This is a genomic window from Streptomyces albicerus (assembly GCF_008905045.1).
Taxonomy (GTDB): Bacteria; Actinomycetota; Actinomycetes; order Streptomycetales; family Streptomycetaceae; genus Streptomyces; species Streptomyces albicerus.
This window is the reverse complement of sequence record NZ_VWMY01000082.1, coordinates 1-42,378: the sequence shown is the minus strand read 5'-3', so window position 1 is coordinate 42,378 and position 42,378 is coordinate 1. Positions and strand designations below refer to the sequence as shown.

Here is a 42,378-nt window from a genome sequence, read left to right as displayed (position 1 = left end):
CGCTGCGGCAGCAGCGGCTCCAGGTGATCCCACAGCTCATCCGACACGATCCACGGCGACATCCCCACACGGGACCGAACGCCCAACTCCCGCCCCAGACACGGCAACCAGGACCGATCCACCTCATTGTGTTAGCCGTTGTAAGTTGCAGCGAATTGCGCGTACCGGACCTGCACGGGCCGAACATAGGCGGAAGCGCATTGCCGCCTGGGTGACTGCCGGTGCATACAGCGGTGGCCCGATGCGCACCGCGTTCTCCCTGTCGGGAACAGCTCACCTTGCTGCGGCTTCAGAATGCTGCTACAGGTTCAGTAGGTGACTATGGATGAAGATCGACTTCTTTCAGCACGGGAGCTGTCGGGAATCTGCTCCTGACAATCAGTCGACGACGTGCGGGGCCGAACCGGTTGTCGACGACCGGTGTCTGGCGCACTTGACCCCCACTGCCAAGGACGCGTACTTGGCCGCTCTGTCCCCTGGCGCAGACATCCATGCCCAAGGCGTGACTTTTGCGGGAGAAACCCTCCGAGATCTCCTGGACACTCTGACCGACGATCGGGGCCGAGTGCAGGTCGGAACTGCCGACTTCGGCCGCGCAACCTTCACTGGTAATGCCGATTTTAGACGCGTGATCTTCGACGGGGACGTCGACTTCCGACGTGTGACCTTCAATAAGGGCGTCGACTTCCATGGGGCGACCTTCGGCGGGGCCGCCGATTTCGCAAACGCGATCTTTACCGGGGAGGCCGATCGTCCCATTACCCAGTGCGTCGACTTCTACGGAGCGACCTTCGCAGAGGACGCCGACTTCAGCCACGCAACCTTCATTGAAGAGGCCGACTTCGGCCGCGCGACATTTTCCGGAGCCTGCGAGCTGTATGGTGGGACCTTCACCAAGAAAGCCGTCTTTTACCGCGCGACCTTTGCAGGAATCGCCGTATTCTACCACGTAACCTTCGCTGAGGGTGGCAACTTTTACGGCGCGACTTTCGCCGAGCCCGCTTCCTTCGAACGCGCGGCCTTCAACGGCTGGGCCTCGTTTGGCAGCGCCGTCGTACGGGATGAACTGCGTATGGAGGCCGTAGCGAAGCGATTCGAGGCAGATGGTATGCGGGGGGCAGGGCGGATGACCCTGCGCTTGAGGGCTGCAGAGGTGGACCTGACCAATATGGTCCTGGCCGGTCCAGTCGCTGTGCATGGTTTGCAGCGTCCCATTCCGGACGTGGACGAATCAGCTTTCGCTAACGATCAGGGAGTTGTTCCACCAGTGCAGGTGATATCGCTGCGCGGCGTGGATGCCGAGGCGATGACCTTGACTGATGTAGATCTGAGCGAATGTCTGTTCGCTGGGTTGAGTTGTGCGGACCGGTTAGTGCTCGATGGGCGCTGCGTGTTCGCCGATGACCCACGGGGACGTCGAAAAGTGCTGGCCGATGAGCATCACTGGCGTGCGAAGCGGGCAGCCCAGTCCTCCGACCGTCGGGGCGGTGGCACCCGCTGGTGGAGTCCACCGCCGGAACGCGACCTTGGGAAAATCGAGATAGTGGAACCGGCCCGGCTAGAGGTGTTGTACCGGCAACTCCGCAAAGCATTGGAGGACAGCAAGAACGAGCCGGGAGCTGCCGATTTCTACTACGGCGAGATGGAGATGCGCCGAGCCGGCGCCCGCCGCGGAGAACAATTACTGCTGTGGCTGTACTGGTTGGTGTCCGGGTATGGATTGCGTGCGGGACGAGCGATCACCGTCTTGCTGACCATGGTGGCTCTCCTAGCCTTGGGGATGAAGTGTGCCGGGTTCCCAGGAGAGCCAGTGCCCTACCTGGACGCTCTGCTCTACAGCCTGCGCGCCACGATCGCCGTTGACGTCAAGAGCACAACGGTGCCTGAGAACGTTAACCGCTGGGGGCAGATTTTTCAGATCCTGCTACGCATCGTCGGACCCCTGCTCGTCGCCCTCGCCGCAATGGCCATTCGCAACCGAGTCAAACGATGATTCCCTGTATCCCGTTCGCTCTGCATCGGAGCTTCAGTCCTGGGACTTTTGGGCGCTAAGAAGAATTCGGCGACCGACTGACACCTCTCCGCGCTCCCCACTTGAGTGTCCCCGTATCCACAACCCAGGAGCCCTCGCACGCGAGCCCCTGACAGGATCCGGGTTCTTTTCAGTTCAGGGCGGCGCGGCCGAGACGCATGCTTATCTCAAGCCTATGTCCCAAGGGCCGAACAGGGGTCACCGTCGTTGAGAAAGGGACATCCGAATTGCGAACCTACACCGCGATGTAGGGTCGCATTCGGAATGTCCCGTTCCGGCGTGGTGGCCTGGGCTTTTCCAGCTGTCTCATATAGAGGCCACGGCATTCCGTCTCACGATCTTGTCCTGTGAACCCCGCAGTTGACTGCCCGGCACCTGCGCACGCAACGTCGTTTGATTAGGCAGCTGGTGCCCAACGAAGGCACAATCCTGTCCCATCTGATCCTTCCGGTCGACTGATCCACCGGCAAGACGGTCACTCTCCTCAGCTGGCAGTCTTCTCAAGGCAGGGGCCTCATGGCCGGGTCGGTTTGGTCCAGGCCGAGCCGGGTTGCGCTCCACAGGCCGGTGGGGGTGGAGTGTGGTGCGGGTAGGGCGATCCGGTCGACGAGGTCGCCGAAACGGCGGGTGAGGGCTGTTGCCACGTCGCCGGGTTTGGCCACTATCGCGAAGGTGTTGAGGACGGTGTCGTCCACCAGGTCGCCCATCCGGTCCCAGGTGCTCGGATCGCCGGCGAGGGCGAGTTCGTTGACCTTGTCGCGCAGCCCGGTCAGACCGTGCAGGTCGTAGACCACGCTGTTGTCGAGTGGGCTGCAGTGGAGCGCGATCTCGGCACGTGCCAGGGCCGCGGTCTGTGCCAGTTCGTCGGGTGTGCGCCCGGTCACCACGTGCGGACAGCACATCACGGTGAGGGCGCTGCGCGGGCGGTCCGCGGCGGCCAGGCCCCGGTGTACGGCGGGGAGGAATACTTCTTCGAGGTAGCGCCGGGTAGCGAACGGCGGGGCGATGACGCCGTCGGCGATCCGTCCGGCGAGTTCGGTCATCCTCGGGCCGACGGCGGCGAGGAAGATCCGGGGGGCGCCGAACGGATTGGCGGGCGGGGCGAGGTAGGGGTTCATCAGGGTGTGGGTGTAGAAGTCGCCCTGGAAGTCCAGCGGTGTGCCGTGGTTCCAGCAGGCCCAGATGGCCCGCAGTGCCGCCACGAACTCGCCCATGCGCCGCGCCGGCCGGTCAGCGGGCATGCTGTAGCGGCGGGCGATGTGGCTGGAGTGTTGGGGGCCAAGACCCAGGACGAGCCTGCCGTGGCTCTGGCGTTGCAGGTCGTTGGCGGTGTAGGCGAGCGTCATCGGGCTTCGTGCCAGGGCGATGGCGATGCAGCTGCCGAGGTCGACGGTGCTGGTCGCGGCCGCGGCATGGGTCAGGGCGAGGAAGGGGTCGTGGTAGTGCTCGCTGGACCAGAAGCCTCCGTAGCCGGCCTCTTCGCAGAGGGCGGCGGCCTGTGCGGCCCCGGCCGGGTAGTCGTCGAACGGTCTGGTGTCGATCAGCGCGTCGAAGCGGGGCATGGCTGTCGTCCTGTCGGTTGGGCTCCGGGTGCCGGGGGAAGCAGTTGGTCGCTGATCAGTGCGGCGGCGACCCGGTCGAAGTAGGCGTCGTCCAGCGGGGGTGGGGTGATGCCCGCCTCGGCGAGCGCGGTCCAGGTCCTGTCGCAGCGGATGGGGGGAATGACGTGTGCTGGGTCGGAGGCCAGAAGGTAGCGGCCTGCCTCGTGCAGGGCGGCCATGGGGAGCACGGCCGGGTCGTCGGCGCGGTCGTCCACCAGCCGCTGCCAGGCATCACGGGGCATGGGGGACAGGGGGTATCCGGCTCGGCACAGCGCGGCGAGCGCGGTCGTGATGGCGAGCGGGGCTGGGCGGGCCAGGTGGAAGGTCTGGGCTGTGATGGCGGGGCGCCGGGCCAGGGCGACGGTGGCGGCGGCGACCGTGTCGATGGTGTCGGCGGGCACGTGTCCGGCCGGGTCGGGGTAGTGGCCCACGGCCACGCTGGCGCGCAGCAGCGGGACCAGCAGATCGGACTCCCAGGTGTGTCCGGTGGTGTAGTCGGCTGTGATCAGACCGGGACGAAGGATGGTGACGGGTGTGCCGCGTGCTTGTGCGGCGAGCACTTCTTGTTCGGCGACGGCCTTGGTGCGCGCATAGGCGACGCCGGTGGCGGCGGTATGGGAGGCCGCCGGGGTGCGCTCGTCGGCCTCGGTGCGCAGCCCGCCGATCGCCCCGAGGGTGGAGATGTGGTGCAACCGCGGTGGGTGGCCGGTGAGTTCGGTCCGCCGCTCGGCCAGTTCCACGACGGTGCGTACGCCGCCGATGTTGATCTGGGCCGCATCTTCGTAGGGGGCGGCCAGGTTGACCGAGGCCGCACTGTGGAAGATCGCGTCGACGGTCTCGGCCAGCGCGTCGTGATCGTGGGCAGGCAGGCCGAAGCGGGGGCGGAGCAGGTCGCCGGGGACGGCGATGACGCGCTCGCCGACCTGGTTCGCCAGGCCGAGGAGACGGAGCCGGTCGGTGAGGCGCTGGTGGGCGGTGGTGTGGCTGTTGGCGCGCACGAGCGCGTAGACGACGGCTAGGGTGCGGCGTGCCAGTTCGGCGCAGAGGTAGCCGCCGAGCCAGCCCGTGGCACCGGTCACCAGGGCCGACCTGAGCGGTGGCGTCCCGTTCACGAACTCTGCCTGGTGGACGTGAGCCGTGCTGCGACACTGCGCAGGCTCTCGGAGGACAGAAGTTCCTTCACCGGCACGTCGACCTCTCGTTCCCTGCGCAGCCGGGTGCGCAACTCCACCGCCATGAGGGAGTCCATGCCGTGTCGGTTCATCGCCTTGCTCCGGTCGATGTCGTCCGGGTCGCAGCCGAGAACCCGTGCGAGCTGCTGGACGAGGCAGTCCTCCATGTCGTCGTCTGCGGGGGTGGGGCGGGGCGGCGGAGCGGGAGCCTGGGACGCGGCCGACGGCCGGGACGCATCCGACGGCGGCGGAGCGGGCCTCGACGTGATGGCCGAGGGGCGGGGTGAGGGAAGCGGAGCCGGCGCGGCGGGCGGGTCCGCCGTACTGGTGAGGTCTGCCAGCAGGAGGTCGCGGGCATCGTCGGGGTAGGCGGTCGTGTACTGGGCCCAGTCAGCGGGCAGGCAGATCATCTGCCCCTCGGTGCGCAGCACCGCCGCGAACAGCTCGGGGGCGTCCTGGGTGCGGATCGCACCCATTCCTGTGGGCCGCACGTCATGCCCGCTGTCACGGCTGAGGCGGGCTGCGAGTCCCGTGTCGGTCCAGTAGCCCCAGTTGACAACGGTCGCCGGGAGGCCCGCCGCGCGCCGGTGGTCGGCCAGGGCGTCCAGGAAGGCGTTCCCGGCGGCGTAGGGGGCCAGATGGTAGGAGACGGTGAGGCCGCTCAGCACGGAGGCGGTCGAGGAGAAGAGCACGAAGAAGTCGAGCGGTCGCCGCTTGAACAACCGGTGCAGTGCCCATCCTCCGGCGACCTTGGGGCTCAGGTTGAGCGCCAGTTCCTGGTCGGAGAGGTCCCGGGCCGGTGCCGGGTCGAGCACGCCTGCTGCGTGGACCACGCCGGCGACATCAGGTAGCCCGTGCAGTTCTCGCTCCCGGAGCAGGTCGGCCAGGGCTGCCTCGTCTGCTGCGTCAATCGCGGCGTAGGTGACCTGGGCATGGCCGTCGAGGCGTTCGAGTTCGGTTACCCGCGGATCGCCGGCTCGGGGTGGTGTGCGCCCGGTGAGCAGCAGATGGCGGGCGCCCTGCGAGATCAGCCAGTGGGCGAGTTCGCGGCCGATGCCGCCGAGCCCTCCGGTGATCAGGTAGGTGGCGTCGGCGCGGACTGGGCCGTGTGCCGTTTCTGCGGGGCGGGGTGCCGGGTCGCGCACGGGGTGTACCAGTGTGCCGAGGTGGCCGTTCGGCGAGGCGCCCTGGGGTACGACGCGGAAGGCGGGCAGCGGCAGCTGTCCACGGTCGATCAGGTCGACCACGGTGCCCAGTACGGAGCCCAGGCGGCGAGGCGCGTGCTGGTAGAGGTCGGCCAGGCCGACGGGCAGGTAGCAGCGGCCTCGGGTGAATGCCGCCGGGGGGAGAGTGCCGCCGGGCGTCACATCGACGTACCTGCCCAGCGTGTTCAGCAGGGCGAGGCTCTGCTCGGCCGCGGTTCCCGTCAGCGTGTTCACGATGACGTCGACGCCGGTGTCGCGGAACTCTTCGGCGAAGCAGGCACAGTCGGCGACCCGGGCCGCTCCCAGCTGGCGCAGCATGTCCCGGCCCGCCTCCGTCGCGGCGGTCGCGTAGACGGTCGCACCGAGCCAGCGGGCAACTGCCAGCGCGGCCATGCCGATAGCGTCGGCAGCGGCATGGAGCAGCACGATCTCCTCGGGCCGTAGCCGCGCGAGCTCCACCAGCGCGTGGTAGGCGGTGCTGTAGGCCACAGGCAGTGCTGCGGCCTCGGCGTTGACGAGACGGGACGGGATACGTGTCACCAGGTTCGGGTCGGCCAGCACTCGCCCGCTCGCGGTGCCATGGGCCAAGGCCAGGACGCGGTCGCCCGCAAGGAGCCCCGCTGCGCCGGGCCGGGCCACCGTGCCGACGCAGTCGTACACCCCGCCGGCCCATGACACCGGGTGGCCTACGTGGGTGACGTGGAGCTCGATGCGGGTCGGGTCACCAGGTTCCGGCGTCTGCTCGGTGCGCTGGACCTGCTGCTTCTGCCGCGCGTCACCGGGTTCCGGCGCGCGCTGTGCGGAAACCCGGGGTGCGGCAGCCACTGGGGCTCCGGGGCGAAGCCGGGGTGCGAGGTGCTTCCCGGCCCGCAGCACCAGCTGGGTCTCGGGGCCGCGAGACAGCACCGCCTGCGTGATCGCCTCGGCGTCGCCTGCGTCGGGCTCCGGCGGCAGGTCCACCAACGCGGTACAAAACGCGGTGTGCTCGCGGCCGATCGCGCGGGTGAACGCCCATAGGGCCCGCTGCCAGGGAAGGATGGGTGTGCTGCCGTCCGGCGCCTGCGCGCCTCGGGTGATGAGGACAAGGCAGTCAGGGAGGATGGGCCCGGCATCCGCGAGTGCCCGGTACAGACTCGCAGTCTGACCGCACAAGTCCGTGACGGCATCGTGCAGTTCCAGCGGGGTCGAGTGGGCGCAGTCGTCGAGCGTGAGCGGATGGAGGGCGATGACTCCGTGGAGCGGACCGTGCCTCAGGGCGTCGTTCACCACCTGCGTGAGATCGGATTCCACTCCAGGGACGATGCGGTATCGGTCCGGCCCTTCGGGGGCGTAACGACGCCCATGACGGACCGTCACCACCGTCGCCCCGGCCGCGCCGAGGGCGTCGCGCAGCGGACCTTCGAGGCCACTGCCGCCAGGCAGCAGCAGCCAACGGCCGTGATCTGCGGGCACGGGTGTATCAGGCACCTCCACCCACGAGAGCTTGTGCAGCCACGGAGCGGTGGCCGTAGTGGCCGTGGCGGTCATGGCGCCCTCCTCCTGAAGACCGGTGGCCGGGGCAAGCGGCTCGGCGGTGACACCTGCCAGTTCCGCGACGACGGCGCCGGTGTCGTCGGTCACGGTCAGGTCGACGGTGGGCGGGGCGTCCGTGCGGAGCCGGGCATGGCACCAAACAGGGCCGGAACCGGCGGGCCGGTGCAGCCGGGCGGTGGCGATGGCCCGCAGGAGCACACCGCGACCGCCGCCCGGCAGCAGGGGCACGGCGGTCTGCAGGCAGGCGTCCGCCGTCGCCGGGTGCAGATAGTAACCACTGTCGTGATTCGGCTCGATCTGAGCGAGGATCTCACCGGCGCCGAACCAGAGTCGCCCGATCCCGCGGAAGGCTCCTTGCCAGGTGTTCCCGTTGTCCGCCCGATCCCGGTAGAACCGGTCGCCGGGCTGCTCGTCGGGGCAGCGGCGGCGCAGCTCTGCGAGTGGTACGGCCTGCGGGGTGTCCGGTTCGCACGGCCGCAGGGTGGCCCGGGAGTGCTCGGTCCACGTCCCGTCCTGCCCCGGGCGGCTGCTGACGTCCAGGCGCCAATTCCGCCCCTGACGTTCGCCCCTGACACGCAGTCGAGCCGTGTCGTCGTCCAGGAGGAGCGTTTCGCGGAACTCCAGGCCGGTGACTGTCCAGGACAGGTCACCGGGCAGGTGTCCGGCGGCGGCGTATGCGAGTTCCAGGCATCCGGCGCCGGGCATCACCGCGACACCGGCCACTTGATGGTCAGTCAGGAATCGCGTGGCTTCCGTCAGAAGGGGGCCTTGCCATTCTCGGCGGTCCGGGTCCTCGCCGACCGGCTCTCCGAGCATGGGGTGAGGCGGTGCAGATGCCGGCGGTGTGCCTGCCCCGCTCCGGGGACGCTTGTCCGAGGGCAACCCGGAGCCGGAAGAGTTCCCTCCCGGCCCAGGTGCCTCGTCCTCAACCGGTGCCGCTACGTGCTGGGGCCTCTCCGTGCCACCAATAGGCGGCCAGGGACAATCCTGGGGCTGATGCCAGTGGCGGGTCCGTTGCCATGGATAAGCGGGCAGGTCCGTGATCGGCGCGCGCCGTCCGTGCACCTGTTGCCAGTCGACTGCGCACCCCGCGGCATACACCTCGCCCAGCGAGCGGAGAAGAGCCTGAGGGTCGGGGACGTCACGGTGGAGTGTCCCGGCGACCATGGCCGAACTGCCGCCGAGGTTGCGCCGCAGAGCCGAGCCGAGCACCGGGTGCGGGGAAATCTGGAGGAACAGGGCCGGAGCCGGCCCCGCGGCCAAAGCGGTCACCACGGGATGAAGGAGAACCGGCTCGCGCAGATTCCGCCACCAGTAGGGCGCGTCCAGGGCGGCTCCGTTCAGCAGGCCGCCGGTCACCGTGGACCAGAACGGGATGCTGGTCTCACCGGGCGCCCAGCCGTCCAGCTCGGCCATCAACGGTGCTTGGACCGGATCGATATGGGGGCTGTGCGCGGCGTAGGAGACCGGCAGCCGTACGGCCGGGATGTCACGGCCCTCGCAGCCGTTCACGATCCGCTCGATCTGGTCGGCCGCTCCTGACACCACGCCTGAGACGGGGCTTTCCCGTACCGCTTCGGTGGCCGTGGCGCCCAGGTCGCGCAGCAGGCCGGGCAGATCGCCGGGGCTCGTCCCGATCCAGGCCATAGCGCCCACCGGAGCCAGATCCTCGACCAGCCGGGCCCGCCTGCAGCTGAGCAGGCCGGCCTGCTCGAGGGAGAGCGCCCCCGCACAGTACGCAGCAGCGATCTCGCCCTGGCTCTGGCCCACGACAGCGTCGGGCGCGAGTCCCCAGGCGCGCCAGACCTCGGTCAGTGCGACGCTCATCGCCCACAGGGCCGGCTGGACGGCAGAGGTCCGTGTCAGCCAGTCGCCGTCCTCGCCCTGCAGCGCGTCGAGCAGGGACCAGCCGCCGTGCGTCTGGATCACCTCTTCGCACGCCTCCATGGCCTCGCGGAACGGCCTGCTCGCCCCCAGCAATGCGCGCCCCATCCCGTGCCACTGCGATCCCTGCCCGGGGTAGACGAACACGACCCGAGGGCGCGGCCCGCAGCCGTACGCGGCCGAGTCCCGGGCCCGTCCGGATGCGAAGTCCCGCAGCCCGTCGGCCAGTTCGGCGAATGACGCCCCGGTCACCGCAAGCCGGTGCTCGTAGTGGTCACGGCGCTGGGCGGCAGCCGTGCACACCTGCCCCGCGTTGTCCGCCTCGAGCAGATCGGCGTACCGGCGGGCGAGTTCCCGAAGTGCGCCAGGCGAGCGCGCGGACACAGGCAGCACATACGGTCCCGGCCCGGCCGGGACCGGTGTGGCAGACGGCGCCGAGCCGACCACCACGTGCGCGTTCGTACCGGTGACCCCGAAGCTGCTGACCCCGGCGACAGCGGCTTCGGGCAGCACCACGGTGCTCGACGGCAGCCGCAGCACATGCTCCCCGCCGCTGGCGTCAGCAGGCGGTCCGGCGTGCGGGTCGGCCGGGACGACGCCTCGCTCCAGGCAGAGCACCGCCTTGATCAGACCGACGAGCCCCGCGGTCGCCTCGGTGTGCCCCAGGTTGGTCTTCACCGAACCGATCAGGCACAGCTCGGCCTTGTCGGGGCGCGGGCCCATGACCTCGGCGAGGGCAGCCAGTTCGATCCGGTCACCAGCAGGGGTGCCAGTACCGTGCGCCTCCACGTAGGCCACCGTGCGCGGATCCACCCCCGCCCGATCGTATGCGGCGGTGAGCGTGGCCACCTGCCCGTCGACGGAGGGCGCCGCCAGTCCGTTGCCCGTAAATCCGTTGCTGGAGATGGCGCTGCCCAACAACACTGCCCGGATCCGGTCGCCGTCGGCCAGGGCCGCGCTGAGCGGCTTGAGCACGATCACGGCCACGGCCTCCGCGCGCACGAACCCGTCGGCGGCGGCACTGGCGAAACTGCTCTTCCCCCGCGAGGACAGCGCTCCGGCCGAACTGAACGTCAGATACGAGTGCGGGGTGAGAATCACGTTGGCCGCACCGGCAAGGGCCACCTGGCACTCACCGGCTCGCAGGCTCTGGCAGGCCAGATGAACAGCCGCCAGCGACGACGCACAGGCGGTATCCACCGTGAGAGAGGGCCCGCGCAGGTCGAAAGCGTAAGCGAGCCGTCCGGACAGCGCGCTCCTGCAGTGCGCGCCGACCTCGGCGTAGAAGTCCAGGTCCTCCAGCCCATTGAGCTGGCGCAGCCAGTAATCATCACTGATGTTGCCGACGAACACCCCAGCCGTCGTGCCACGTCGCTGGTCTGCCGTCATACCCGCGTCCTCGAAGGCGTTGTGGGCGGTCTCCAGCAGCAGCCGCAGCTGGGGATCGGCGCGGGACGCCTCACGGGGCGTCATGTCGAAGAAGGCGGCATCGAACTCGTCCACCCCGGACAGGAAACCGCCCCGGTCGGTAGGGATCCATCCCGGTCCGCCCGGATTGGGGGCGTACAGGTCATGCATCCACGTGCGGTCCGCCGGCGCCTGGCACACGGTTTCCCTGCCGTGCGACAGCACCTCCCACAACGCCGTGACACCGTCGGCCCCGGGAAACCGGCCCGCCATGCCGACAATCGCGACGGCGCCATCATGCACCGTGGCGACTCGCTGCTCCGAGGTGATCGCTACCGTGCGAGAATCCCGCTCGTTCATGGCCGCAACCCCTGATCCTCACTCGGCGATCTCGGTGCGATAGAGCCACTGGTAGCGCAGGACGGCCTCTTCCCCAGCCCCTTCCGCAGCATCCACTTCGTCAGTCAGGCGCTCGAAGTGTTCGAAGCCGCCATAGAAGGGGACCGTGATCCGGTCATCAAGCTGCCCGACGTCGATGGCCATCCGCCGCCAGTCCTCAGGGAATCTGGCTGGCCCCCCACAGAGCAAGACATGCATCACAGGCATGCCAGGCACCTCCTCGCACACAGATCACCAACGCGATCCGCAGTAGTCCCCGCGTCCACGTCGCACCAGAGGGTGGCGTAAAGCCCGGAATTCAATGCCAACTGAGTGGACCGACACACGCGCCCAGCCTCTTCAGCGCTCCCCTTGGGGGCACAAAAGGAAGCGCCCGGAGAACGGTGAATGCGTTGCACGTGTATGCCCTTGCACACACCACCCCGGGCTCCGAGGCACAGCAGTCTCATTCAAGCCACCTCGGACCAGGGTGGGAAGTCCGGCCGAGGGGGCGCACGAAGGTGAACCGAGGCATCCGCCCAGGCTGGGCGCTTTCGGGACCGCCCAACCATCAACCACCACAACCCCTCGGCCTCGTAACGCTGCCGCATCCGGAAGAATGTCTTCTGGCTGATCTGCTGTCCGCCGGACGCCAGTTCGGCGACCTTCGCGGACTCCCGTTCCAGGAGCGTCCGCCCGGCTGGGTCGTACTCCGGTCGGGCAGCCGTGCCCTCCTCCGCATCCGGCGGCAGACCGTGATCACTTTCACGACGTGCCGTCCCCAGAACCGGGCCTCCTCGACCACCGGCAGAGGCAACGCATCCACCAGTGCGAACGGCGGCAAAGCCGCCTCTGGAACCGCACCCAGTGCCCGGTCAAGGAGCTGAAAGTTGGCGTCCGCCATTACCTGAGAGGCCGCCATTGACCTCCGGCGGAGCCCTACCCTGCAGGACCTGTACCTCGCCCATGACTCGATCGTCACGGATGCCGTGAGACAAGCCACATGGATCGGGACGCGAGTCGCCCCAGAGGGTGACCCCGCCCTCGACAACAGCCACCGAGCATGAGATTCGAGGCCGCCCCGCTCAGATCAGTGAGATTTATCCATGCTCAGCGAGACGGGACAACAGGACAAGCGTGCGTCTCATTGCGCTGTCCCTTGGGCCGGACAAAGGCCATCGTCAATGAGAAAGGGACACGCGAAATACGAGCCTACACCGGTGTAGGGCCGCATTCGGAATGTCCCGTTCCGGTGTAGTGGCCTGGGCCTTTCCATCTGTCTCATTTAGAGGCCACGGCATTTTGTCTCATGATCTTGGCCCATCTCAACGGCTGTTCCGCATTCGGCGTGCGCAGTCATCCCTAACCTCGATCTTTCGTGATGGTCCGCCGACGGAGTCGGCGGACCATTCCGCTTTCTGTGGCTGATGGTGGACAGGCCGAGGGCCCGAGTGTCGTCTCGGGTGGACGCCGGGTTCCACTGCTCTGGACTGGAACGCTCTCTCGCAGGGACAGGTGGAGCCGTCGGTCAGCCGGATTCGGCAGCAGCATGAGCCGTTCCAGAGCGGTGGTGATCTCAACTGTCCAGGGCCAGTGACGGGCGAGGAGGAGGAGGCGGCGCCGGCCAGTGGTGACGAGCTGGGCGGCTGCGGAGAATAGGCGGAACCGCAGACGACGCGGTTCCCAGAGCCTCGCCTGGCCGGTCAGGGCGGGCATGGGCATCCAGGCCAGCAGGTCGAGCGCGAGTTGGACGATCTCCAGCCAGACCTGGTTCTGTGCCGTGTCGTGCAGGGGCAGGTTCCGAAGCCCGGTCGAACGCGCGGCCCGGATCCGGTCCTCGGCGCGGGCCCGCAGCCGGTGACGGAGCTCGAGTTCAGCGATCGGCCGGTCGGGAGTATTGGTGGCGAAACAGGTGATCCGCATGCCGTCCGCGTCCGTGATTCTCAACTGGGCCCCGGGATGCGGCCGTTCCTTGCGAACGATCAACCGCAGACCCTTCGGCCAGCCCTCGAGCAGGTCCCCGGTGAGTTCGGCGACCCAGGCACCGTCGCGGACCTCACCGCCGGTCTCGATGGCCGGAGTCCAGGCCGATGCCGGGACCTTGAGGACGTGCTGGTGGATGGCCTCGGTGATCACCATGCCGACCGAGTAGGACAGCCATCGGCCCCGCTGGGCGAGCCAGGCCACGAACTCGTGGGTGCCGCCCGCGGAGTCGCAGCGGATGAGGGTCTGCCGCCCCCGCCGGTATTTTGGGGGCAGTTGAGCCAGGGCGAGGCGGGCGGCCGCGATGTGGTCGGCGGCGGTGTTCGAGCCCGCGTTCCCGGGGCGGAGCAGAGCGGCCACCGGTTCGCCGGTCCCGCCCGGCCCATGGTCGACGAACCCCATCAGCGGGTGGTGACCGTAGGTCTTTTTCCAGGTCGGGGCGGCATCCTGCTTGTCCGAGTGGGCGACGACCAGGACTCCGTCCAGGTCCACGGTCACCTGCCCACCGGCGTCCGGAGCCCGGCCGTCGGCCAACTTCCAGACGTGTCTGCGGACTTCGGACCGGGCGTTGCGGATAGCTGTCAGTGCTTTCCCGCCGGAGGTTGCGAGGATGTCGATCAGACGGGAGACCGTCGGGTCGGAGGCCACCGGCCCGAACACGGCTGGCTCGGCCCGCAGCAATGCAATGTCGGCGAGGCAGTCCCCGCCGAGCGCGATCGCCAACGCAAGATCCACGAGTATCTTGCCCGGGTCGTGGACGGCCCGCGGTTTTCGCCAGGGGGCGAGTGCTGCGGATATGGCCTGGTCAAGGCCGGTCTTGCGGACCGTTTCGACCAGCAGGACCGAACCGGCCTGCGAGACCACGGCCCGGCCGTCATCTCGGACAAGGACATGGGGATAGGACCCGATAGGCTGCTTCACCTGGAAAGTGCCTCCGACAGGGGCGGGAACAAGGACCTCAGAAATCCTCATTCTCGCTGGTCAGGGGCACTTTCCGCTTGCCTGATCACCTGCCGGACAGCACGCTTCATGAAAGCGCAAGGCTAAAGACGGTTGCCCGGCTGACTGGCTCGGTCTCAAGCTGGATGCTGTAACGCGCCTCTGCGCCCGTGGATGGAGGCCGTACGTGGCCAACGACTGTTCCTCCCATAGCGCCCGCTGCTCGTCTTGCCTGCGCTGCGGGCGCCGTCCGTGCACCAGGTGGCAGGGGCCGCGTAGCGTCGTACGACTGGGCCGAACCGTCGTGACCTACCGCGGGTGTTTCCGCTGGTCTCTGGCGGCAGTCGCAGCAGTCGCCGGTCTCCTCACGGGCGGCGCGGCGGCCGACGTTCTCCTGCCCACCGGCTCGGCTGCCGCCCTGGTCACGCTGGGGTGGGCCGCGTCCACGCTGCGAGTGATCCGGCTCGCGGCCGCCTGCCCCGGCCCCAGCGGCGGCTCCGGTCCCGGCGGTGCGGGGGTGCGTGAGCCGCGCCGGCCCAAGCCCTGCCCGCCGGACGGGGCCATCGCCTTGCCCTTGCCCGAGGACCCGCCCGGCGGCACCGCTGCACTGGCCTGACGTGCCCGGATCCGGGATCTTTCGCTCCCGGATCCGGGAGCAGCCCCTCGGGAGTGTTCAGCAGCAGCCGGTCTGGGTGTTGCCGGCCAGGATCTGCTCGATGAGGGGGCGTCCGACCTCGTAGGCGTCGGCGACGGGCAGCACCCGGGCGTCGGGGTGCTCGGTGAGCCAGCCCTTTGCGGCGTCGGCGCTGGCGAAGAAGTGGACCTGGTTGCAGAAGGAGACGCGCACCGAGCTCGGCGCGTACCGCGAGCGGCAAGCGGGAGCTGCCGGGCACGGACACCAAGCAGTTCTCGATGCTCGGCGTCTCCTGGACCGACGCCGGCAAGCGGCTGCACGGCACGGCGCAGGTGCGCACCCGCAGCGCCGATACCGGCAAGTGGACCGACTGGCAGGACCTCGAGTCGAACGTGGACCCGCTGGAGGACCCCGAGGCCGGCGCCGACGCGCGCGGCGCGACCGAGGCGATCTGGGTCGGCCCCTCCGACGGCGTCCAGGTCCAGGTCGCCCACAAGGACGGCTCCACCAGCTCCGGCCTGCCCAAGGGGCTCCAGGTCAACCTGGTCGACCCGGGGGTGGCAACCGCCGCCGAGCAGAAGCAGACCGAGCCGGCCGCGTACGTGGCGGAGACGTCCCCGAGCGCGTCGCCCACCGACTCCGTGACGCCGACCGACTCTGTGTCCCCGAGCGACAGCACGAGCGCCACACCGACGGACAGCGCGTCGGCGTCTGCGAGCGACTCGGCCTCCGCATCCTCGTCCCCGTCGGCCTCGACCAGCACGTCCGCGAGCCCGACCGCGACCACGCCCACCGCGCCGCCGTCGACCGTGCCCGAGCCGCCGATCGTCTCGCGGGCCGGGTGGGGCGCCGACGAGTCGCTCAGCCCCGACCCGTCGGAGTACAACGCCGACGTGAAGGCCGTCTTCGTCCACCACACGGACGGCACGAACGACTACTCGTGCGCCGATTCGGCGGCAATCGTGCGGGGCATCTACGCGTACCACACGCAGGTCAACGGCTGGAACGACATCGGCTACAACTTCCTGGTCGACAAGTGCGGCACGATCTTCGAGGGCCGCAAGGGCGGTGTGGACCTGCCGGTGCTGGGTGCGCACACCTACGGCTGGAACGGGAGTCGGCGGGCATCGCGGTGCTGGGTGAGTACACCTCCACCAGCGCGTCCAACGCGGCGCTGGCCTCGGTCGCCCGTATCGCGGCCTGGAAGCTCGGCCAGTACGGCGCCGACCCCGCCTCGACCGTGCAGCTCAAGGCGGGCGCGGCCCAGAAGAACTACTTCGGCAACGGCTTCACCGCGGGCAGCTCGTACACGTTCAACCGGATCTCCGGCCATCGCGACGGCTACAACACCCAGTGCCCCGGCGGCTCGCTCTACGCGCAGCTGCCGACGATCCGCGCCTGGGCGTCGGGGCCGGTGCAGGGGCTGAAGGTCACCTCGGTCGGCGGGGCAGGCGTGTCGGGCTCGACGTACTACACCAAGGGCGCCGTCAAGGTGCACTGGACGGCCACCACGCCGGCCTCGCTCGTCAAGAGCTTCCAGCTGCTGGTCGACGGCAAGGCCGTGGCCACCACCTCGGGTACGGCCACCTCTGCCAGTGCCACCCTGGCCCTGGGCAGCCACACCGTCGCCGTGCGGGCCGTGCACCAGTCCGGCAAGACCGCGACCACCACCGCGCTGAACGTCAAAGCGGAGACGACCGCGCCGGCCTTCACCACCACGCCGAAGATCTCCCTGCGCACCGGCACCGTCAACACCAGCGCCGTCCCCGTCACCCTCGGCTGGAAGGCCACGGACAACGCCGCCCTGCGTTACGTGAAGCTGCTGTCTCCCGCCACCGCCACGTACGGACCGACCACGACCAGCTCCAAGCGCACCGCCAAGTCCGGCACCGCCACCACCTGGTCGATGCGGGCCTACGACTACGCCGGCAACTACCGCACGTCCTCCCCCTCGTATACCCCGGTGATCCTGCAGGAGACCTCCGCGATCAAGTCCGGTAGCTGGACGACCCGTTCCTCCACCAGTCACCTGGGCGGCAAGTCGTACTCCAGCGGTTCCAAGGGCGCGAGCCTCACTTGGACGTTCACCGGACGCTCCGCCTCCTGGGTGGTCTCCCGCGCCTCCAGTTCCGGCCAGGCGTACGTCTACGTCGACGGCGTCAAGGTCAGCACCGTCGACCTGAAGTCCTCCACCACCCTGTACCGGCAGGCGATCTGGATCAAGACCTGGTCGAGCAGCGCCAAGCACACGGTCAAGATCGTGGTGGTCGGCACCAGCGGCCGCCCCACGATCACCACCGACGGCCTCGTCTACATCAAGTAACCCGCCGGCCCCGCGGGGTCGCATGACATCGGCCTTCACGAACCGATCCCGGTTCGTGAAGGCCGATGTCATGTTGGGAGTCGGGCTCCGGTGCCGTCTGACCAGGCCGTCCGACCTGCCTCGGGCAGGTCCCTACCGCGCCGCGGTCAGATTCCCGTGCGTGTCCTGCGGCGGTACAGGGCGAACGCCGTACCGGTCGCGCCGGCGGTGAGGAGGTCGGCGGCGATGGCGATCGGCAGGGCCGGGGAGGCCGGGCTGTCGGCGGCGACGTTCTGTGCCTTGAGGTCCTGGATGTAGGGCGGGTACGCGGCGTGAGTGGACGCGGATGTGGCCGTCTGGGTGTGGTGCGGGATCTGCTTCACCGACTTGATGGAGCCGTCCGGGTTCAGCAGCACCTGCTTGTTGTTGGGGTGCTTGAAGTCGAGCATGTGGGTGAGGGTGCCGGCGCGCTGGTCGAAGGAGGCGTCGCCGATGAGGCCGGTGTGCCAGTTGTTCTCGATGAACTTGGTGATCGAGGTCTGCTCGGTGGCGGTGTGGTCGACCTTGTTGATCTTGCTGTAGGGGGAGATGACGAGCAGGGGCTGTCGGGTGCCGGGGCCGCAGCGGTCCGTGTAGCCGCCCTTGGCTGTGGGGCCGGACTGGCAGGCGGCGCTGTCGAGTGCCTTGTTGTTGGCGCCGACGGTGGAGTCCTTGGAGCCGTTGCGCACCTTCGAGGTGACGTGGTCGTACCAGCCGTCGGAGTCGTCGTAGGCGACCACGACCGCGGTGGACTTCCACTCCGGTGACTGCTGCAGCGCGTTGATCTCCTTGACCAGGAAGTGCTGTTCGTCGGTCGGGTCGGAGTAGCCGGCGTGGCCGTCCTGGTACTCGGCGGCCTTGAGGAAGCTGACGGCGGGGAGGTTGCCGGCCTTGAGGGTGGCGTCGAAGTCGGTGAGGTCGTAGTTGTGGTTGGCCCGGCCGCTGTGCCCGATCTCGGCCATGTTCTTCGGGGCGAGGTGGTGCGGGTTGGCCGTGGACTTGTAGTAGGCGAACGGGTTGTGGTGGGGGCTGTAGTCCTCCACCGCCGCGCCGCCGACGTTGGTGTGGGTGGTGCCGGCGCACTTGGCGTAGTCGCCGCTCGTGCCGTCCCAGGCGGTGGACGGGCGGAAGCCGCCCTGGAACCAGCCCCAACTGACGTCCTTGGAGTTGAGCAGGTCACCGATGTTCTTGCCCTGCATCGACGCGAGCGCGCTGGTGGCGGTGTGGTCCTTGTCCGCGCAGTCGTCGTAGGCCGGGTCGGGGTCGTTGATGACGGTGCCGACGCCCTTGGCGTCCGGGGAGACGACGGCGTACGAGTCGGGCGTCGAGGTCTGCTTCGGGTTCCCGGTGCCGGAGGCCGGGTCGACGGAGACGACGCCGTGGGTCTGGCCGGAGATCAGGTTGAGCGCGCCGGGCGTGGAGGGGCCGTAGACCGAGCTGAACGAGCGGTCGTTGAGGGCGTACTGCTGGGCGTAGTTCCACAGGCCGGTGACGGTGTTGCCGTCGTAGTAGTCCATCACCAGGCCGGGCTCGCCGAACAGTCCGGTGCACTTGCTGACTTCGGTGTTCTCGACGTACTTGTCGGCCTTGCCGCCGTCGGCCGCGTACTGCTCGGGGCCGTAGGAGTGGTTCTGGTCGCAGGTCATGGCCTGCGCGCTGGAAAGCCGCTTGGGCGTGTAGAGGTTCGGGTTCTTCGTCAGCAGCCCGGAGTTGAGGAGGTTGTTCGCCTTCGGGGTGTGCGCTGCGGCCTTGAACGTGGTGCCGTCGGTGTTCGCGGCCTGGGGGTAGGTGGCGAAGTAGTGGTCGAACGACACGTTCTCGTCGTAGATCACCACCACGTGCTTGATCGGCGTCGCGGTGCGCGTGGCGGAGTGGCCGTGGCCGCCGTGCGCCGGGGCGGCGAAGGCGGGGGCGGCGCCGCTCGCGGTCGCCAGGGCGGCGGCGCCGAGCAGGGCGCCCACGCGGGCCAGCCGGCCTCGCGTGCCTGGGGTTCTACCTGTGCCGATCATGCTGTCTCGCCTTTCGAGAGCACTGAGTTCCGCTGCCACGGCATGAGTGGTCATGGCATCTACGGCGGGATCCTCGGCCATGCTGGGGGAGCGGCAAGGCGGGTGAGCGAACGGCCGGTCAGGAACGTCCCATGCTCTTTCAGGAATCGCCCATGGTCTTTTGGTCTGTTCTTGACCGGTACGGGTAGGCGGGATCAGGCCAGCATGCCGCGTCCCAGCCAGTCGGACGCATCCCGGACGCCGGGCAGGGCGAAGAAGTAGCCGCCCCCGAACGGGCTGATGTAGTCGACCAGCGGCTCGCCGGCCAGCCGCTTCTGCACGGTCTCAAACTGGCGGGCCAGATCCTGCTGGTAGCAGCAGAACAGCAGGCCCATGTCGAGGTTGCCGTTGGAGTCCAGGCCCCGGTCGTAGTTGTAGCCGCGGCGCAGGATGCGCTGGTCGTCGGTGGCGCCGGTGCGCGGGTTGGCCAGCCGGATGTGGCTGTCCAGCGGGATCACGTCGCCCTTGGGGTCCTGGGCGTAGTGAGGGGTGTCCTTCTCGTGGCGTCCGTCCAGCGGTGCGCCGGTGTCGCGGGCGCGGCCGAACATGCGCTCCTGCTCGGTGAGGGAGACCCGGTCCCAGAACTCCACCAGCATCCGGATCAGCCGTACGACCTGGTAACTGCCGCCGGTTGCCCAGCCGGGCTCGCCGCTGTCGGCGCTCACCCACACCAGGCGGTCCATCTCACGGGTGTCGCGCGCGTTGGGGTTGGCGGTGCCGTCCTTGAAGCCCAGGTGGTTGCGGGGGGTGCCGGAGGGGCGGGGAGGGCTGACGAAGCCGTCCATCCGCCAACGCGCCTGCATGCCTCCGCGGGTGTGCCGGGTGACATCCCGCAGGGCGTGCAGCACGGTGTCCGCACTGTTGGCGCAGAACTGCACGCTCAGGTCGCCGTGGCACCAGGCGGCGTCGAGGCCGTCGTCCGGGAAGGGCGGCATGGCGGTGAGCCGGTGCGGCTTCCGGGCGGCGAGGCCGTAGCGGTCGTCGAAGAGGGAGGCGCCGACGCCGACGGTGAGGGTCAGTCGGTCGGCCGGGCTGTCCGTGCCGAGGGTGCCGGAGTCGGCGGGCGGGGCGGTGATGCCGAGCGCGTCCGGGCTGCCGCCGGTGGTCAGGAAGCGGGCCCGGTCGGTGAGCGTGCGCAGCAGGTCAGTCAGTTCGGCGCGGTTCTCGGCGGTGGTGTCGAAGGAGACGAAGGCGGTGGCGCGCTGCGCCGGGGTGGTGATCCCGGCCTGGTGGCGGCCGTGGAAGGGCACGCTCGCGCTCGTCCGGTCCGGTGCGGCGGTGGCGGCGCCGTGGTCGGCGGCCACGAGTCCGCTGCCGGCCACGGCGGCCGCCCCCGCCAGGAAGCCCCTGCGGCCCACGGTGCTCACGCGGTCCTCCGTACGTCGGTGAGGGCGGCCACGTCCGCGAGCCGCTCGACCAGTTCGCCCAGGTCGGCGTTGACCTTCTCCCGCTGGGCGCGGGTGAGTTCGGCGAGGGGAGTCCAGCGGCCGTCGTGGTCGAAGCCGTCGAGGGTGTGCTGGGCGCGGTCCATCTGTGAGTCGAGCCCGGTGAGGCCTGTGTCGCGGGTCGTCAGCAGTGGGCGCAGATAGCCGAGGAGTACGCGGGTGCCGTCGAGGTTGGCGCGGGCGGTGGCCAGGTTGGTGCCGCTGCCGTAGTCGGTGCGGCCGGTCAGCTCGAACTGCACGGTGTTCTCCAGGATTTCGTGCGCGCGCAGGCCGACGTCGGCCGGGTCCATCCGCTGGGTGGGCCAGCTGTCGCGCAGGGCGTGCACGGCTTCGGCGAGCCGGTCGGCCGGGCCGCGCAGACTTCTTGCCGGCGCGCCGTGCCACAGCCCGTACTCGACCCGGTGGAACCCGGCGAAGTCCTTGTCGTGCACCCCGCCGGAGAGCCCGGCCGTGGTCCCGTTGATCTCCGCGTCGGCGTCACCGAACGTGCCGTAGGCCGCGCCCATCCGCTCGTACACCAGGTGCGCGGGCAGCCAGGCGGCGCGGGCAGCGGCGAGGTCCCCGCGGTCGACGGCATCGCGCAGCACGTCGGTCTTCCGCGCCAGCTCGACCGTGCGGGACTGGATCCACTTCTGGTAGGCCAGCGTGGGCGGGATGAGGTCCTGCTGGGAGACGGGGACGGCGGCCGGGCCGCTCTTCACCGTCCCGCCTCCGGTGATCCGCACGGTGGGCCCGGTGACGGCGTCCGCGTCGTCGGGCAGGCACTTGAAGGCGTACGCGCCGTTGCCGAGGGTCACCGGCATCGGACGCACGGTACCTGGGGCGAGCCCCTCGACTTCGCCATACACCGCGCCCGTCTTGGCGTCGGTGAGATACACCTCGGCCGCCGTGCTGGAGGTGTTGCTCAGGTCGAACACCTGGCGCCCCGGCTCGGGGTCGCTCCAGCCGCGGCCGCAGCCCGAGGTGGCGACCTCGACGGTGGTGTGCCGCAGACCGTCGGCCGCGGCCGACGCGCGCCCGCCCGTCCCGGAGCCTCCTGCCGCCAGTACGCCCGCCGTCACGGCCACGGCGGCCACCAGCGCGCCGCCCGCGAGCAGCAGGGTGCGCCGCCGGGCGGCGCTGCGGGGCGCGGGCACGGCGTCGGTGTCGAGGGTGGCTTCGGGCACGCCGGGCCTCCTGGGAATCGTACGAACGAGGCGGCGCAGATGAGCCTAAGCAGGTCGCAGGGACCCCGACCGCGTTCCTGACCAGGTCCTGACCAGAGGCAAAGCCAGAATTCGTCCGCAGTTCATCCAGCCACCCGTCACGGCCACGGCCGGCGTGGGCGGCCGGTCGCCGGTCTTGTCAGGCGCGGTGGTGGTGTAACTGATCGTCCTGCCGCCAGCCTCACGGAGATAACCCTAGGGCCCAAGGGGTTCAAAGTATCGACGGAGTATGCCAGGGTGTGGATAGTCGCAGGGCAAGGCACCCGGACTATCGATCTATCAGGGGGATTCATGATCCACATCACGCTCGGGGCGATGCGCTACGTCAACCCGAAAGACGACCAGCTGGGCCGTGACCATGTCGGCTGGGACCCGAACATGGGCGACGAGGCCCTGTTCCGCGCCAACCGCGGATGCTGGGTGCTGGGCGAACGGGCCGACCGGGAGCAGTACGCCCTGCTGTCCGCGCAGGGCATCGTGCGCCAGGCGATCGAGATCGACCGCCTGGTTCCGGTATCGGGCGGCCGCCGGGCGATCGAGGGCCGATTCCTTCAGGCCGGGCACCCGGTACACGATGCGTACGTTGAAAAGCCCCAGCCGGTCGAGCCGGCCCGCAACCCGGTGACGTACTTCGAGTCTCCGCACGCGGCCCGCACGTGCGGCTGCGGCTGCGGCGCGCCGGTCACCCTCGGCTGGTTCCTGACCGGGCACGACCAGAAGGCCCTGCACGACCGCGTCGCCAGGATCGGCACGGTCCGCGAGTTCATCGACTGGTTCGACCGCATCTACACCGAGGATGCCCGGACCATGTCGTCCAAGATCGTCTCCATCACTGCGCACGCGAACGACAAGAACACGTGCAGCGCGCACGGAGCCTCGGCGCAGTGCACATCCCTGATCGCCGACGTGGTGCTGAGCGACGCGGGCAGCGAGCACGTGGAATGGGCCGTCTGTGCCCGCTGGCTGGGGGAGAACCCCGACGCGGCAGCCTGGCTGGAAAGCCATCCGGAAGCCGCAGCACGGTTGAACGCTTCCTGATCCCCCTCAGGGGCCGCCTGGCGAACGGCTCGTCCAGCATCTGTCGCCTGGGTCGCGATCCCCTTGACGACGTGCCGTCTCACCCGCAGGCGGCCAGATCGGCCCGATCACATCAGACGGCCGATCGGATTCCCGCCCGGATCGTCGGCCAGCACGATCACGGCCTTCACACGCTTGCCCACCGGTTCGCGCCGCACCTCGAAACTGCGGCAGACCGCCATTGCGATCTCCAGGCCGTGCTGTCCGACGCGCCCCGGGTTGGCCGGGCAGGCCGCCGGCAGCTGCGGATCGCTGTCCCACACACTGATCTCCACGGCACCGTTGACGACCTCCAGGTCCAGCAGGCACGGTCCGGGCGCGTATTTGTAGGCGTTGGTCACCAGCTCGCTGACCACCAGCTCAGCCACGCCCATCGCACGCTCCGACACGGGAAGCCCGTGGTCGGCCTGCACCTCGGTCATGAAACGACGGGCAGCGTGCCGAGCCGCAGCGATTGGCTCAGTGCCGTCCAAGGTCACGGCGGACAAGATCGGGCGGCTGGCCAGCGGCTGGAATTCCTCTTCGCGCATGCCTGAGCCACACCGCCACCCTCGTCCTGAGCAACACGGTCAACGACGCCCGGATACCCCCGAAACAACGCCCCATGCGACTCGGCACGGGTGAGGCGAGTGTACGACCGCGTCACCCGGACACAACCGTCCCTTCGCCCAGGAAGGGCACCACCAGGCGCCCTGGTCGTCCAGATGTGGCCTGCCGCTGTTAAGAAGGCTGTCTCTCGCCGGTGGGGGGCAGTTGATCCGGGCGGGGTCCGGCGCTGGCGTAGTAGAGGGACCGGGCCTGCTTGACGCGGTCCAAGGCGGTGCCCTGATCGGCTCCGTCGACGTTCAGCGGCGGGCGGAGACGGGAGATCAGCGCCGTCTCCAACGGGACGGGATCGGGGTGCTCGCTCCAGGTGAGCGTGAGGTGCCGGTACATCCAGTCGGTGAGGCGCCGCTCGTCCTCGCCGGCCAGGACGACGCGGTCGGTCCAGACGGTGCGGTAACCCTCGGCGGACAGCAGGAGTCCGGCCAGGGTGCGGCGCAAGGTCGAGCGGCCGGAGTCCCTCAGGTGGTTGGAGATGATGCGGGACCGCAGCCGCTTGGCCTTGCCCAGATACAGAAGCCGCAGCGAGGGATCGTCCGGGTTGGCGGGACCGTCGAAGGAGGCCAGTACGTCGACCGGCGCCCACCAGGCGTACAGGCCCGCGGTGGTGGGCAGGTCGGTGACCGCGGTGTCCAGGGTGCGTGGCGCGGCGAGCAGGCGGGTTTCGGCCTGCCGGGCGCTGACGTCGTCGAGCATGCGCGCACCCTAGATGGAACCGGGCGGCGCTGTCAGGGCTTCAGGTGCCGCTGGCCTTCAGCCGGTGCGCTCGGACAGGATGCGGCGGGCCCTGCGTTCCACGAGCACGGGCACGTAGCTGCGAACGGGCACGGTTTCCAGGGACACGCGGGCCGTGGCGACCGCGGCTTCGATCTCGTCGGGTGTGTGGGTGACGCTGTGCGAGGTCGTGAGGTGCTCGGTGACGTGCTGGATGGCGACGTCCTCGTCCAGTTCGATCAGCATGGCTCCCCCTCGTGAGGCCGGGGCTTTCCGAAGGTCTAGGGCAGGGCCCGTCGATAACACCGTTTGGACATTCCTCAACCGCCCCTGATGGCGGCATCGCCGCTGCTGCCGACGGGCCCGATATAAAACGGTAACGGAATAGTTCGGTACCCGATGCAATGCGGCGGTCATGGCCACGCAAATGATTCGCCACCAGTCCAGGAGCCGGTGGCCTGCCACGCTCACCAGGGGCGGGCGCGCCTACCGGGCGGTGAGGAGATCCCGTACGACGTACCCGGCCGAGTCGACGCCCGAGGTGCCGCCCTCCACGAGGGAGGCGACGGCGAGGTCGTCGCCGTAGGCGGTGAGCCAGCCGTTGGTGCCGGTGCCCTCCTCGGCGGTGCCGGTCTTCGCGCCGACGCCGGGCAGGCTGCCCAGGCGGGGGCCGGCGGTGCCGCCGGTGGCGACCGCGCGCATCATGCGCTGGAGGTAGCTCGCGGTGGTGGACGACATCTGGCGCGGCGCGGGCGTCTGGCGCTGGCCGGGCAGGATGACCGGCTGGTGGAAGGCGCCGTCGCGGACGGTGGCCGCCACCGAGGCCATCACCAGCGGGCTGGCCGTGACCTGGCCCTGGCCGATGAACTGGGCCGCCTTGTCCCCGCCCGTCGGGTCGGCGGGGACGGAGGGGTCGCTGGTCTGCACGCCGCCGCCGATCGACCAGCTGCCGAACCCGAAGACGTCCCGGGCCTCGTCGTGCAGGTCGGAGGCGTCGTTGCCGTGGTGGACCAGGTGGTCGAAGCCCTCCTTGACGAAGGCGGTGTTGCAGGACTCGGCGAAGGCTTGCAGGAGGGTGGCCCGGGGATTGGCCGGCACGTCCGCCTCGTTGTGGAAGACCTCTCCGGAGGCGGCCTGCGTCTTGTCGCACGGGGCGGTGCTGTCCGGCGCCATACCGGCGCGGTCGATCAGTGCGGCCGACGTGATGATCTTCATCGTGGAGCCGGGGGCCTTGGCGGCGTTGATCGCGATGTCGCCGTCCGGGCCGGTGTGGGCGAGGGCGCGGATGTGTCCGTCGCGGCGGTCGAGCGCGACCACTCCGGTCGGCTTGCCGCCCAAGTGGCTGTCGTGCACGGCTTGTTCGGCTGCCGCCTGCAGGCCGGCGTCGATCGTGGTCCGCACGGACGGGGCCGTCGGCTTCTTGAAGACCTTGACGGTCGCGGCCGTGGCCCCGGCCGCGTCCGCCACCATCACCCCGCTACCGCTCCTGCCCTTCGCCGTCGCCACGGCGTTCTGTCCGATGGTGCGCACGATCGCCGTCAGCGAGGGGAAGCGTGCACCCGTCAGCTCGGTCTCGCCGTCCCGGGCCAGCGCCCGCACCGCGGAGGCCGACGGTGCGACGGGGCCGAGGTGCAGGCTCTGGCCGTCTTGGAGGCTGGGGTAGAGCACCGACGCGGACCAGCGCACCGTCTGGTGTCCGTGGTCGTCCTGCACGACGTCGAGTGCGCCGGGGTAGGACCAGGTGTCGACCGTGAGGTGGGCCGTCGCCGTGAAGGTCACCCGTATCCCGTTGGTGTGCTGCGGGTCGGGTCCGGACGCGGCGACGTCACTGAACATCAGGGAGCGCAGTTTCAGGCCGTCGCGGTAGGCGTGCAGCGCCCTGCGCGCACGGTCGGGGGCATCCGTGTCGGCGGCCGCGCCCGGGTAACGGGCGGACCCCGCCGCCCAGTCGTCCAGAAAGGTGTGGGCGAACCTCTGGGCCTCGTCGGCGGGCGGTGGCGTGCTCGACTCGACGGTCGGGGTGACGAGCGTGGCGGCGGACGTCCGGGTCCGGCCGTGCGTGAGCGCATAGGCACCGAGCCCTCCCAGGCCGAGGGTGACCGTGCAGGCGCCGATGAGGCCGGTTCTCGTGGCCCTGTTCACAGTCGCACTCCGGAGGTTCGTGGCGATCGGCCGGCATGGCGGACGTCACCGATCGGTCGGTGACCGAATAGTTCGGTAACCGATATAGTACGAGGTGAATCGATCACTCCGCGCAGGAGGTGCCATGTCCGGCCGCACGAGCTCGGCCGCGGTGCGCTCGCCGTGGATCCGGCCGGAGTTCCTGCTCACCGAGCGGGCGCGGCCTGACCGGATCCGCAACCGGCCGAACGCCTGGTGGCTGGCGGTGCTGACCGTATGCCGGGCTTCGACTGGGCGGGGCTGGCCCTGCTGGCCGTCACGACCACGGGATGGCTGCTGGCGCTGTCCACCCTCTCCGGGCTGCCGGTTCCCGGCTGGGCCGCGCTCGTCCTGTTCGTGCTGGCCACCGGGGCCGGCTGGGCCTTCGTCGTACGGCAGCGGCGGGCCCCGGCGCCGCTGCTGGACCTGGCGCTGCTGCGGGTGCGGGCCGTGTCGACGGGCCTGGCCGGGGCGCTGGCCGGCTATCTGGTGCTCTTCGGGCCGCTGGTCCTGGTCCCCGTCGTGCTGGCGCGCGGCGGGGTGTCGACCACCACCGCCGGCCTCGTCCTGACGGCCCTGCCCGCCGGGTTCGCCGTGGCCGCCACCGGCGCCAACCGCGTCCTTCCCCGCGCCATGAGCGACCGGACCCCGTCCGTGCTCGGTACGGGGATCTGCGCCGCCGCCTTGGCCGCGGCGCTCTGCCTGCCGCTCACCCCGGTCGCGCTCGTGCCCCTGCTGGCCGTCCTGGGGCTGGGGCTGGGCACCTTCCTCCCGGCGAACAACGCCATGATCATGGGTGCCGTCCCGGCGGCCAGCTCGGGGACCGGCGGCGGACTGGTCAACATGACCCGTGGCCTGGGCACCGCACTCGGTGTCGCCCTGGTCACCCTCGCCCTGCACCTGGCCGGCGCGGGTGCTGGGCGGTGGGCCGTCCTCGTCCTGCTGGCCGTCGCTCTCGCGGCCGTCGGCGCCGCAGCGGCCGGTCCCGCCGCCGTCCCGCCGGGGCCCCGGCGCCGCGGCGGCCGTGATGAGGCGTGACCCAGCCCCGGGGGATGCGCGGCCGTGGGTGCAGGACATCATCTTGGCTGCCGTTGACCTGGGGGTCACCGTAGGGGCGCTGGCCGCCGGGCTGTTCACCCATCTCCGCTGGCTGGGCGCGTCGGCAGGACTGTGGCTGGTTCTTGGCCTGCGGCAGGGATGGCTGGCGCTGCGTGTCCGTCGATGCGCCGTTCGGCGTGAGATGAACCGGACGCCGCACGGCTGATGAGCGAACGGCTGGATCAGACAGTCCGCCGCAGGGCTACTTCGCCTCTGCCGGGACCGTCACCGCGCAGCCTCGCCGGTCGGCAACCGCAGTGACGGATAGGCCCGGCGTCCGGTGAGCAACTGCTGCAACAGGAAGCCTACACCGAGGGTCGCGGCCCCCGCGGCCGCGTCGGTGACGAAGTGGTTGGCGGTGGCCAGGATGACGGTGAACGTCGCCAGCGGATAGCAGACCCCCAGGACCCGCACCCAGGTGCGGCAGGCCAGGAAGGCCAGCGTCAGGCCGGACCAGGTGGACCAGATGATGTGCACCGAGGGCATGGCGGCGTACTGGTTGGACAGCGACGCCACGTCCCCGGACGCCCAGGAGCCCCAGGTGCGGTGGGTGACCACGGTGTCGATGAAGCCCTGCCCGGTCAGGAAGCGGGGCGGGGCGGTGGCGCAGAACGCGAAGCCGACCAGCGCCAGCAGGGTGGCCGCGTACAGGGCAGTGCGCACCGAGCGGTAGCGGCCGGGGTGGCGGACGTACAGCCACACCAGTACAGCGGCGGTGACGATGAAGTGCAGGGTGGCGTAGTAGTAGTAGTTCATCCCCACGATCAACCAGTCCGCCTTGTCGGCCGCGTGGTTGACCGCCAGCTCGATGTTCAGGTGCAGCTCGCGTTCGGTGCCCAGGATCTCGTGGGCGCGGTGCAGGGCGGCGGTGCGATGGGCGGGCACCGCGTTGCGGGTGAGGGAGTAGGCCCAGTACAGCAGCGCGGTGAAGGCCAGCTCCACCCACAGCCGGGGCCGGGTGACCGGCCGCAGCCGGGCAGGCAACAGCGGGCCGATACGCCACTTCATGTACGGCCGTTCGGTGGCGGCCCGCGCTGCCTCCGCGTCCGGGACGGCCGTCACGACCGCTTCCCGCCGGACACCTCGGCCGGCACCTCTTCCTCACCCTCCGCACCCGGCGGGTACGGCGCGTCGTCGTCCGGGCGCGGGCGGCGGGTGGCGATCAGGTACACCAGCGCGCCGGTGAACAGCACCAGGGAGACCCAGTCGTTCAGCCGCAGGCCCAGGAAGTGGTTGGCGTGGTCGATGCGCAGCGCCTCGATCCAGGCCCGCCCGGCGGTGTAAGCGAGCACGTAGCAGGCGAAGAGCCGTCCCCTGCGCAGCCGTTGGTGCCAGCGGCGGTCGAGGAACAGCAGCAGCGCCATCACGCCCAGGTTCCACAGCGACTCGTACAGGAAGGTGGGGTGGTACAGGGCGATGGTGGAGCTGTCGGCGGGCCGGTTCGCGGGGTCGATGTGCAGCGCCCACGGCAGATCGGTGGGGCGGCCGTACAGCTCCTGGTTGAAGTAGTTGCCCCAGCGGCCGATCGCCTGCGCCAGCACCAGCCCAGGGGCGACGGCGTCGGCGAAGTCGGCGAGCTTGATGCCGCGGCGGCGGCAGCCCAGCCAGGCACCCACCGCGCCGAGCGCGACTGCGCCGGGGATGCCCAGGCCACCGTCCCAGATGTACAGGGCGCGGATGGGCTGCTTGCCGGCGGTGAAGTACAGCTCCGGGTCGGTGATCACGTGGTAGAGGCGGCCGCCGAGGACGCCGAACGGCACCGCCCAGATCGCGATGTCGGCGATGTCCTCCCGGCGGCCGCCCCGGGCCTCCCAGCGGCGGCCGGTCAGCCACACGGCGGTGAAGATGCCGGCCAGGATGCACAGCGCGTACGCGCGGATGGGCACCGGTCCGAGGTGCCACACGCCCTGGGAGGGGCTGGGCAGGTACGCCAGGTTCATGAGCTCGACCGTTCTGCATGCGCGAGGCCCGGCCGCGGGCCGGGGAAGACTCGCCCGACAGTACATCGGACACCGAAGTATTCGGTGGTCGGGCGCTTGTCTTCAGCGGGCAGGTGCAGTCGGGCGGCCCGCTAGTCTTGCCGCATGTCAGCGCAGCTCCGCTCCGAAGTTCCCGCGTCCCGGCCCGCTGCTGAGGCGTCGGACGCCCGGCTGCTCACCGAGGCCGTCACCCGGCTGCGCCGCGCGCTGCGCGCCTCGATCCGCACCGACTACCCCTGGGAAACTCTGCCCATGGCGCAGGTCGAGCTGCTGCAGGTGCTCGGCGAGCACTCACCGGCCCGGATCAGTGACCTTGCCGCCCGTCAGCGCCTGGCCCCCAGCACCGTCAGCGGACTCATCGGCCAGATGATCACCGCGGGCCTGGTCGCCCGCGAGGTCGACCCCGCTGACCGCCGCGCCTCCGTCGTCACCCTCACCGACGCCGGACGCGACCAGCTTGCCGCCTGGACCACGGCCCATGAACGACGCATGGACGCCGCACTCGCTACCCTCGACGAGACCGAGCGCGCCGCCCTCTCGGGCGCCCTGCCTGCCCTGTTCCGGCTCGCCGAGAACCTGGGCGAGCCGCTCGACGACGAGTAGCAAGAGTCGCCTCCCCCCGCAGGGCGGCGCCGAAGGGCCAACAAGCCTTCGCCGCCCGGCGGGACGCGCCACACGAGTTCGTCGGCGTCCGGATGTGCCGACCCGTGGCTGCGCCTGAAGCCGTCCAGTGGTGGCGTGGAGCGGGGACGCGCACCGCACGCCGACTCCGTCACCGGGCAGATGTCATGCGGTAGTTGATGACCTCCTTGAGCGTAGAGGAACGGCGCGCAGAAACGAACAAGGGGGCAGTTTTCCCGTGAACAGGTGATCGTCACTCCAGAGTTCGCATATGGCGCTTCCACGCCCATAAGCAACGCGAACGGCTCTACCCCCGCCCTGACCAGCGATCTCGCTCAGGAAGAGCTACACCCTTTTGCTTGCCCGCCCCCTACTGGTGAGTTCGCGGACAGGTATGGGGGCAGGCTGGAGCTGTGGCCCTGCTGCATCAGCAGCGTTTTGACGTGGACCAGGCGGACTCGGGCAGACGCAGCGCCAGCATGGACACGTCCTGAGACTCCACGTGGGGCGCCGGAGCTGCCGATGCGCGCAGGAGCGAGCCGGCACGGGGGCAACCAGCCCGCTCCTGCGGCCGGCGCCCGCGTACCTCCCCACGAGAGCGGGCGCCTCGACCCTAATGATCGGGTCATTCTCCCCAGCGCACCGGGCCCCTGAAGCGTCACCGGAGTGGGAGATGGTCACGACTCCAACATCCTTGTGAAGGGTGACACTTGAATCCGTCACGACTCAGTCGCGAACCATGAATGTCTCCTGGTCCTCCGGTGGGGGCCTCCTCATGACGGCCGGGCACCGCAGCCTTCCAACCCGCCCCGGGCCCGGTCCTGCGGCAGGGCACTTACACCCGCCGCACACCGGCCCGACGCACAACGATGGATGGCTGCGCCCCGGAAAGCCGCCAGCGCGGGACCGGTACGCTGGGGCCGCTGCGGCACCCCCCACCCTCACCAGCCTTCGCGGTGAGCCACGGCCTGCGGCGGTCGAGACGTCGTACGGCATGAGGATGAGGCACAGGTGCTGATAGCGGGCCGGTACCGGCTGCGGGACGCCATCGGGCGGGGCGCGATGGGGGAGGTCTGGCGGGCGGACGACGAGACGCTCGGCCGACCGGTGGCCGTGAAGCTCCTGCTTCCCCAGGACTCCGACCCCACCGCCGCCTCGCGGTTCCGTCTGGAGGCGCAGACCGCCGGCCGCCTCAGCCACCCGCATGTGGTCGGCGTCCTCGACTTCGGCGAGTACGAGGACCGGCTGTTCCTGGTGATGGAGCTGGTCGAGGGCGACAGCCTCGCCCGGCTGCTCGCCGTCTCCGGTCCGCTGCCCGCCGAGCGGGTGGCCCGCCTCGCCGCCGAGGCCGCCGCCGGGCTGGCCGCCGCGCACCGGCAGGGCATCGTCCACCGGGACATCAAGCCCGCCAACCTCCTGCTGGACGCCGACGGCACCCTGAAGATCGGCGACTTCGGCATCGCCCGCTTCATCGACGACCCCGGCGCCGCCCTCACCGCCACCGGGCAGATCGTCGGTACCAGCCTCTACCTCGCACCCGAGCGTGCACTGGGCCGACCTGCCGAACCTGCCTCGGACATCTATGCGTTGGGCTGCCTGCTCTACCAACTCCTCACCGGCCGACCACCGTTCCAGGCAGACACCGCGCTCGCGATCCTCCACCAGCACCTCGACGCCACCCCCGTGCCGCCCCGGCAGTTCGGCGCGAATCTCCCGCCCGCCTTCGAGAGCTACCTGCTCGGCCTGCTGGCCAAGGAGCCCGAGGATCGGCCCACGGCCGAGGAAGTGGCCGACTGGTTCGCGCGCGGAGCCTGGCGCGGGATGCCAGAACCCCTGCCGAGCGAATATCACGACCGCAGCCGCCCGGGCGGGCCGCCCGTCACCGGCTCGGGTGCCGCCGCCCCTGCAGCTTCCGCTCCCACCGCCCCCGCAGCGGGCGTCTTCGTCCCGGTGGCGGACACCGAGTGGAAGACGAGCGTGCACCGGGCCGCGCCCAGCCGCTCGCGCCTGCCGTTCCTCCGCCGTTCCCGACCGGTGGCTGTGCTGGGCGGCGCCGCCCTGTTCACCGTGGCGCTGCTCGTGGGCCTGGCCTGGTTCTCGCCCGGCACCGGCTCGGCGCAGGGCCCTCGGACCGGGCCGTCCACGAGCACGACCCCCGCCACGTCCCCGTCTTCCACACCGGCCGGCACCGTTTCCTCACCCACGTCCACGCCGTCGCTCTCCTCATCCCCGGCGCAGCCCGCCAGCGAGGAGACGGAGAAGGCGACCGACGCCAAGCCGAGCCCCAAGAAGGCCGACAGGCACGGAGGCAAGGGAAAGCACTGACCGAAGCCCGGGGCCCGGGGTCCTCGCACGGTCTGCCGTGCGCGTCTGACCCGGGCCTTACACGGGAGTGCGACCCTTGAGCGTCGCCGACCACGTGGCCTCGACCGGCCTGCCTGGCGCGGGAGGAAGCCCGCTGAGTACCACCGTCGTCTTGGAGACCGTCTCGGTCGCCCTGCTGCTGGGCGTGCTGGCCTTCGCCGTCGTACGCCCCCGGGGCTGGCCCGAGGCGGCGGCCGCCGTGCCCGCCGCCGCCCTGGCCGTGGCATCGGGGGCCGTGTCGCCGCACGACGCGTGGGAGCAGACGCGCAGTCTGCTGCCGGTCGTCGGCTTCCTCGCCCTGGTCCTCGTGCTGGCCCAACTGTGCGCGGACGAGGGCCTGTTCGAGGCGGCCGGGGCGGCCGTGGCCCGCTGGTGCGGGGGCAGTCCGCGGCTGCTGCTGGCCGGGGTGTTCGCCGTGGCCTGCGCGATCACGGCCGTGCTCAGCCTGGACGCCACGGTCGTCCTGCTCACCCCCGTCGTCTTCGCCACCGCCGCCCGGGCCGCCGCAAGGGCGCGTCCGCACGTGTACGCCACCGCGCACCTGGCGAACTCCGCCTCCCTCCTCCTGCCGGTCTCCAACCTGACCAACCTGCTGGCGTTCACCGCCAGCGGCCTGACCTTCACCCGGTTCGCGGTGCTGATGGTGCTGCCGTGGCTGGCCGCGGTCGCCGTCGAGTACGCCGCCTTCCGCCGCTACTTCCGCGCCGACCTCGCCACACCCACCAAGCCCGGCACCCCTGAGAAGGGTCCGGGCGTACCGGTGTTCACGCTCGCCGTCCTCGCCCTGACGCTTGCCGGGTTCGCCGTGACCTCCTTCGCCGGGCTGGAGCCGGCGTGGGCGGCGCTCAGCGGGGTGCTGGTGCTCGGCGGGCGGGCGCTCGGGCAGCGCCGTACGACGGCCCGGGAGCTGGTCGGCGCCGCCGCCCCGCTGTTCTGCCTGTTCGTGCTCGCCCTCGGCGTCGTGGTCAAGGGCGTGGTGGACCACGGCCTGGACACCGGGCTCGGCCACCTGCTGCCGGACGGGACCTCGCTGCCGGCACTGCTCGGCGTGGCAGTGGTGGCCGCGGTGCTGGCCAACGTCATCAACAACCTGCCCGCTGTCCTGGCGCTGCTCCCGCTGACCGCACCCGGCGGTCCCGGCACCGTCCTCGCGGTGCTGATCGGTGTGAACCTGGGCCCCAACCTCACCTACGTCGGCTCGCTGGCCACCCTGCTGTGGCGGCGCATCCTGCACCAGCACGACACCCGGGCCGACCTCGGCCACTTCACCCGGCTCGGCCTGATCACCGTACCGGCCACGATGTTTGCCTCCACCGTGGCGTTGTGGGGGATGCTGCACACCATCGGCACCTGAACCAGCCCCAGCCCCGGAGCCGCCCATGAGCGTCGTCGTCTGGATCACCGAGAGCACATGGCCCGCCTGCGTGGACGCCGCGCACGCCCGCACGGCCGAGGGCGAGGAGATCGTGCTGCTGTACGTGTACGACGAGGCGGTCGCCGAGACCGCGCACGGCGCGTTCGCCGGCCTGCTCGGCCGCGGCCATCCCGAACGGGATCCCGGCACCCGGGTGGAACAGTTGGCAGCCGCCTCGGCCCGGCAACTGCTGCAGATCGCCGCCGACCGCCTGGGACGCCCCTGCACCCGCATGGAGCGCACCGGACGCGTCGAACGCGAGGTCGTCATCACGACACAGGGCGCGGACCTGCTTATCTGCGCCCGCGACGGCGACCCCACCCGCCCCGGCCCGCACAGCCTCGGCCCCGCCGCCCGCTTCGTCGTCGACCACGCCCCCTGCCCCGTCCTCCTCATCTGGCCGGCCGAGCCACCGAGCACCACACTGCCCCCACCCCCGCCGCTGCCTCCGCACTCGCCTGAGCACGGCCACCGACCTTGAACTCGCACCATTCGGCGGCTCGGGGCCGTGGACCGCGCAGGGAGGATCCGCAGGTCGGCGTACTGCGCGTCGGCCTCTTCAGGGTGCATGGTGGTGCCATGGACAGGCGTCCTCCCGTGGTGGTGCTGCCACCCGCGTCGGACGGCGGACGGCGGGTGACGATCCACGGCGAGCGCATGGGCACCGCGTACAGCCTGTTCGACGTGCTGGACTTCCTGCACCAGGCGGGCCTGCCCGCCGAGGACACCGCCGTCGACGACCCCACGCTGATTGAGTGGCGCGGCGGCGGACCGTACGACTGGAACAACATGGCCTGACGGCGGCCTCAGCCGATGTCGAACAGTGGGCCCGTGAGGGTCAGCCCCAGGTCGCTGCCCGCGTGCGCGAGGAGCGCGAACAGCATCAGGGACGCGCCGGCCAGTGCCGTGTCCTTCTGGAACTGGACCTGCTCCATCTGCCGGGCCTGCGGGTCGCTCTCCCTCCAGAACGCGTGCATGAGCAGCGCGGTCGGCGCCAGGAAGACGACCAGCAGCAGCGCGCCCAGGTCGGCCCAGACCCCGAGCAGCACGCTCAGGCCGCCGATGAGCAGCAGCAGGCCGCTGCCGACGGCGGCCGCCACGGCCGCGGGCACGCCCCGGGAGGCGGCATACCCGGCCATAACCTGCGTCCGGGTGAGGTGGCCGACGGCCGAACCAAGGAAGAGCGCCCCGAAGAGGATGCGGCCGATGAGTACCAGGACGTCCATGACGACCTCCAGTGCGGTGCTGTTGAAACAGAAACCGCCTCCCTCCAGGCTACGCGCGGGCGGTGGGTGGTCATCGTTTCGGCTTGGGCTTGCCCGCCTTCTTACTGGTCGGCGTCGAGGCCTAAGCCTTCCGGGAAGTCGAGGATGGGCCTGCTCACGCACTCGGCCGCTGCACTGGGCGGACTGGTCGTCGGCGTCCTCATCCGCGTGGCGGGATCGGGGGGCGACGAAACGGCCGCGCCCCCGAACCGACAGCCACCGTCACCAAGACCGCCACTGCAACGGCCACCGAGACGGCGACTTCTACGTCCAGCCCTAGGGAGACTGAGGAAGTAGATCCACTAGGAGTTCCGGTCCTTGGGGGCACTGGACACGAGTCCACCACGTGAACCGGGCACGACGGCTGGCCTACGTCTGGCGTGCAGGGGGGAACCAGCCTGCCCCTGCACGTTGGAGCCCGCTGCCCCCTCCACAGAGGGCAGGCCCCTCGACCCTCATGATCGGGTCGCTTCCTACAGCGCACTGCGGCTCCGCTGTGTCACACGTGATCGTGCCAGGCGGGCCAAGGGCCGTGTGAAGGCGGTTACGGCTTGGTGACCTTGGCCTTCTTCTCGGCTTTCGTGGCTTCCTCGGCCTTGCCCTGCTTCTTTCCTACGGTCCGCGCCAACTGCTCGGCGCAGTACGCGGCGACGTTCTTCTCGCCGCCCGCGGCCTCGACGAGCTGCTGCCAGGCCGTCGCGTCCAGCGCCTTGCCGCGGCCCTTGACCTTCTCGTAGGCGCGGCAGTGGGCCTTGGTGTCCTGGGCGGTGGCCGGGTGGTCCGGCGTGGCGGAGGCGCCGGGGGTGCGGGAGGCGGCCGGAGGCGCCCCCGCGCCTGCCCGGCTGGAGGCGCTGGCCGACGGTTGCGACGGCTTCTGGTCCCTGTGGCCGTCGTCCGACGAGCGGACGACGCCGATCGCCGCCACCGCGACGCCGCTCAGGGTGAGGCTGGCCAGGGACAGCGCCACGGCGGCCCGCGCCGAGTGCCAGGCCCGCCGCTGCACGCGCGGCCGCCAGTCGTCCCGGCGCCGGGTACGCGCCCGGTGTGTCCCGGCGTCCCGGGCTGCCCGGAACGCGGCCACCGCCCGCTGCTCGCCCTCGGGGTCGGCACCAGCCTCGGGCAGCGCGGCGAGCAGCGCCTCCAGTGCGGCGCCCTCCGGTCCGGACGCGGCATCGCGGGGGTGCACGCGCCGACGGCCGGGGGCACCGCCGTCACTGTGCCGTTCACCCATGCCCGCATCCATCCCGTTCCCGCATCCATCCCTGTCCGACGGTCGGCCGCCGTTGCCGCTCGTGTCGATTCCCCCAGCGTCCAGGGAACCTCCTGCGTCACACCTCCGACACCGAGCCGGCGGGCGAGGCGCTTCAGCCCCCGGCACCCGGCGGTCCGCACCGCGCCGGGGCGCTTGCCGAGGACGCGCGCGGCGGCGGAGCCATCGAGGCCGACGACGACACGCAGTAGCACGGCCTCGGCCTGGTCCTGCGGCAGCCCGCGGACCAATTCCAGGGCGTACTCGGTGGAGATGGACTCCAGAGCCTGGTCGTGCGTGCTGTGCGGGCGCGGCAGGTCCCGTACGTCCTGCTCGAGCGCCCACGACCTGGGCCGTACCTTCTGGCGGCGCAGATGGTCCAGCGCCCGGTGCCGGGCGATGGTCGCGGTCCACCCGCGGAACCCGGCCCCGTCGCCCTTGAACCGCCCCATATCCCGGGCGATCTCCAGCCAGGCATCCGACGCCACGTCCTCGGCTTCGTCTCCGACGAGCCCGCGCAGATACCCGAGCAGTCCGGGCTGCACCAGTCGGTAGGCGACCGCGAAGGCGGCCTCGTCGCCTTCCTGGGCCCGCGCGACAGCCGAGCCTAATTCGCCGTCGTCCGCGTGCACGTGGCGGGGTTCCCCTCGTATGCCCAACACTGTCCTCGTTCGTGCCGAGTGCGTAGCGAGCCTTGACGAACTCGCACCGTGGGACACGACGGGAACCCCCCCCACGCCCCCACGGTCATCAGCGCCAGGTCTCACAGAAGTGTCACAGCCCCTCAGGAGCCCCTCCGCTCACAAGACGTCAGGGTCCGTCGGGCGCCTCTCCGGTCGCGTGGTCTCTCGCCCGATCCGGCCCTGGCCGCTGTGGGCTTGACCGCCGGCCGGCGTCACCCCCGGGTCCCGGTCTCGTGCAGTCGGGTGCGGCGTTGCCCTCAGGTACCGCGGGGCGGCTGGACAGATCGTTCGACGACGGGGGAACAAGCAGGCAAAGCTCCTGGCAGAGACGGGTGACCTTGGTCAAGAACCCGCTGCTGCCAGGAGCTTTGCCTTTACGTACTGCCTGAATCCGCCAACGCCCCAACCGCACCGTCCGGTTGGGAGGGGCTCACCGGCTGGAGTTCGCGCTGTGGATCAGAGGGAGGCGCTGACGCTGGCGTGGTTGTACTGGCCGGCGGCGCCCAGGACCTCGTTCTTGACGGCGTCGATCTGGGCCAGGACATCTGTGTCGCTGACCGCCGTGGGGCCGACGACGAGGCTGGCGTGCGGGTTCAGGCCGCCGGAGACGTTGTCGAGCTCGGCGTCGGAGATCTCGACGGTCTCAACCTGGGGAGCGGAGTTCATGATGAAACTTCCCTTCGTATGGATGATCTACAAGGGGGGGCGGCCCCGCTGGGGACATAGCGGGCCTCGACCGCAGGCGTGCGACCCCGTTTCCGGAGACCTTCGCACGACCCCTGCGGCGCAAAGGATCAAAGCACGGAGCACGCCGGGCAACCAATCAACCGGAGTACACCCCCAGGAAGTTGAACGAACAGGCTGCGCATCCGTGCAGGCTTACACGCGACTTGAGGACAACTTCTCCACATGCCATGCCGCGTGGCACCGGGACCAGGCTGATATTGCGACCACGCTTTCGAACGGGACACTCCGCACCAACAGAGCGTCATGCGGCAGACACTTGTGCAGATCCATCGCGCACCGCGTCGCGGTTGCGCATTCGATGTGCAGATTCACTGAAGCCGGAATACCCCTCCGCCTCGGACGCTGACCGGTGTCGATCGATGGCAGACCGTATGCTCAGCTCAGGACGGCGTAGGCCGAGCGCGAGGACGTGGCCTGCGGGCGACGGTGCGGACCACCGGAGATTCGCCTTGTGTCCGACGACCTTTGAGGGCGGGGAACGTGTTCGCGCGACAGTCGTCGGTAGAACTCGGGACAGGCCGCGGACTCTACGAAGTCGGCAGCTCAGACGGTCGGGTCCAGCACCGTCGCCGCCGCGCAGGGCGCGCTGCTTGCTGCCCGCCCACTGCATCAGCCAAGGGCTCCACCGACCGGGACCGTCCGCACGTTCCGGCCGACCAGGAAGGCCCGCGCCCCCGATGAGGTGATCCCTGCCCCGCCGTACATCACGTCCGTCAATGGACGTGACCGACGGCACCGTGCGGCCATAACCGGCGGACCCCACGGGCTCACCAGGAGGGCGCCAGAGAGACCGGGTAGGCTTTGTGGCAACGGTGATCTCCGGACGCCGTACGGCGGTGGGGCCCACCGTCCCCAACCGCGGCGATGACGCCGCCAACGGTCCCTACTTGCGATGACGCGCACCCGCGACCTGCGCCCGGCGAGTAGGAGACGTACATGGGAGAGACCCGCCCCGGCATGCTGAACGAACCCGTCGACCCCGACGTGGACCTCCACATCCCCGCCCAACGCAAAGCACTCCGCCACGGGCAGGGCCCGGTCGTCGCCGTCGTGGCCCTCGGAGGAGCCGTCGGGGCCAGCGCACGCTACGGCGCGTCCCTGCTGTGGCCGACGACCGCCGGCACCTTCCCCTGGACGACTCTGCTCGTGAACACCATCGGCTGCGCGATCATCGGCGCCTTCATGGTGGTGATCACCGACGTGTGGGCCGCCCACCGGCTCGTACGCCCCTTCCTCGGCACCGGTGTCCTCGGCGGCTTCACCACCTTCTCCACGTACGCCGTGGACATCCAGCACCTGGTCGACGACGGCGACGCCCGCACCGGACTGGCCTATCTGGCCCTGACCTTGCTCGCCGCCCTGGCAGCCGTCTGGACCGCGGCGAACCTGACCCGCCGCGTCATCGAGTGGAGGCAGCGATGAGGCTGACCGGCCCCGCAATGCGCGTCACCGTCTTTATCGGAGAGAACGACACCTGGCAGCACACGCCGCTCTACACGGAGATCGTGCACCGGGCGCACAAGGCGGGCCTGGCCGGCGCCTCGGTCTTCCGCGGCATCGAGGGCTTCGGCGCCTCCTCCCTCATCCACACCAGCCGCCTGCTGTCCCTGAGCGAAGACCTGCCGGTCGCCATCGTCATCGTCGACACCGACGACCGCATCCGCGCCTTCCTCCCACAGCTCGACGAACTCGTCACCGAGGGCCTGGTGATCCTCGACGACTGCGAGGTCATCCGATGCACGGGCCGAGACAAGAACACCAGCGACAGCAACGGGTTGGAGGAGCGGTGAACTGGGTGCTGGTGATCGCCGGGGCGATGGTCGGCGCACCGCTGCGTTATCTCACCGACCGCACGGTGCAGTCCAAGCACGACACCGTCTTTCCCTGGGGCACCTTCGCCGTCAACGTCGTCGGCTGCCTGGTGCTCGGCCTGGTCACCGGCGCGGTCACTGCCGGGGCCGCCTCGTCCCAGGTCCAACTCCTGCTCGGCACCGGACTGTGCGGCGCCCTCACGACGTACTCCACGTTCTCGTACGAGACACTGCGCCTGGCCGAGGACGGAGCGCGCTTCTACGCCGGGGCCAACGTCGTGGCGAGCGTCGTCGCGGGACTCGGCGCCGCCTTCACCGGCGCCGCGTTCGCCCAAGCCCTGTGGGGATAGCGCCCGTTGCGCGCCCCCTCCCGGCCACACCTCACAACCATTAGTGTGATGGGCGTCACGTCGGCGTGGAGGTGGGCATGCTGCGATCCGGGCCGGCGGCACGCCTGACCATCCATCTGCCGAGCACGGCGCTGTGGCATCACAAGCCCGTCTATGCCGAGATCGTGCGCCGCGCACACCGGGCGGGCCTCGCGGGAGCCAGTGTCCTCCACGGCGTCGAGGGCTACGGCATCCACCTGCGCATCCATCAGGACCACCCGTCCCGCCTGCTGGCGCACGGCCCCTGTGCGGTGGTGATCGTCGATGACGAAGGACGTGTACGCGCGTTCCTGGCCGACCTCGAAGACGTGCTTGCCGTCACCGGCGTCGCCATCATCGACCGGGTGGAGGTGTACTGCCCCGGAGGGCGATGACCGGGCGTAGCAAGCCGAGCGTTCTCGCGGTGGGCGTCTTGACCGGTGGCCCGCGCCGGTGTTCACTCGGATCCTGGCGATGGATCCCGCCTGGGCCGCAGATCGTTTCGGCCCGAACCGCCCATCCGGGGCTGATGGTTCCTGACCACGGTCAGGAGTGCATGCCTTCCGGAGGTGAGCAGGTGGAGCCGGCCCCTCACACCACACCGATCTCTTTGCCGTCTCCCGTGCCGTCATGCGGCCGTGACCGACGCGACCCGGCGCAACAGCCGCCGTCCTCGCGTGCGTCCACGCCCTCGACGGGAACGGAGCGCGGCGTTGAACTGCTACGACTGCCAGACCCACGACCAGCCTACGACCGCCGTCGCCACCTGCAGTGCTTGCGGCGCAGGCATCTGTCACGACCACGCACGGGCTGTGCCGCACACCCTGCACCGCCTCACCGGCATGGGCGTCGCCACCAAGCCCCGCACCGCCCGGCGTCTGCTGTGCGGCACGTGTGCGGCGGCGGAGACCAGTGCCTAGCACGCAGTTCGGGGCCAGCTCTCGTCACGTGCTGCCGAGTCGTCTCTTTCCGGACGCCTCCGCGCACTGGCGCTTCGCAGACGGAAGGCAAACAGACGGGGACAGGAGCCGTGCCCATGGCGGGCTCCCGCGACTTCTGTCCCACGCCCTTCCGGCGGGTCCCGCCGAGGCGACCACCCGCGCGCCCCGGTCGCCGAGAAGAGCGCCGCGCAGGTGCGCCGTTCGAGAGGACGGCGCGCCCACGTGGCAACTGGATGTTGTTCAAGATCCTCAAACCCCACCGGTTGGTGTTCCAGAACCCGCCACTCGCATCCGCCACGAGGACATCCGCAACGTCCACAGAGTGTGGAGATCAGCGCGCTTCGGGAAGGGCTCGGTGACGAAGATGTCACCCGGGCAGCCCTCGGCGCTGATCGCCTTCCATGCCATGACCGCACCTGATCTCCGGCGCCTGTGGCTCACCGATGTCCGCGACGGCCGCCTGTTCTTGAACGGGCAGCCGATCCCGTTCGTCGTGTACAGGGTGCGGGGGCCTGCTTGGCGCCGCCGAAGTCGAGGCTAGGTATCGACGCCGCCGTCTCGGGCCAGGCCCCGTGCCGGTCGACTGGGTCGAAGTCGCTGATGCGGACGAGGCCGCCCTGCGAGGGATGACCGGCTCGCCGACCCTGCCGTTGGCCGGCAGCGACCCATTCGCCCCAGAGGGCCTCCAGCCGAGTCTGTCCTGCCGGCTCTACCGCCACACGGACGGCACCACCAACAGCACCCCGTCCGTCGCCGACCTGCACCGCGTCCTGACCGAGGGCGGTCCGGCCGACACCACCAGGAAGGGGTGAGAAGTCGCACAGGAAGCCGCATCGAGGGCATGAGGGCTGCTCTGGAAGCAGGCCCACCGGCCCTCGACGCCCTGAGGCTCACGCCTGGGAAACGACCCGGTCCCGCTCCAGGCGCTCGCGCAGCGTCCGCACGAACTCCTCCGCCCGTGCCAGATGGACGCGCAGCTTGGCCACCTGCCGCCCTGCTGAGCTGCAGTGATCCGCGGTGTCTCTTTCGGGGTCAGCTGTCTTCTGTCTGAGGGTCTTGGCCCATCTCGAAGGCTATTCCGACTTCGAGGTGTGCAGTTCCCCCGAAGACGGTTGCCTGGCTGGCTGGTTCGGTCCCAGGCTGGATGTCATGACCCGCCTCGGCGCTCGTGGATGGAGGCAGCACGTGGCCAAGGACTGTTCCTCCCGTAACGCCCGCTGCTCGTCCTGCCTGCGCTGCGGGCGCCGCCCGTGCACCCGGTGGCAGGGGCCGCGCCACGTCGTGTGGCTGGGCCGCACCGTGCTCACCTACCGCGGCTGCCTGCGCTGGTCGGCCGCGGCAGCCATCGCGGCGGCCGGATTGCTGATCGGTGGGGGTCTCGCCGGCGTACTAGGGCCTGTGTGGCGTTGTGATCAGCCGGTTGCCTTCAGAAGGTCGTTGATCCAGATCATCGAGGCGCGGAGGTGGAGGCCGGCGA

General features: G+C 70.2%; 34 protein-coding genes, 4 pseudogenes and 1 riboswitch. Of the genes and pseudogenes, 18 read left to right on the top strand and 20 right to left on the bottom strand.

Annotation, left to right across the window (positions count from 1 at the left end; translation table 11 throughout):
- Positions 1-107 (bottom strand): annotated as a pseudogene (locus GAS53_RS46270) (IS5/IS1182 family transposase); the annotation flags it as partial.
- A gap of 218 nt (positions 108-325) precedes the next feature.
- Here GAS53_RS46270 and GAS53_RS46265 point away from each other — a divergent pair.
- Positions 326-1,993 (top strand): pentapeptide repeat-containing protein, encoded by a 1,668-nt coding sequence (locus tag GAS53_RS46265; protein ID WP_151483795.1) that lies wholly within the window; start codon positions 326-328, stop codon positions 1,991-1,993.
- Positions 1,994-2,532: 539 nt separating this feature from the next.
- On the opposite strand, the gene GAS53_RS46260 is transcribed toward GAS53_RS46265, so the two are convergent.
- From GAS53_RS46260 to GAS53_RS46245, 5 genes and pseudogenes are all read right to left on the bottom strand, one after another.
- Positions 2,533-3,594, bottom strand: a complete 1,062-nt coding sequence (locus GAS53_RS46260; RefSeq protein WP_151483794.1) for a TIGR03617 family F420-dependent LLM class oxidoreductase — start codon at positions 3,592-3,594, stop codon at positions 2,533-2,535.
- Positions 3,573-4,712: a thioester reductase domain-containing protein gene (locus GAS53_RS46255; protein ID WP_192583582.1), complete on the bottom strand. Its 1,140-nt coding sequence runs from the start codon at positions 4,710-4,712 to the stop codon at positions 3,573-3,575. The genes GAS53_RS46260 and GAS53_RS46255 overlap by 22 nt, the downstream gene beginning before the upstream one ends.
- A 29-nt stretch (positions 4,713-4,741) precedes the next feature.
- Positions 4,742-11,194, bottom strand: coding sequence for a type I polyketide synthase (locus tag GAS53_RS46250; RefSeq protein ID WP_151483792.1), 6,453 nt, complete (start codon positions 11,192-11,194; stop codon positions 4,742-4,744).
- 18 nt (positions 11,195-11,212) lie between these two features.
- Entirely contained in the window at positions 11,213-11,431 is a 219-nt protein-coding gene (locus GAS53_RS55710; protein WP_225859532.1) for a DUF5988 family protein, read from the bottom strand.
- A gap of 1,314 nt (positions 11,432-12,745) precedes the next feature.
- Positions 12,746-14,116 (bottom strand): annotated as a pseudogene (locus GAS53_RS46245) (IS1380 family transposase); the annotation flags it as partial.
- 322 nt (positions 14,117-14,438) lie between these two features.
- On the opposite strand from GAS53_RS46245, the gene GAS53_RS46240 reads away from it, so the two are divergent.
- Positions 14,439-14,750: a hypothetical protein gene (locus tag GAS53_RS46240; RefSeq protein ID WP_151483791.1), complete on the top strand. Its 312-nt coding sequence runs from the start codon at positions 14,439-14,441 to the stop codon at positions 14,748-14,750.
- A 57-nt stretch (positions 14,751-14,807) separates the two neighbouring features.
- Here the strand turns inward: GAS53_RS46240 and merB are convergent, their stop codons facing one another.
- A complete protein-coding gene (gene merB / locus GAS53_RS46235) occupies positions 14,808-14,981 on the bottom strand; it encodes an organomercurial lyase (protein WP_225859530.1) in 174 nt (57 codons plus the stop codon).
- Positions 14,982-15,046: 65 nt separating this feature from the next.
- Here merB and GAS53_RS46230 point away from each other — a divergent pair.
- Positions 15,047-17,091: pseudogene (locus GAS53_RS46230) on the top strand (peptidoglycan recognition protein family protein).
- A gap of 146 nt (positions 17,092-17,237) precedes the next feature.
- Here the strand turns inward: GAS53_RS46230 and GAS53_RS46225 are convergent.
- From GAS53_RS46225 to GAS53_RS46215, 3 genes are all read right to left on the bottom strand, one after another.
- Positions 17,238-19,118, bottom strand: a complete 1,881-nt coding sequence (locus tag GAS53_RS46225) for a phospholipase C (RefSeq protein WP_151483790.1) — start codon at positions 19,116-19,118, stop codon at positions 17,238-17,240.
- Positions 19,119-19,312: 194 nt separating this feature from the next.
- Entirely contained in the window at positions 19,313-20,524 is a 1,212-nt protein-coding gene (gene efeB, locus GAS53_RS46220; RefSeq protein ID WP_151483789.1) for an iron uptake transporter deferrochelatase/peroxidase subunit, read from the bottom strand.
- The gene (locus tag GAS53_RS46215) at positions 20,521-21,768 is read right to left on the bottom strand and encodes an EfeM/EfeO family lipoprotein (RefSeq protein WP_151483788.1); all 1,248 of its coding nucleotides are present in this window, start codon (positions 21,766-21,768) and stop codon (positions 20,521-20,523) included. The genes efeB and GAS53_RS46215 overlap by 4 nt, the downstream gene beginning before the upstream one ends.
- Positions 21,769-22,098: 330 nt before the next feature.
- Here GAS53_RS46215 and GAS53_RS46210 point away from each other — a divergent pair, with 330 nt between their 5' ends.
- Positions 22,099-22,845, top strand: a complete 747-nt coding sequence (locus GAS53_RS46210) for a hypothetical protein (RefSeq protein ID WP_192583580.1) — start codon at positions 22,099-22,101, stop codon at positions 22,843-22,845.
- 107 nt (positions 22,846-22,952) lie between these two features.
- On the opposite strand, the gene GAS53_RS46205 is transcribed toward GAS53_RS46210, so the two are convergent.
- The 4 genes from GAS53_RS46205 to GAS53_RS46190 all read right to left on the bottom strand — a co-directional run bounded on the left by GAS53_RS46205 (position 22,953) and on the right by GAS53_RS46190 (position 26,343).
- Positions 22,953-23,414, bottom strand: a complete 462-nt coding sequence (locus tag GAS53_RS46205; protein WP_151483787.1) for an ATP-binding protein — start codon at positions 23,412-23,414, stop codon at positions 22,953-22,955.
- Between the two features lie 190 nt (positions 23,415-23,604).
- The gene (locus GAS53_RS46200; protein WP_151483786.1) at positions 23,605-24,183 is read right to left on the bottom strand and encodes a GIY-YIG nuclease family protein; all 579 of its coding nucleotides are present in this window, start codon (positions 24,181-24,183) and stop codon (positions 23,605-23,607) included.
- A 57-nt stretch (positions 24,184-24,240) separates the two neighbouring features.
- On the bottom strand, positions 24,241-24,447 hold the full coding sequence (locus tag GAS53_RS46195) for a three-helix bundle dimerization domain-containing protein (protein WP_151483785.1): 207 nt from the start codon (positions 24,445-24,447) through the stop codon (positions 24,241-24,243).
- Between the two features lie 240 nt (positions 24,448-24,687).
- Positions 24,688-26,343 carry a penicillin-binding transpeptidase domain-containing protein gene (locus tag GAS53_RS46190; protein ID WP_151483784.1) on the bottom strand — a complete coding sequence of 552 codons (1,656 nt, stop codon included), beginning with the start codon at positions 26,341-26,343 and terminating at the stop codon, positions 24,688-24,690.
- A gap of 255 nt (positions 26,344-26,598) precedes the next feature.
- Here GAS53_RS46190 and GAS53_RS46185 point away from each other — a divergent pair, with 255 nt between their 5' ends.
- Complete coding sequence (locus GAS53_RS46185) at positions 26,599-27,399, top strand: MFS transporter (protein WP_192583579.1); 801 nt, start codon at positions 26,599-26,601, stop codon at positions 27,397-27,399.
- Positions 27,400-27,427: 28 nt separating this feature from the next.
- A complete protein-coding gene (locus GAS53_RS46180) occupies positions 27,428-27,625 on the top strand; it encodes a hypothetical protein (protein WP_151483783.1) in 198 nt (65 codons plus the stop codon).
- Between the two features lie 59 nt (positions 27,626-27,684).
- Here GAS53_RS46180 and GAS53_RS46175 read toward each other — a convergent pair whose 3' ends face one another.
- Both GAS53_RS46175 and lgt read right to left on the bottom strand, forming a co-directional pair.
- Positions 27,685-28,521, bottom strand: a complete 837-nt coding sequence (locus tag GAS53_RS46175; protein ID WP_404829415.1) for a phosphatase PAP2 family protein — start codon at positions 28,519-28,521, stop codon at positions 27,685-27,687.
- Entirely contained in the window at positions 28,518-29,399 is an 882-nt protein-coding gene (gene lgt, locus GAS53_RS46170) for a prolipoprotein diacylglyceryl transferase (RefSeq protein WP_151483782.1), read from the bottom strand. Before lgt ends, GAS53_RS46175 begins: the two co-directional genes overlap by 4 nt.
- A gap of 144 nt (positions 29,400-29,543) precedes the next feature.
- Here lgt and GAS53_RS46165 point away from each other — a divergent pair, with 144 nt between their 5' ends.
- The 5 genes from GAS53_RS46165 (at position 29,544) to GAS53_RS46145 (ending at position 34,635) form a co-directional block, all read left to right on the top strand.
- Complete coding sequence (locus GAS53_RS46165; RefSeq protein WP_151483781.1) at positions 29,544-30,041, top strand: MarR family winged helix-turn-helix transcriptional regulator; 498 nt, start codon at positions 29,544-29,546, stop codon at positions 30,039-30,041.
- Between the two features lie 1,029 nt (positions 30,042-31,070).
- The gene (locus GAS53_RS46160) at positions 31,071-32,384 is read left to right on the top strand and encodes a serine/threonine-protein kinase (protein WP_151483780.1); all 1,314 of its coding nucleotides are present in this window, start codon (positions 31,071-31,073) and stop codon (positions 32,382-32,384) included.
- A gap of 109 nt (positions 32,385-32,493) precedes the next feature.
- Positions 32,494-33,777 carry an SLC13 family permease gene (locus GAS53_RS46155; RefSeq protein WP_404829416.1) on the top strand — a complete coding sequence of 428 codons (1,284 nt, stop codon included), beginning with the start codon at positions 32,494-32,496 and terminating at the stop codon, positions 33,775-33,777.
- A gap of 25 nt (positions 33,778-33,802) precedes the next feature.
- Positions 33,803-34,318 (top strand): universal stress protein, encoded by a 516-nt coding sequence (locus tag GAS53_RS46150; RefSeq protein ID WP_151483779.1) that lies wholly within the window; start codon positions 33,803-33,805, stop codon positions 34,316-34,318.
- 98 nt (positions 34,319-34,416) lie between these two features.
- Positions 34,417-34,635, top strand: a complete 219-nt coding sequence (locus GAS53_RS46145) for a hypothetical protein (protein ID WP_151483778.1) — start codon at positions 34,417-34,419, stop codon at positions 34,633-34,635.
- 8 nt (positions 34,636-34,643) lie between these two features.
- Here the strand turns inward: GAS53_RS46145 and GAS53_RS46140 are convergent, their stop codons facing one another.
- The 4 genes and pseudogenes from GAS53_RS46140 to GAS53_RS46120 all read right to left on the bottom strand — a co-directional run bounded on the left by GAS53_RS46140 (position 34,644) and on the right by GAS53_RS46120 (position 37,700).
- Positions 34,644-35,063, bottom strand: coding sequence for a DoxX family membrane protein (locus GAS53_RS46140; RefSeq protein WP_151483777.1), 420 nt, complete (start codon positions 35,061-35,063; stop codon positions 34,644-34,646).
- A gap of 583 nt (positions 35,064-35,646) precedes the next feature.
- Positions 35,647-36,333: a hypothetical protein gene (locus tag GAS53_RS55705; RefSeq protein WP_192583585.1), complete on the bottom strand. Its 687-nt coding sequence runs from the start codon at positions 36,331-36,333 to the stop codon at positions 35,647-35,649.
- Between the two features lie 62 nt (positions 36,334-36,395).
- Positions 36,396-37,010, bottom strand: a pseudogene (locus GAS53_RS46130) (RNA polymerase sigma factor); the annotation flags it as partial.
- 480 nt (positions 37,011-37,490) lie between these two features.
- Positions 37,491-37,700 (bottom strand): hypothetical protein, encoded by a 210-nt coding sequence (locus GAS53_RS46120; protein WP_151483775.1) that lies wholly within the window; start codon positions 37,698-37,700, stop codon positions 37,491-37,493.
- A gap of 1,038 nt (positions 37,701-38,738) precedes the next feature.
- On the opposite strand from GAS53_RS46120, the gene crcB (GAS53_RS46115) reads away from it, so the two are divergent.
- The 7 genes from crcB (GAS53_RS46115) to GAS53_RS57200 all read left to right on the top strand — a co-directional run.
- Positions 38,739-39,203: a fluoride efflux transporter CrcB gene (gene crcB, locus GAS53_RS46115; RefSeq protein WP_151483796.1), complete on the top strand. Its 465-nt coding sequence runs from the start codon at positions 38,739-38,741 to the stop codon at positions 39,201-39,203.
- A complete protein-coding gene (locus GAS53_RS46110; RefSeq protein ID WP_151483774.1) occupies positions 39,200-39,571 on the top strand; it encodes a DUF190 domain-containing protein in 372 nt (123 codons plus the stop codon). Before crcB (GAS53_RS46115) ends, GAS53_RS46110 begins: the two co-directional genes overlap by 4 nt.
- On the top strand, positions 39,568-39,942 hold the full coding sequence (crcB, locus tag GAS53_RS46105; RefSeq protein WP_151483773.1) for a fluoride efflux transporter CrcB: 375 nt from the start codon (positions 39,568-39,570) through the stop codon (positions 39,940-39,942). Before GAS53_RS46110 ends, crcB (GAS53_RS46105) begins: the two co-directional genes overlap by 4 nt.
- Before the next feature lie 77 nt (positions 39,943-40,019).
- On the top strand, positions 40,020-40,355 hold the full coding sequence (locus tag GAS53_RS46100) for a DUF190 domain-containing protein (protein ID WP_151483772.1): 336 nt from the start codon (positions 40,020-40,022) through the stop codon (positions 40,353-40,355).
- Between the two features lie 66 nt (positions 40,356-40,421).
- Positions 40,422-40,506: riboswitch (Fluoride riboswitch) on the top strand.
- 23 nt (positions 40,507-40,529) lie between these two features.
- Positions 40,530-40,880, top strand: a complete 351-nt coding sequence (locus GAS53_RS46095; RefSeq protein ID WP_318723986.1) for a DUF2180 family protein — start codon at positions 40,530-40,532, stop codon at positions 40,878-40,880.
- A gap of 593 nt (positions 40,881-41,473) precedes the next feature.
- The gene (locus GAS53_RS46090; protein ID WP_151483770.1) at positions 41,474-41,713 is read left to right on the top strand and encodes a hypothetical protein; all 240 of its coding nucleotides are present in this window, start codon (positions 41,474-41,476) and stop codon (positions 41,711-41,713) included.
- A gap of 373 nt (positions 41,714-42,086) precedes the next feature.
- Positions 42,087-42,378, top strand: a 292-nt coding sequence (locus GAS53_RS57200; RefSeq protein ID WP_225859529.1) for a hypothetical protein, incomplete at its 3' end; no start/stop codon positions are given.

Coding starts and splice junctions, on each gene's coding strand:
- GAS53_RS55710 (WP_225859532.1), bottom strand. CDS start 11,431: ATGCATGTCTTGCTCTGTGGGGGGCCAGCCAGATTCCCTGAGGACTGG.
- GAS53_RS46210 (WP_192583580.1), top strand. CDS start 22,099: ATGATCCACATCACGCTCGGGGCGATGCGCTACGTCAACCCGAAAGAC.
- GAS53_RS46120 (WP_151483775.1), bottom strand. CDS start 37,700: ATGAACTCCGCTCCCCAGGTTGAGACCGTCGAGATCTCCGACGCCGAG.
- GAS53_RS46195 (WP_151483785.1), bottom strand. CDS start 24,447: ATGCTGATCGAACTGGACGAGGACGTCGCCATCCAGCACGTCACCGAG.
- GAS53_RS46100 (WP_151483772.1), top strand. CDS start 40,020: ATGCTGCGATCCGGGCCGGCGGCACGCCTGACCATCCATCTGCCGAGC.
- GAS53_RS46165 (WP_151483781.1), top strand. CDS start 29,544: ATGTCAGCGCAGCTCCGCTCCGAAGTTCCCGCGTCCCGGCCCGCTGCT.
- GAS53_RS46140 (WP_151483777.1), bottom strand. CDS start 35,063: ATGGACGTCCTGGTACTCATCGGCCGCATCCTCTTCGGGGCGCTCTTC.
- crcB (WP_151483796.1), top strand. CDS start 38,739: ATGCTGAACGAACCCGTCGACCCCGACGTGGACCTCCACATCCCCGCC.
- GAS53_RS46250 (WP_151483792.1), bottom strand. CDS start 11,194: ATGAACGAGCGGGATTCTCGCACGGTAGCGATCACCTCGGAGCAGCGA.
- lgt (WP_151483782.1), bottom strand. CDS start 29,399: ATGAACCTGGCGTACCTGCCCAGCCCCTCCCAGGGCGTGTGGCACCTC.
- GAS53_RS46185 (WP_192583579.1), top strand. CDS start 26,599: ATGCCGGGCTTCGACTGGGCGGGGCTGGCCCTGCTGGCCGTCACGACC.
- GAS53_RS46260 (WP_151483794.1), bottom strand. CDS start 3,594: ATGCCCCGCTTCGACGCGCTGATCGACACCAGACCGTTCGACGACTAC.
- GAS53_RS46150 (WP_151483779.1), top strand. CDS start 33,803: ATGAGCGTCGTCGTCTGGATCACCGAGAGCACATGGCCCGCCTGCGTG.
- GAS53_RS46145 (WP_151483778.1), top strand. CDS start 34,417: ATGGACAGGCGTCCTCCCGTGGTGGTGCTGCCACCCGCGTCGGACGGC.
- GAS53_RS46110 (WP_151483774.1), top strand. CDS start 39,200: ATGAGGCTGACCGGCCCCGCAATGCGCGTCACCGTCTTTATCGGAGAG.
- GAS53_RS46265 (WP_151483795.1), top strand. CDS start 326: ATGAAGATCGACTTCTTTCAGCACGGGAGCTGTCGGGAATCTGCTCCT.
- GAS53_RS46200 (WP_151483786.1), bottom strand. CDS start 24,183: ATGCTCGACGACGTCAGCGCCCGGCAGGCCGAAACCCGCCTGCTCGCC.
- GAS53_RS46205 (WP_151483787.1), bottom strand. CDS start 23,414: ATGCGCGAAGAGGAATTCCAGCCGCTGGCCAGCCGCCCGATCTTGTCC.
- GAS53_RS46225 (WP_151483790.1), bottom strand. CDS start 19,118: ATGATCGGCACAGGTAGAACCCCAGGCACGCGAGGCCGGCTGGCCCGC.
- GAS53_RS55705 (WP_192583585.1), bottom strand. CDS start 36,333: ATGGGTGAACGGCACAGTGACGGCGGTGCCCCCGGCCGTCGGCGCGTG.